The sequence below is a fragment of the Rhodococcus sp. KBW08 genome (assembly GCF_003852455.1).
GTDB classification, from domain to species: Bacteria; Actinomycetota; Actinomycetes; order Mycobacteriales; family Mycobacteriaceae; genus Rhodococcus_F; species Rhodococcus_F baikonurensis.
Genome location: NZ_QAJJ01000028.1, coordinates 1 through 55,559, shown reverse-complemented (window position 1 = coordinate 55,559; position 55,559 = coordinate 1). Strand labels below are relative to the sequence as shown.

At 62.5% G+C, this 55,559-nt stretch carries 59 protein-coding genes, 6 tRNA genes and 1 pseudogene (1 of these 66 running past the window's edge); 41 read left to right on the top strand and 25 right to left on the bottom strand.

Going from position 1 to position 55,559, the window contains the following annotated elements; all coding sequences use genetic code 11:
• The 5 genes from DBV08_RS29225 to DBV08_RS29205 all read left to right on the top strand — a co-directional run.
• A protein-coding gene (locus DBV08_RS29225; RefSeq protein WP_185564977.1) for a molybdopterin-dependent oxidoreductase crosses the window boundary here: on the top strand, positions 1–546 show its 3' end. It extends 1,731 nt beyond the left edge of the window; the window shows 546 of its 2,277 coding nt (coding positions 1,732–2,277); its start codon lies off the left edge, out of view; the stop codon is at positions 544–546.
• A gap of 82 nt (positions 547–628) precedes the next feature.
• Entirely contained in the window at positions 629–1,102 is a 474-nt protein-coding gene (locus DBV08_RS29220) for a YbaB/EbfC family nucleoid-associated protein (RefSeq protein ID WP_260395812.1), read from the top strand.
• Positions 1,095–1,406, top strand: a complete 312-nt coding sequence (locus tag DBV08_RS29215; protein ID WP_124569714.1) for a hypothetical protein — start codon at positions 1,095–1,097, stop codon at positions 1,404–1,406. The genes DBV08_RS29220 and DBV08_RS29215 overlap by 8 nt, the downstream gene beginning before the upstream one ends.
• A complete protein-coding gene (locus DBV08_RS29210; protein ID WP_124569713.1) occupies positions 1,406–2,326 on the top strand; it encodes a hypothetical protein in 921 nt (306 codons plus the stop codon). The genes DBV08_RS29215 and DBV08_RS29210 overlap by 1 nt, the downstream gene beginning before the upstream one ends.
• Before the next feature lie 176 nt (positions 2,327–2,502).
• Positions 2,503–2,880, top strand: coding sequence for a hypothetical protein (locus DBV08_RS29205; protein ID WP_124569712.1), 378 nt, complete (start codon positions 2,503–2,505; stop codon positions 2,878–2,880).
• 84 nt (positions 2,881–2,964) lie between these two features.
• On the opposite strand, the gene DBV08_RS29200 is transcribed toward DBV08_RS29205, so the two are convergent.
• On the bottom strand, positions 2,965–3,438 hold the full coding sequence (locus DBV08_RS29200; RefSeq protein ID WP_124569711.1) for a hypothetical protein: 474 nt from the start codon (positions 3,436–3,438) through the stop codon (positions 2,965–2,967).
• A 673-nt stretch (positions 3,439–4,111) separates the two neighbouring features.
• Here DBV08_RS29200 and DBV08_RS29195 point away from each other — a divergent pair.
• Together DBV08_RS29195 and DBV08_RS29190 are read left to right on the top strand one after the other, a co-directional pair.
• Positions 4,112–4,345, top strand: coding sequence for a DUF2188 domain-containing protein (locus DBV08_RS29195; protein WP_124569710.1), 234 nt, complete (start codon positions 4,112–4,114; stop codon positions 4,343–4,345).
• A gap of 5 nt (positions 4,346–4,350) precedes the next feature.
• Positions 4,351–4,584: a DUF2188 domain-containing protein gene (locus tag DBV08_RS29190; RefSeq protein WP_221621626.1), complete on the top strand. Its 234-nt coding sequence runs from the start codon at positions 4,351–4,353 to the stop codon at positions 4,582–4,584.
• Between the two features lie 455 nt (positions 4,585–5,039).
• On the opposite strand, the gene msrB is transcribed toward DBV08_RS29190, so the two are convergent.
• The 4 genes from msrB to DBV08_RS29170 are packed head-to-tail and all read right to left on the bottom strand — an operon-like array spanning position 5,040 to position 9,147.
• A complete protein-coding gene (gene msrB, locus DBV08_RS29185) occupies positions 5,040–5,471 on the bottom strand; it encodes a peptide-methionine (R)-S-oxide reductase MsrB (RefSeq protein ID WP_021332936.1) in 432 nt (143 codons plus the stop codon).
• 9 nt (positions 5,472–5,480) lie between these two features.
• Positions 5,481–6,764 carry a glycosyltransferase family 87 protein gene (locus tag DBV08_RS29180; RefSeq protein ID WP_124569708.1) on the bottom strand — a complete coding sequence of 428 codons (1,284 nt, stop codon included), beginning with the start codon at positions 6,762–6,764 and terminating at the stop codon, positions 5,481–5,483.
• Between the two features lie 60 nt (positions 6,765–6,824).
• The gene (locus DBV08_RS29175) at positions 6,825–8,378 is read right to left on the bottom strand and encodes an alpha/beta fold hydrolase (RefSeq protein ID WP_124569707.1); all 1,554 of its coding nucleotides are present in this window, start codon (positions 8,376–8,378) and stop codon (positions 6,825–6,827) included.
• Positions 8,379–8,397: 19 nt separating this feature from the next.
• Positions 8,398–9,147: a pyrimidine reductase family protein gene (locus DBV08_RS29170; protein WP_124569706.1), complete on the bottom strand. Its 750-nt coding sequence runs from the start codon at positions 9,145–9,147 to the stop codon at positions 8,398–8,400.
• 43 nt (positions 9,148–9,190) lie between these two features.
• Between DBV08_RS29170 and zapE the strand changes: the two genes are divergently transcribed.
• A complete protein-coding gene (gene zapE / locus DBV08_RS29165; protein ID WP_003942629.1) occupies positions 9,191–10,207 on the top strand; it encodes a cell division protein ZapE in 1,017 nt (338 codons plus the stop codon).
• A gap of 12 nt (positions 10,208–10,219) precedes the next feature.
• Here zapE and DBV08_RS29160 read toward each other — a convergent pair whose 3' ends face one another.
• Positions 10,220–10,753, bottom strand: coding sequence for an N-acetyltransferase (locus DBV08_RS29160; RefSeq protein WP_095970505.1), 534 nt, complete (start codon positions 10,751–10,753; stop codon positions 10,220–10,222).
• 67 nt (positions 10,754–10,820) lie between these two features.
• Positions 10,821–12,017, bottom strand: coding sequence for an MFS transporter (locus tag DBV08_RS29155; protein WP_124569705.1), 1,197 nt, complete (start codon positions 12,015–12,017; stop codon positions 10,821–10,823).
• A gap of 116 nt (positions 12,018–12,133) precedes the next feature.
• Here DBV08_RS29155 and DBV08_RS29150 point away from each other — a divergent pair, with 116 nt between their 5' ends.
• Positions 12,134–13,519 carry a GH1 family beta-glucosidase gene (locus DBV08_RS29150; protein ID WP_124569704.1) on the top strand — a complete coding sequence of 462 codons (1,386 nt, stop codon included), beginning with the start codon at positions 12,134–12,136 and terminating at the stop codon, positions 13,517–13,519.
• A 175-nt stretch (positions 13,520–13,694) separates the two neighbouring features.
• Positions 13,695–14,174 carry an alpha-isopropylmalate synthase regulatory domain-containing protein gene (locus DBV08_RS29145; RefSeq protein ID WP_124569703.1) on the top strand — a complete coding sequence of 160 codons (480 nt, stop codon included), beginning with the start codon at positions 13,695–13,697 and terminating at the stop codon, positions 14,172–14,174.
• Positions 14,175–14,322: 148 nt separating this feature from the next.
• On the opposite strand, the gene DBV08_RS29140 is transcribed toward DBV08_RS29145, so the two are convergent.
• The 5 genes from DBV08_RS29140 to DBV08_RS29120 form a co-directional block, all read right to left on the bottom strand.
• Positions 14,323–14,397 (bottom strand) — tRNA-Val (locus tag DBV08_RS29140).
• Positions 14,398–14,413: 16 nt separating this feature from the next.
• Positions 14,414–14,489, bottom strand: a tRNA-Gly gene (locus DBV08_RS29135).
• 92 nt (positions 14,490–14,581) lie between these two features.
• Positions 14,582–14,656: transfer RNA gene (locus DBV08_RS29130), tRNA-Val, on the bottom strand.
• A 1-nt stretch (position 14,657) separates the two neighbouring features.
• A tRNA-Cys gene (locus DBV08_RS29125) sits at positions 14,658–14,728 on the bottom strand.
• 25 nt (positions 14,729–14,753) lie between these two features.
• Positions 14,754–14,826 (bottom strand) — tRNA-Gly (locus DBV08_RS29120).
• 293 nt (positions 14,827–15,119) lie between these two features.
• Here DBV08_RS29120 and DBV08_RS29115 point away from each other — a divergent pair.
• From DBV08_RS29115 to pdxS, 9 genes are all read left to right on the top strand, one after another.
• Positions 15,120–15,191: transfer RNA gene (locus DBV08_RS29115), tRNA-Val, on the top strand.
• A gap of 171 nt (positions 15,192–15,362) precedes the next feature.
• Positions 15,363–15,815, top strand: a complete 453-nt coding sequence (locus tag DBV08_RS29110; protein ID WP_185564970.1) for a TIGR02611 family protein — start codon at positions 15,363–15,365, stop codon at positions 15,813–15,815.
• Positions 15,816–15,946: 131 nt separating this feature from the next.
• Positions 15,947–18,004, top strand: a complete 2,058-nt coding sequence (gene thrS / locus DBV08_RS29105) for a threonine--tRNA ligase (RefSeq protein WP_124569701.1) — start codon at positions 15,947–15,949, stop codon at positions 18,002–18,004.
• Positions 18,001–18,555 (top strand): HIT domain-containing protein, encoded by a 555-nt coding sequence (locus DBV08_RS29100; RefSeq protein ID WP_095970499.1) that lies wholly within the window; start codon positions 18,001–18,003, stop codon positions 18,553–18,555. The genes thrS and DBV08_RS29100 overlap by 4 nt, the downstream gene beginning before the upstream one ends.
• Positions 18,556–18,636: 81 nt before the next feature.
• Positions 18,637–19,332: a phosphatidylinositol phosphate synthase gene (pgsA, locus tag DBV08_RS29095; protein WP_095970732.1), complete on the top strand. Its 696-nt coding sequence runs from the start codon at positions 18,637–18,639 to the stop codon at positions 19,330–19,332.
• A complete protein-coding gene (locus DBV08_RS29090; RefSeq protein ID WP_030536867.1) occupies positions 19,329–20,231 on the top strand; it encodes a phosphatidylinositol mannoside acyltransferase in 903 nt (300 codons plus the stop codon). The genes pgsA and DBV08_RS29090 overlap by 4 nt, the downstream gene beginning before the upstream one ends.
• Positions 20,228–21,355, top strand: a complete 1,128-nt coding sequence (locus DBV08_RS29085) for a glycosyltransferase family 4 protein (protein WP_095970498.1) — start codon at positions 20,228–20,230, stop codon at positions 21,353–21,355. Before DBV08_RS29090 ends, DBV08_RS29085 begins: the two co-directional genes overlap by 4 nt.
• Positions 21,352–22,374 carry an NUDIX domain-containing protein gene (locus tag DBV08_RS29080; protein WP_042951805.1) on the top strand — a complete coding sequence of 341 codons (1,023 nt, stop codon included), beginning with the start codon at positions 21,352–21,354 and terminating at the stop codon, positions 22,372–22,374. The genes DBV08_RS29085 and DBV08_RS29080 overlap by 4 nt, the downstream gene beginning before the upstream one ends.
• A gap of 171 nt (positions 22,375–22,545) precedes the next feature.
• Positions 22,546–23,454, top strand: coding sequence for a pyridoxal 5'-phosphate synthase lyase subunit PdxS (pdxS, locus tag DBV08_RS29075; protein ID WP_124569700.1), 909 nt, complete (start codon positions 22,546–22,548; stop codon positions 23,452–23,454).
• Between the two features lie 102 nt (positions 23,455–23,556).
• Here the strand turns inward: pdxS and DBV08_RS29070 are convergent, their stop codons facing one another.
• Positions 23,557–24,033: a RidA family protein gene (locus DBV08_RS29070; RefSeq protein ID WP_124569699.1), complete on the bottom strand. Its 477-nt coding sequence runs from the start codon at positions 24,031–24,033 to the stop codon at positions 23,557–23,559.
• Positions 24,034–24,195: 162 nt separating this feature from the next.
• On the opposite strand from DBV08_RS29070, the gene DBV08_RS29065 reads away from it, so the two are divergent.
• The 3 genes from DBV08_RS29065 to DBV08_RS29055 all read left to right on the top strand — a co-directional run bounded on the left by DBV08_RS29065 (position 24,196) and on the right by DBV08_RS29055 (position 27,194).
• Positions 24,196–24,618, top strand: a complete 423-nt coding sequence (locus tag DBV08_RS29065; protein WP_124569698.1) for an NUDIX domain-containing protein — start codon at positions 24,196–24,198, stop codon at positions 24,616–24,618.
• 129 nt (positions 24,619–24,747) lie between these two features.
• On the top strand, positions 24,748–26,259 hold the full coding sequence (locus DBV08_RS29060; RefSeq protein ID WP_124569697.1) for an HNH endonuclease signature motif containing protein: 1,512 nt from the start codon (positions 24,748–24,750) through the stop codon (positions 26,257–26,259).
• A 113-nt stretch (positions 26,260–26,372) separates the two neighbouring features.
• On the top strand, positions 26,373–27,194 hold the full coding sequence (locus DBV08_RS29055) for an acyl-CoA thioesterase II (RefSeq protein ID WP_019748291.1): 822 nt from the start codon (positions 26,373–26,375) through the stop codon (positions 27,192–27,194).
• Between the two features lie 36 nt (positions 27,195–27,230).
• Here the strand turns inward: DBV08_RS29055 and DBV08_RS29050 are convergent, their stop codons facing one another.
• A complete protein-coding gene (locus DBV08_RS29050; protein ID WP_260395811.1) occupies positions 27,231–27,896 on the bottom strand; it encodes a hypothetical protein in 666 nt (221 codons plus the stop codon).
• Between the two features lie 37 nt (positions 27,897–27,933).
• Between DBV08_RS29050 and tesB the strand changes: the two genes are divergently transcribed.
• Together tesB and pdxT are read left to right on the top strand one after the other, a co-directional pair.
• Entirely contained in the window at positions 27,934–28,803 is an 870-nt protein-coding gene (tesB, locus tag DBV08_RS29045; RefSeq protein ID WP_007732935.1) for an acyl-CoA thioesterase II, read from the top strand.
• Positions 28,803–29,408: a pyridoxal 5'-phosphate synthase glutaminase subunit PdxT gene (gene pdxT, locus DBV08_RS29040; RefSeq protein WP_124569696.1), complete on the top strand. Its 606-nt coding sequence runs from the start codon at positions 28,803–28,805 to the stop codon at positions 29,406–29,408. Before tesB ends, pdxT begins: the two co-directional genes overlap by 1 nt.
• Positions 29,409–29,434: 26 nt before the next feature.
• Here the strand turns inward: pdxT and DBV08_RS29035 are convergent, their stop codons facing one another.
• Both DBV08_RS29035 and DBV08_RS29030 read right to left on the bottom strand, forming a co-directional pair.
• Positions 29,435–30,112, bottom strand: coding sequence for a response regulator transcription factor (locus DBV08_RS29035; protein WP_124569695.1), 678 nt, complete (start codon positions 30,110–30,112; stop codon positions 29,435–29,437).
• Positions 30,067–31,293, bottom strand: a complete 1,227-nt coding sequence (locus DBV08_RS29030) for a sensor histidine kinase (protein WP_260395810.1) — start codon at positions 31,291–31,293, stop codon at positions 30,067–30,069. The genes DBV08_RS29035 and DBV08_RS29030 overlap by 46 nt, the downstream gene beginning before the upstream one ends.
• Positions 31,294–31,404: 111 nt before the next feature.
• Here DBV08_RS29030 and DBV08_RS29025 point away from each other — a divergent pair, with 111 nt between their 5' ends.
• Both DBV08_RS29025 and DBV08_RS29020 read left to right on the top strand, forming a co-directional pair.
• Positions 31,405–31,605, top strand: a complete 201-nt coding sequence (locus DBV08_RS29025) for a hypothetical protein (RefSeq protein WP_003943331.1) — start codon at positions 31,405–31,407, stop codon at positions 31,603–31,605.
• 1 nt (position 31,606) lies between these two features.
• A complete protein-coding gene (locus DBV08_RS29020; protein ID WP_124569693.1) occupies positions 31,607–32,308 on the top strand; it encodes a GAP family protein in 702 nt (233 codons plus the stop codon).
• A gap of 13 nt (positions 32,309–32,321) precedes the next feature.
• On the opposite strand, the gene DBV08_RS29015 is transcribed toward DBV08_RS29020, so the two are convergent.
• Together DBV08_RS29015 and DBV08_RS29010 are read right to left on the bottom strand one after the other, a co-directional pair.
• The gene (locus DBV08_RS29015; RefSeq protein ID WP_124569692.1) at positions 32,322–33,242 is read right to left on the bottom strand and encodes a hypothetical protein; all 921 of its coding nucleotides are present in this window, start codon (positions 33,240–33,242) and stop codon (positions 32,322–32,324) included.
• Positions 33,239–33,595 (bottom strand): GntR family transcriptional regulator, encoded by a 357-nt coding sequence (locus DBV08_RS29010; RefSeq protein ID WP_030536855.1) that lies wholly within the window; start codon positions 33,593–33,595, stop codon positions 33,239–33,241. The genes DBV08_RS29015 and DBV08_RS29010 overlap by 4 nt, the downstream gene beginning before the upstream one ends.
• A gap of 145 nt (positions 33,596–33,740) precedes the next feature.
• On the opposite strand from DBV08_RS29010, the gene DBV08_RS29005 reads away from it, so the two are divergent.
• The 10 genes from DBV08_RS29005 (at position 33,741) to DBV08_RS28960 (ending at position 45,361) form a co-directional block, all read left to right on the top strand.
• Positions 33,741–34,493 (top strand): YebC/PmpR family DNA-binding transcriptional regulator, encoded by a 753-nt coding sequence (locus tag DBV08_RS29005; RefSeq protein ID WP_007732951.1) that lies wholly within the window; start codon positions 33,741–33,743, stop codon positions 34,491–34,493.
• Positions 34,494–34,618: 125 nt separating this feature from the next.
• The gene (gene ruvC / locus DBV08_RS29000; protein WP_003943325.1) at positions 34,619–35,188 is read left to right on the top strand and encodes a crossover junction endodeoxyribonuclease RuvC; all 570 of its coding nucleotides are present in this window, start codon (positions 34,619–34,621) and stop codon (positions 35,186–35,188) included.
• On the top strand, positions 35,185–35,784 hold the full coding sequence (gene ruvA / locus DBV08_RS28995; RefSeq protein ID WP_003943318.1) for a Holliday junction branch migration protein RuvA: 600 nt from the start codon (positions 35,185–35,187) through the stop codon (positions 35,782–35,784). The genes ruvC and ruvA overlap by 4 nt, the downstream gene beginning before the upstream one ends.
• Positions 35,781–36,878: a Holliday junction branch migration DNA helicase RuvB gene (gene ruvB / locus DBV08_RS28990; protein WP_095973598.1), complete on the top strand. Its 1,098-nt coding sequence runs from the start codon at positions 35,781–35,783 to the stop codon at positions 36,876–36,878. Before ruvA ends, ruvB begins: the two co-directional genes overlap by 4 nt.
• 138 nt (positions 36,879–37,016) lie before the next feature.
• Positions 37,017–37,364, top strand: coding sequence for a preprotein translocase subunit YajC (gene yajC, locus DBV08_RS28985; protein ID WP_003943339.1), 348 nt, complete (start codon positions 37,017–37,019; stop codon positions 37,362–37,364).
• A gap of 237 nt (positions 37,365–37,601) precedes the next feature.
• Entirely contained in the window at positions 37,602–39,323 is a 1,722-nt protein-coding gene (gene secD, locus DBV08_RS28980; protein ID WP_124569691.1) for a protein translocase subunit SecD, read from the top strand.
• A gap of 20 nt (positions 39,324–39,343) precedes the next feature.
• Entirely contained in the window at positions 39,344–40,543 is a 1,200-nt protein-coding gene (secF, locus tag DBV08_RS28975; protein ID WP_397488236.1) for a protein translocase subunit SecF, read from the top strand.
• Positions 40,544–40,545: 2 nt separating this feature from the next.
• Positions 40,546–42,276 carry an ABC transporter substrate-binding protein gene (locus DBV08_RS28970; RefSeq protein ID WP_124569689.1) on the top strand — a complete coding sequence of 577 codons (1,731 nt, stop codon included), beginning with the start codon at positions 40,546–40,548 and terminating at the stop codon, positions 42,274–42,276.
• The gene (locus tag DBV08_RS28965) at positions 42,273–42,851 is read left to right on the top strand and encodes an adenine phosphoribosyltransferase (protein WP_124569776.1); all 579 of its coding nucleotides are present in this window, start codon (positions 42,273–42,275) and stop codon (positions 42,849–42,851) included. The genes DBV08_RS28970 and DBV08_RS28965 overlap by 4 nt, the downstream gene beginning before the upstream one ends.
• Positions 42,852–42,949: 98 nt before the next feature.
• Positions 42,950–45,361, top strand: a complete 2,412-nt coding sequence (locus DBV08_RS28960; RefSeq protein WP_124569688.1) for a bifunctional (p)ppGpp synthetase/guanosine-3',5'-bis(diphosphate) 3'-pyrophosphohydrolase — start codon at positions 42,950–42,952, stop codon at positions 45,359–45,361.
• Positions 45,362–45,412: 51 nt separating this feature from the next.
• On the opposite strand, the gene DBV08_RS28955 is transcribed toward DBV08_RS28960, so the two are convergent.
• Positions 45,413–46,225 (bottom strand): peptidylprolyl isomerase, encoded by an 813-nt coding sequence (locus tag DBV08_RS28955; protein ID WP_387414771.1) that lies wholly within the window; start codon positions 46,223–46,225, stop codon positions 45,413–45,415.
• Positions 46,225–47,106, bottom strand: coding sequence for a peptidylprolyl isomerase (locus DBV08_RS28950; protein WP_124569687.1), 882 nt, complete (start codon positions 47,104–47,106; stop codon positions 46,225–46,227). The genes DBV08_RS28955 and DBV08_RS28950 overlap by 1 nt, the downstream gene beginning before the upstream one ends.
• 194 nt (positions 47,107–47,300) lie before the next feature.
• Here DBV08_RS28950 and DBV08_RS28945 point away from each other — a divergent pair, with 194 nt between their 5' ends.
• The 4 genes from DBV08_RS28945 (at position 47,301) to DBV08_RS28930 (ending at position 50,943) form a co-directional block, all read left to right on the top strand.
• Positions 47,301–47,981, top strand: a complete 681-nt coding sequence (locus DBV08_RS28945; protein ID WP_124569686.1) for an MBL fold metallo-hydrolase — start codon at positions 47,301–47,303, stop codon at positions 47,979–47,981.
• Between the two features lie 15 nt (positions 47,982–47,996).
• Positions 47,997–49,268 (top strand): histidine--tRNA ligase, encoded by a 1,272-nt coding sequence (hisS, locus tag DBV08_RS28940; RefSeq protein ID WP_124569685.1) that lies wholly within the window; start codon positions 47,997–47,999, stop codon positions 49,266–49,268.
• On the top strand, positions 49,258–49,887 hold the full coding sequence (locus DBV08_RS28935) for a hypothetical protein (RefSeq protein WP_124569684.1): 630 nt from the start codon (positions 49,258–49,260) through the stop codon (positions 49,885–49,887). The genes hisS and DBV08_RS28935 overlap by 11 nt, the downstream gene beginning before the upstream one ends.
• 66 nt (positions 49,888–49,953) lie before the next feature.
• Entirely contained in the window at positions 49,954–50,943 is a 990-nt protein-coding gene (locus DBV08_RS28930) for a malate dehydrogenase (RefSeq protein ID WP_124569683.1), read from the top strand.
• Positions 50,944–50,976: 33 nt separating this feature from the next.
• Here DBV08_RS28930 and DBV08_RS28925 read toward each other — a convergent pair whose 3' ends face one another.
• Positions 50,977–52,221: a hypothetical protein gene (locus DBV08_RS28925; protein ID WP_260395809.1), complete on the bottom strand. Its 1,245-nt coding sequence runs from the start codon at positions 52,219–52,221 to the stop codon at positions 50,977–50,979.
• On the bottom strand, positions 52,218–52,547 hold the full coding sequence (locus DBV08_RS28920; RefSeq protein ID WP_260395808.1) for a type VII secretion target: 330 nt from the start codon (positions 52,545–52,547) through the stop codon (positions 52,218–52,220). The genes DBV08_RS28925 and DBV08_RS28920 overlap by 4 nt, the downstream gene beginning before the upstream one ends.
• A 174-nt stretch (positions 52,548–52,721) precedes the next feature.
• On the opposite strand from DBV08_RS28920, the gene otsB reads away from it, so the two are divergent.
• Positions 52,722–53,510, top strand: coding sequence for a trehalose-phosphatase (gene otsB / locus DBV08_RS28915; protein WP_260395807.1), 789 nt, complete (start codon positions 52,722–52,724; stop codon positions 53,508–53,510).
• A gap of 9 nt (positions 53,511–53,519) precedes the next feature.
• On the opposite strand, the gene DBV08_RS28910 is transcribed toward otsB, so the two are convergent.
• From DBV08_RS28910 to DBV08_RS28900, 3 genes and pseudogenes are all read right to left on the bottom strand, one after another.
• On the bottom strand, positions 53,520–54,320 hold the full coding sequence (locus tag DBV08_RS28910) for an alpha/beta fold hydrolase (protein ID WP_124569680.1): 801 nt from the start codon (positions 54,318–54,320) through the stop codon (positions 53,520–53,522).
• Between the two features lie 134 nt (positions 54,321–54,454).
• Positions 54,455–55,246 carry an ABC transporter permease gene (locus DBV08_RS28905; RefSeq protein ID WP_124569679.1) on the bottom strand — a complete coding sequence of 264 codons (792 nt, stop codon included), beginning with the start codon at positions 55,244–55,246 and terminating at the stop codon, positions 54,455–54,457.
• A pseudogene (locus DBV08_RS28900) lies at positions 55,246–55,559 on the bottom strand (ABC transporter ATP-binding protein); the annotation flags it as partial. The gene DBV08_RS28905 and the pseudogene DBV08_RS28900, both read right to left, overlap by 1 nt.

Here is a 55,559-nt window from a genome sequence, read left to right as displayed (position 1 = left end):
TTCTCCGAGACCATCGAGTCGTTCGGCTACGCCGACTGCGCCGGCCATCCGCGCTGGTACGAGCCCGACGAGTGGTTGGGCGGACCGCGGGCCTCGCAATTCCCGCTTCACTTGATCGCCAACCAGCCCAAGACGCGACTGCACAGCCAACTCGATCACGGTGCTGTCAGTCAGGCGTCGAAGATCAAGGGACGCGAGCCGATTCGTATGCACCCCGATGCCGCCGCCGCGCGCGGCGTCTCGGCTGGGGACGTCGTGCGCGTGTTCAACGATCGCGGGGCATGCCTGGCTGGTGTGATCGTCGATTCGGATTTGCGGAGCGACGTCGTCCAGTTGTCGACCGGTGCGTGGTACGACCCACTCGATCCTGCCGATCCCGACTCTCTGTGTGTTCACGGAAATCCCAACGTTCTGACGCCGGACATCGGTACGTCTTCGCTTTCGCACGGGTGCACCGGCCAGCACGTTCTGGTGCAGATCGAGAAATTCGGAGAGGTACTGCCACCGGTCAAGGCGTTCGATCCGCCGGTGCTTGGTTCGCGCTGACGGAACCGATCGGCCACCTCCCGCGTCGAACCTCGTGAGCGCCTGAATCAGGCGTCACGATCTATCGAAGGTGGGGGCCATCGTGAATGCAACGGATGTTGGTTCGATGCGGGGGCGGGTCGAAGTTCTTCGGGCCCAGATCGATTCGATGCAGGTCGAACTGTTGGAGCGAACACGATCGCTGGCGGACTTGCAGGAGAAGATCGCTCGAGCGACGGCGACCGTGCATTCGAGCGACGGTAGCGTGGAAGTGGTCGTGGACGCTTCGGGCGCGACCGTGGGAGTCACCCTCTCGGCGAGCGCCTACGGCAAGCATTCGCCGGTAGCGTTGGGGAATCTGATACTGGCTACCGCCACATCCGCGGCGGAGGACATGCGCCGACAGGTCGCCGAGATGTCGAGTCCGTTCACGGAAGCGGCCGGAATCGATTTGCCTGACCTCGTCCCCGGTGTGCTCGGATTGCGTGAGATTCTCGCGCCTCGTCCGGCGTCGGTGCCGGCAGGCGGCGACGAGAACTGGGACCGCACCGTTCTGAGGAGCTCCGGCAATGTCTGAACTGGGCGTGGACGTAGCCGCAATGAAAAGTGCTGCACCTGCATTCGAGGCAGTTGCGGCCGATCTCGACGAGGCGCGGAGTGCTCTGGAAACAGCGGCCGGCGTCGAAGAGGGTTGCTGGGGAGCTGACCAGTTCGGAACCGCATTCTCGGACGCATATGTTCCCGGTGCGTCGTCAGCGGTCGGTGGGATGACATTGATCGCGGGTGCGCTTCGAGAATTGACCGCCGCGCTGATCGAGATCACCGATCGGTTCGAAGCGATCGACACCTCGCTTGCCGACGACCTGGCGGGTGGGCTCTGATGGGACTCGAGATTCCGGGCTGGTTACAGGCGGTTGCGTCGGTCGCGGTGGGCAGTGACTGGCCGCAAGGAGACGAAACGGCACTGTGGAGGTTGGGTGATGCCTGGTCAGACGCGGCTGATCGGATCGAGGCTTCGGCCGCTGCCGGTGGTTATGGTTTGCAAGCAGTACTGGCTTCGATCGACGGTCGAGCCGGCGACTCGTTGTCTCGGTATTGGTCGGAGGCCGGGGGAGTTGCGGAGGTCTTCGAGCGGTTGTCCTCTGCTGCAGCCGAACTGGGGCAGTCATGCACCGATACGGGCACGGACATCGAGTACACCAAACTGTCGATCCTCGCGGCGCTGAGCGCACTGGCGCTCGAGATTGCCGCCATGGTGGCGGCCGCTGTCCCGACACTGGGTGCGAGTACAGCCGGAATCGTGGCGGCTGAGGTCGCAACAACACTCACGGTCCGAATGTTGTTGCAGCAATTGTTGATACGAGTGATCGAGGCTGCAGCAGTGGAAGCTGCCGCAGCCGTCTTCTCCGGTCTCGCCATTCAACTGGGTCAGATGACAATGGATCATCGCCAGTCGATCGACGGTGGCAAGGTCATGACCGAAGGGCGCGACGGTTTCGTCAAAGGACTGGCGAACGGGGGGTTGAAGACGACGCCGGATCGTGTCGGGCCTGACCCGAACCCGCTCCCGACCGGTTCGAGGTTGCAGGAGATCGCACGGGGCGCTTTCGACGACGCGGTGTCGGGAGCGTCCGCTGCGATCGTGACGAAGGAAGTCACGGGCGGCGATGCCTCGTTGACGGACATCACGTCCGGCGCGATCGGTGGTGGGATCGGGTCAGTCAAGGACGGTCTCGTCGCTCGCAACGAGGACCTGAACGCGGCCGGTCTGAGCCCGACCGCGCTGAACTGGGACTTCTGAGTCGAAGTCTCGATCCGTGGGCTACTCCCGTGATTGGGGGTAGCCCACGACCCGGCTGGTGATTCAAGCAGTCAAGCGTGTGAGCTGGAACCGAAGCAGATCTTTCGGTACCAAAGGTTTCACGTTCAAGGCGAAACACATGCCAAGCTGGTGGCGCTGGTAATGAGGCGTAAGTCATGAGCCTGATCCCGAAGTCGTATCCCAGCTACGTAGACGTGTACGCGAAGGTCTACGAGGTGGATTGGGAAACGGGGGAGACGATCGATGGATGGGATTACGAGAACCCGCAAACGTATCGATGCATTGTGACAAGCCTCAAACCAGACAATGCGCTGGAAGATTTCGGTGCTGACTACTGGAAGACCATGCCGGTGAAGGTAGAGCTTCGAGAGCTGGTACCTATGGATAGTCGCATGGGTAATATGCGCAGTGCGTTAGATGGTGATCAGTACTTCGAGGATATGGTGTTCAATATCGTAAACGTCAACACTCAGATCGACATACTGGGCAGTACGGTATGTCATGAGCTTTATGGTGAGCTATTCGTCGGGTGAATTATGATATAATTGATGAAGGAATTACTCACAGTGTTTCCTCTTTTCAGAGAGTGCCGTCGCCTGGTAGGGGTGGCGGCACTTTCATTTCAATCCTGTTTCGATTCGAACCAGCCTGATCAGGTTGTTGGTGTGGTTTTCTAGCTCCTTTTGGTCTACGTGTGGTCTCAATGTGGGCACGTCGGCCTGCTCGAATCGCGTAATCATTTCTTGGCTGATGCTATGTAGATTCTGTAACTTGCTCGCAGCATCGCATGTTTCGCGGCTGCCCGCGATACGGATCTGCACCAGGTCGAACACCATTTCTCTTTCGAGCTTGAGCAGAATGTTTGACTGCGCATTACTCATGTCGTCGTAGTCCCCAACGAGCGCCCAGTCGCGGATTGACTCGTTGCGGCTGGTCGACTTCTCGATCAGCGACGCGACTGATCGTGTGAGCATCTCACGACGGCTCTTGTCCACCTCACGCCTGTTCATCGACCACTGGGTGTAGAAGGCGACGCTGACAGACACGACCAACGCGACTACTGACAGCAGAATCGAGAGTTGATTGCCCATCAGTTCATCATTCCAGCGGGTGGCTATTGGGCGGGGCACCACGCTGTACCGATCGTCAGCGGGGAAAAGGTTCGTTGGAGGTCTGCACTGTTTTCGTAGTGATGCAGATCACTCAAAATTCGATTCGAACATTGCTTCGGTTTTGTCAAGAGCTATGCGACTGCCAAGCACAACAAGACCAATCGGTCGGTCCAATAGAGTCATTTTGTAGCCAATGTGGGTAAAAAGTATCGCTGTGCGTCATTTTGCGGCGCTTTGCTTCACTTTGCCGTGTCTACAGGTCCATATGGACCGCGCGGGCGGGAGATTGTGCATGAGGGATCGTTACCGGCATTTCCCCAGGTGGTTAAAGCTCCACTTTGAGTTAACATGAATGTAACAATCGAGTCCGGCGGCAAACTATTTGGCAGGTTGACCTGCGGTTTATCGATTTGTGGAATGCCCACAAAATCCCACCGACGTAACTACTGGCTCGTTCGGCACGTGGTCGTGTCGGCAGCCGGGTGTAATGTTTGAAATGCCGATAGCCCCGGACCCAAATCCGGAATCGGACAGGAGCGGAGCTAGCGGCTGAACTGTAGGAGGTTCCAAGCCAATCTAGTGCCAAACCACGGACATGCGCAATCTGGCAAGTGTCCGGTCTGGTTCAGAGTTAGCGGCAGGAAGGCTCATTATGAGTCGCAAGGCAATTCACGTTGTACCGAGTGCTGACGGGTGGGCGGCACGCCGACCGAATGCGCAACGCAGCAGTGGGAATGCTTCGACGCAGGCGGAGGCCATGAAGATCGCTCGCCGTGTGCTCGGCAACGACGGTGGTGGTGAGATGCGTATTCATCGCCCTAACGGGCAGATGCGTGCTGCGGACACGATCGCACCGGGCAATGATCCTCGTAAGTCGAAGGGCTGAGCACAGTGGCAACCAACTCCGCACATGTGGTGCATGACGCCAATCAGGGTCGATGGAACGTGCTTCTGAACGGTTCATTCAAGACGTCCGATCCGGTGAAGTCCGAAGCGGTGAAGAAGGCGCGTACCGCCTTGCGAGTCGCAGGCGGCGGGGAACTCCTTATCCACAACCTGGATGGGACGATTGCCGGGAAGGACACCGTGCCACCCGGCAACGATCCGTACCCGCCCAAGGGCTGATACTGTCGAAGCTCGATGTTGAGGCACCCCGGTTCTTCGGAACTGGGGTGCTTCTGTCTATCAGAACGGATTCCACCATGTCGCAAACGCGTTCCATCCGTCGCTGAGCCATCCCCAGACGGGCGGCCACAGGAACAGGTCAGGCAAGTATCCGATCATCGTTTGTCTCCTCAGAGTGGATTCCACCAGGCAGCCAACGGACGCAGAAACGCGTACCAGAACAGGACTTCTTCGGGAAAGTCGGGCAGATTTCCGATCATGCCTGGTGTATCGCACGTCACATCAGAGGCGTTATCGTGCGCACCTATTTGTGAGTAGGTAAAGAACGTCGAGCACTCGTTTCCACGCACTGCGTGGTTCGCATGCACTGCGTGTGTCGGCTGGCTAGTGCTAGGGCTCGACTGATCGCTGAAAGAGGTCCAGGTCTTTTGACCTGGACCTCATGCGTTTCTAACTCATTCCGACTTGTGCAAAACTAGAGCAATCGAGTTGATGCAGTACCGCTGATCGGTGGGCGTCGGGTATCCCTCACCCTCGAAGACGTGACCGAGGTGGCTGTGGCACTTCTTGCAGATGACCTCGACGCGGCGCATCCCGAGTGAGCTGTCTTCCTTCAGGATCACGGCATCCGAATCCGCCGGATCGAAGAAGGACGGCCACCCGCAGTGCGATTCGAACTTCTCGGTGCTGCGGAACAGCTCGGCTCCGCACGCCCGGCAGGAGTAAACACCTTCCGTGGTGGTGTCGGTGTACTCGCCGACGAAGGGGCGTTCGGTGCCGGCTTGGCGCAGGACGGCGAACTCCTCCGGAGTCAGCTTTTCGCGCCACTCGCTCTCGGTGTACGTGACCTCAGGTGTGCTGTCGATGCCATCGTGTGAAGAACTCATGCCTCCACGCTAATGCTTTGTCGCCGTTTCGGCTTCGTCGGCAGGTGAGACGGTATCGAGCGGGGGATCGAGGAGGTACGCGGGATCGATTCCCTGATCCAAGCGGCCCTCTCGACGCGCGACCAGATACCGGTATCCGAGGACACAGAAGATCACGATCAGCAGAAGGCTCCAGCCGAGGGTGCTCTTGGTGTATTCGGCTGCTCGGCCGAAGGTCGGCCAGCGGTTCGACCACCAGTTGTCGAACGTCATGAAGCCGTAGACGGCGAGCCACGCCGGCCAGTTCCGCATGACCGAGTTCTTGAGCACCACGGACATCAGGAGCGGCAACAGCATCATCGAGTAGTACATCTGGCCGAGCGAGGGCAGTAGGAACGACGCGGTCATGATCACGCCGGTCGCGGTGGTGAGGAAGAAGAGTTCGTCGTTGCGGTAGTAGCGGTACAGAAGCCACAGAGAGACGACGACCATGGCGGCAAACACGACGCGCAACAGCAGGATCAACCATTCGGGCAGACCGAAGTACGCGCCGTTTCCGACAATCGAACTGTTGAAGTAGTCACGGGATTCGAGCAGGTACGGCACGGTGCGGCGGACGAAGTCCATCGGATCCGACGCAAGTGGCCATGCGACGACCGTGAGAATGAACGGGATGCCGAGGGCGGTGACGAACACCTTCCACTGACCGCGAACGAGTGGCAGCAGGAGCAGCGGCGCGAGAGTGGGTTTCACTGCGATGGTGAGACCGATCGCGGCGCCGGCCCACAGATCCTTCTTGCGCATCAGCAGCAGGAGGAAGGCAACTTCGCCGAGCAGGACGAGACCGTTGATGTTGGTGAACACCAACGTGTTGGTGACCGTCTCCGACATGAAAGCGCCGAGAACCAGAATCGGCGCGGCGATGGAACTGATCGTCAGGTCGAACAAGCGCAACAGCAGGTAGAGAGCCACGAGGATGGCGACGGCATTGACACCGATGAACAGCCACCGTGAGCGCTCGGGATCGAGGATCGCCAGGGGCGCCATCAACAGCGAACCCGATGGTGGGTACAGGTAATGGGGGTCTACCGAGTTGAAATCTGCGGTGTAGACGTCGCGACCGTTCCAGAACGCCAGCGCGGCGTTGTAGACCGGTCGGAAGTCATCGGTGATGGCGCCGTTGACGGCTGTGACGATGACACGATTGAGCACGGTCATCACGGCGATCGGCCACAAAACGAAGTTGACGACTTGTTGGGTTGTCCGCCCGGTACGCGGCTCGAGCTGTCGAAGGAACACTTCGGCACGGTACACCGGAGCAGGGTGTGATCGGGGGATGCACCCCTTTTCGGTCGTGGTGGACGAGCGCCCGAGTCAGGCCGGGCACACGCTTCCGTTGCTGGGCAGGGAGGCGTCGGTGAGGTATGCCCTCATCGCCTGCTGCGCACAGGTGGATTGTGCCGCGGGGTGACCCGCACCCTGCCAGTCCAGGGTTGCGAAGCGCGACCCTGCGTTGGTGACGACGCCGGTGACGGTCGAGAGTCCGGAGTTTCCGACGGCCGGGTCACCCTGACCGCTCAGCACGAGGACGGCGGGCTTCAACTGGTTGGGCAGGGGAGAGTTGGCGGTCGACGGCCAGCTGGCGCATGCGAGCAAACCGAGCGCGGCTTCTCGCCCGAATACCGGATAGTTGGTGCCCCACGTGTCCGCCAGTTCGCGGGCACGCCCGATCCCCGGCCACTGCGTGCCGTCGGTGCATCGTCCGATGAACTGGCCGTCACCGTCCACCTCGTTCTCTGCCCGGGCGGCGCGCTCTCGAATCGGCGAAGCGTTGCCGGTACCGAGCGCGGACAAAGCGTCAGACAGTGAGCGGGTCTCTTGTTCACGGTTGGTTCCGGCAGTCCACAGACTCGCCGAAATCGCGTTCGACACCGCAGCGGCGGACAGCGGCTGGAATTCATCGGCCCGCGCGCGTTCCATCAAATCCGTGACCGATTTCTTCGGATCAGGTCCGAGCGAGCACCCCAGCGCCACACATCGCTGAGCAAATGCGGTCAACGCGGCTTCCTCGCCCTGCACGCGGCTCTCTGCCTCGGTGGCAGCGTCGGTGGCCACCGGAGCGGGAGAATCGAGGATCAACCTCGCGAGGTTATCCGGGTGGGCCGCCGCATAGCTCAGCGCGATGTCCGAGCCGGACCCTGCCGACCACAGAGCGATGGTCTCGACGCCCCACCGTGCACGTAGAGCGTCGATGTCCTCGGCAGCGGAGTCCGCGCCGAACTTCAGTTCTTGAGGATCGAGGTAGTCGGTACACGCGATGGTTGCGTCGTGACCGAGTGCGGAGACCGCGTCGGCGGCATCGCCGGTGGAATCCGTGTCGTACTGGCCCAGATCGTGAAGGCCGCGCCGAATCTCCGGCGTCATGCAGTCGATTGCGGTGGACCTGTCGATTCCGCGTCGATCCAGGGCAACGACGGGGTGATCCGCAAGTACCGTCGTCAATCCGGTTGCAGCGAGCATGGCCAGAGACTCTCCCGACGAACGGTCGGTGCCGGAAGTGAACACGATCGGATACGCGTTTGCAGGTGTCGACGAGGTCCGCGCGCGGGTCAAGCCGGCAGTGAAGTTGCCGTCGATGGCACCGGTCACGTCGATGGGGGCACTGAATTCCGCGCATTCGAGGATGACGCCGGCGCTCGACGCCGCGAGAGCCTGGTCCGCTAGTGACGTGCCGGTGCAGTCCCGCCACGGTAGGTCGTCGGTCGGGACGCCAGGGTCAACCGGCGGCGCATCGGGCGACGGTCCCTCGCTCTGGGCAGGGCTGCCGTCGGTGCGGCCTTCGACCGCGACGGCGGGCCGAAGCGACGGTCCGGCGCCGCACGCACAACACGTCGCGAGGACGACGGCCATCAAAGCAACTCTGCGCATGCCGACCAGAGTGCCAGGTTCACCGACGTGGCTGCTGACGAACCCATCGAGTGAGAATCGTGCCGTCCGAATCGCCGAGGATGTGTGCGGGACGCATTGCTGTGGGCATTGCGTTGGGGGAGAGCGAGATTCGGCCGACTTTGCTCCCCACCAGTTGAGGTGAGGTGGTGACGCAGAGTTCGTCGACGGCATTGTCCTCGATCAACTGTCCGAAAAGTGACGGTCCGCCCTCGCACAGCACGCGGCGGAGCTTGCGAGCCGACAAGGCCCTGACGATGTCGTCGCTGCTGACGTTCGGCGAGTCCGTCACCTCTACCTGCGCTCCGGTAGATCTCAACGCCGAAATCGCTGCAGTGTCCGCGGCGCTACCGACAACAAGAATCGGCGGAATGTCGGTATCTCGCAGGAGACGACTTTCAGGGTCGATCGACGCGTGCGCCGAGACGACGAGGATCGGTGGGACCGGGGCGAGTCCGTCGGCGGTGCGACGCGCGCGGGCTTCGTCCGAGATCTGCACACCCCCGTAGTTCTCGGCTCGCGCTGTGCCGGCGCCGACCACGACGACGTCACAGAGTTCGCGCAAGATCCCGAATACAGACTTGTCGGCGGGTGTGCCCAGTCCATGGCTCACGCCGTCGACGGAGACGCACCCGTCGATGCTGGAAACGAAGTTCACACGCATCCAGGGTTGCGAGAGATTCTCCGGATAGGCGTACAGGCTGCGGAGCTCGTCTTCTCTGCCTGGTGTGAAGTAGGTCGCAATATCCATACGGTGCACATGAGAGATCACATCACGTAGATACCCTTGACGGATGCATGAACGTCTTGTCGATCGCAGCCCGGTGGTACCCGCCGATCAACTGGTAGCTCAAATGGTGCCTCCCGCAATGTTCGACGAGGTGAGTTTTGCGTCCTACATTCCTGATCCGAAGGAACCGAGCCAGGCAGCTGCTGTCGCCAAGGCCGAGGAATTCTCCAAGCGCGTCACCAAGATCCGCAGTGGTGGACGCCGCGGCCTGTTCGGCAAGAAGACCCAGGCAACCGGCGCCGGCCTGTACCTCGACGGCGGATTCGGTGTCGGCAAGACTCACTTGCTGGCGTCGATCTTCCATAGCGTTCCGTCGCCCAAGGCGTTCGGAACCTTCGTCGAGCTGACGCACGTCGTCGGCGCTCTCGGCTTCAACAAGGCCGTCGAAGCGCTCGCCGACCACAGCGTTCTCTGCATTGACGAATTCGAGCTCGACGATCCGGGCGACACCATGCTCGTCTCCCGCCTCCTCTCGGAGCTCTCCGCACGCGGCGTATCCATTGTCGCGACGTCGAACACGCTTCCCGGACAGCTCGGTGAGGGCCGCTTCGCCGCGCAGGACTTCCTGCGCGAGATCAAGAAGCTCGGCTCGATCTTCGAGACGATTCGCGTCGACGGTCCCGACTACCGTCACCGTGACCTTCCGCCCGCACCGGAGCCCATCTCCTCGGAGGAGTTGGTCTCTCGGGCCGACGCCATCGACGGCGCCACGCTCGACAACTTCGACGAGCTGTGCAAGCACCTCAGCACACTGCATCCGTCGCGCTACAACAAGCTGGTCGAGGGTGTGAAGGCAGTCTTCATCGACGGCGTTCACCCCGCAACGGATCAGTCCGTCGCTTTGCGCATCGTGGTTCTCGCCGACCGCTTGTACGACGCGAGCATCCCGGTCACCGTTTCCGGCGCACGCCTCGACGAGATATTCACTCCCGAGATGCTCGCAGGTGGGTACAAGAAGAAGTATCTGCGCGCGACCTCGCGTCTGCTCGCGCTTTCTCGTTTCGAGGTCGCGGCCGGCTGATCGGCAGGCCTGTCAGCTGACGGGGCGCTCCATCACGAAATCGTGGTGGAGTTGTGCGCCCACGAGAAAAGTCTTGGTGCCGACCTGCGTGAAACCGTGCTTGGCGTAGAACTTCTGTGCGCGCAGATTCTCCTGATTGACACCCAGCCAGATCCCGGCACTTCCGCCGCGTCGTGCATGGTCGACAACTGCGTCCATCAAGGATGCCGCCGCGCCGGTTCCGTGGTTTCCCGGAAGCACGTACAACTTGCTCAGTTCCGTCGTCGGGCGAAGTGTCACAGCAGCTTTGACGTCCGGATCGGCGGGCTCGTCGTCGACAAGCATCGCGTAGCCGACGATCGAGCCGTCGCGAATGACCTTGAGAACCGTTCGTGTCGGGTCCGTCAGATACTCGGAGAACTTGTCGACGGAGAGAACGTTGTCGATGAAGGCGCTGATGTCGTCGTCGGATGCGTCCGGTGGGCAGGCCAGCGGAAAAGTCACCGCAGCCACATCGGCGATTGCTTCGGAATCCCAGATCCCGGCCCGGTCAACGGTGATCGTCACGTCAGTTTCTACCTCTCGCGCACATGATTCGGTCGATCAAGTACACCACTTTCCTCGGGCACAACGCTCAAGCGGCGTTCTCGGTGACTGGCGTCGTGGCTCGTTTCGGAGCGAACGCGGGAGCAAGAACTATCAAGATCGCGCAGAACGCCAGCGGAATCAGGAACCCGATTCGAAGGTCACTGAAGGCAGCGACCGCGCCGACGATGCCGCCGCCGACCACTGTGCCGACGTAGTTGAAGAGGTTGATGCGTGCGATAACCGCATCGACCTGATCCGGGGGCGCCATTCGCCCGGCGGCGCTGAAGCAGATCGGGGCGATTACCGGTACGCCGAGGCCGACGATCAGGAAGCCGGCGATGGCAACGGCGGGAGATTGTGCGAGGACAACGATCGTCATGCCGAACACGCCGATGAGAGAGCCGATCCGCACGACGGTGGTCTCACCGAACTTGCCGACCCAGTAGTCGCCGGTCAGTCGTGCGATCAGTGCCGCGATTTGGTACGCCGCTACGGAGAGTGCAGCCGTCCCGGCGTCGGCGAGCAGTTCGTCCTTGACGTAGAGCGTCGACCAGTTTCCGACGCTGAAGTCGACCGCGTAGAACAGGGCCATCGCGACGCCGAGGAGGATGAAGGCGCGGGTGGGGACGGTGAATTTCGCGGTGCTCGTGATGTTTGCATCGGCAACCGGAGACTCGGAGCGATCGAGCAGTTGCGGACCGAAGGCCAGAAGCATCAGTCCGACAACAACTCCCGCGATCACCTGCGTCACGCGGATCGAGACGTCGAGGCCTGCGGTAGCAGAGATGAAGAGAGCGCCGACAATCGCTCCGACGCTCCAGGAAGCATGGAAGGAGGAGAGGATGAAGCGGCCCTTGGCGTGTTGGATCGAGACCGCCTGCATGTTGGCGGCCGCGTCGACCATGCCGAGTCCGATGCCGTAGATCGCCAGGAAGACGAAAAACATCGCCGCGTTTGGCGCAATTCCGGTTGCCCCGCCGAAGACTGCGATGACGGCGAGTCCGGTTCGCAGAGTCATCTTGCTCGACGTCCGTACGGCCAGCATCTCGGCGAGCACGCTGCCGAGCCCGGCGATGACGGACACGGTGACAACCGCAACCACAACCAGTGTCTCGCTCAGCTCGAACAAGTCCTTGTACTGCGGAAGCTGCGTCAGTATGGCGGCGAGCAGGAATCCTTGAAGTCCGAAGGCCACCGAAGTGGCGATCCGGGCCCTCGTCAGGGTGCGGGTGTTATCCGTCATCAAGCAGGGCCTTTGTCTCGTTCGTTCGGGTAGGCCGAACGGTACTGGATCTTGATACTGGTCGAGTGTCCAACAAACCTGCGTGTTTTGCACGGTTCTTTGATTAACTGACCGACATGACTCGGCAGCCGACACCAGAATTTCCGTCTTCTTTCGTCTGGGGAACCGCAACTGCGGCCTATCAAATCGAAGGAGCTGTGGCCGAAGACGGTCGCGGGCCGTCGATCTGGGACGAGTTCTGTGGCCGTCCCGGTGTTGTCGTCGGGGGCGACACCGGGACGGTCGCTGCCGATCACTATCACCGCTGGGAATCGGACATCGACCTGATGGAACAGCTCGGGCTCGACGCTTATCGGCTGTCCCTGTCGTGGTCGCGAATTCTGCCCACCGGATCGGGGGCAGTGAATGCGAAAGGGCTCGACTTCTACGACCGACTCGTCGATCGACTGTGTGCGGTGGGAATTACCCCCGCTGTGACGCTTTTTCACTGGGATCTGCCCCTCGCATTGCAGGAGCAGGGCGGCTGGATGAACCGCGACACCTCGTATCGACTGGGGGAGTACGCGCAGGTAGTCGGTGAGCGACTGTCCGATCGAGTCGGAATGTGGATGCCGCTCAACGAACCGGTGGTGCACACGCTCTACGGACATGCCTTGGGAGTTCACGCCCCCGGACTTGCTCTGGGGTTCGAGGCTTTCCAAGCCGCACATCACCAACTGCTCGGGCACGGCCTCGCTGTCGAAGCGCTTCGGGCAACCGGATGTACGAACATCGGAATCGCCTCGAACCATGCGCCGGTGCGGGCCGCTTCGGATTCCCCGGAAGACGTGATGGCTGCCGACATCTACGACCACGTCGTCAATTGGATGTTCGCCGACCCGGTTCTGGTCGGGAAATACCCCGCCGACGAATTCGCTCAGCTGCTCAGCGGTCCGGTCGACGAGGACTTGAAGATCATCGGGGCGCCGCTCGACTGGTACGGGATCAACTACTACGAGCCGACGATGATTGCCGCTCCGGTGGAAGGCCAGGGGACCGAAGGTGTGCTCGAAGTCGACCTGCCGCCGGGCCTGCCCTTTGCCCCCGTCGCGATTACCGGTTATCCCACAACAGATTTCGGTTGGCCGATCGTTCCTGAGGGACTAGGTGAGATATTGCGGACGTTCCAAGCACGCTTCGGTGACGCACTGCCGCCGATCTACATCACGGAAAGCGGGTGTTCGTTCCACGATGCTCCGGATGCCGCAGGAGTTGTCGAGGACGAAGCACGAATCGACTACCACGATGCGCACCTTCGCGCCCTCCGATCGGCCATCGACGACGGTGTCGATGTACGCGGCTATTTCGTGTGGTCGCTTCTCGACAATTTCGAATGGGCTGCGGGATACAAGGAGCGTTTCGGCCTGGTACACGTCGATTTCGACACCCAGAAGCGCACACCGAAGGCCTCGTTCGAGTGGTATCGCGCTCTGATCGCCGAGCACAAAGCGGCTCAGGTCTGACCTGCAGCGGAGGCGGTCTGGGTTGCTTTATGGAACCAGGCCGCCTAGCCTCGTCTCTCATGAAGCGAATTCTCGTAGTAAGCCGCCGTAGCGGGGTCTGAATCGGACCGACCCCTCGCTGCGGGTCGTCTTGCTACCAGTTGGTCCTCCACTTCATTCCAGGAAGACCACGATCATGACTTACAACTTGGCTTTCGCTTCTGATTCTTCTTCTACCGCTGCTGATCCCTTCGCGGCGCGTCACGGAAAATCCCTGCCCGCCGGCCTGCGTGCCGAATGCTCAGCGATGTCGTGGACAGAGTTCGAGTCCACGTATGCGGCTATGAGCGGCCCGATCCGTCTGGGTGCGTGGTCCTCCGAGAAGATTGCGCCGGGTCGTTGGACCTTCGAAGCGACACTCGGGCTGGGGAAGCGCATCCAGAAGGCGTCCGCCACCTCGACCGGCGCGATCTCGGCCATGACGTCCATGCTGCACGACGCGGGAATCTCGCTCGAGATCCTGTCTTTCCATCAGCACCAGATCGGCCACCGCACGGCGACGTTCATCTTCGCCGAGTGCGACGGTCGTCGGAGCTGGGCGATGGGTATTGCGGAGTCGTCGACGGAGTCCTCGCTGCGCGCGATGACTTCGGCAGCGAACCGCTTCTCTCACTGAGCAGTGACAACGATCTGATCAGCGACATCAACCGCGGTACTGACGCGGAGCGCCCGAGGGGCCCTGCGTCAGTACTGCGGCCCAGTATGTTTGGCGCTCGAACGCAAAAAGCCGGAACCCTGAGGTTCCGGCTTCTTGCATTCTCAAATGGTGCGCGATACTGGGATTGAACCAGTGACCTCTTCCGTGTCAGGGAAGCGCTCTCCCGCTGAGCTAATCGCGCGGGTTCAGGAGAAAAATGGAGCGGACGACGGGATTCGAACCCGCGACCCCAACCTTGGCAAGGTTGTGCGCTACCAGCTGCGCCACGTCCGCATGAGCAATGAACTCCGTTACCGGAACTCAGTACTTTTCCAACTTATCAGACCTGCAAGCAGGTCTTGACCATCAGGCCCGAGGGCCTGACGTGGTGCGCGATACTGGGATTGAACCAGTGACCTCTTCCGTGTCAGGGAAGCGCTCTCCCGCTGAGCTAATCGCGCGAGGTGGAGACGGGAATCGAACCCGTGTGCACGGCTTTGCAGGCCGTTGCCTCACCACTCGGCCACTCCACCGTAAAAGGTTGAGTCACACCTCTCGAGCGGACGACGGGATTCGAACCCGCGACCCCAACCTTGGCAAGGTTGTGCGCTACCAGCTGCGCCACGTCCGCATCGCACCGTGTTGCTTGGGGAGCTGCTCGCTCTCCTCGGTGCGTTGGAAACATTAGCCGACCGTGTCGGATACACACAAATCACCAGCTCAGTGGCGTGTTCGACGTCGAATCGACCCGTCGCGGGCGTTGCAACAGTCCGACTTGGCGATGAATACGGCCTGAAATCGGCTCGAATTCGTGGATTTCGGGGTCGCCTCGGGCAAAACGAATGCCAACCTGGTGATTCGTATTCGCCGCGCAGCCGTGTTAATGTTCCAACTCGTTCGAGCGCATGCGTTCGGATGACTTACGGTCCCGTGGCTCAGTGGGAGAGCGTCCGCTTCACACGCGGAAGGTCGCTGGTTCGATCCCAGCCGGGACCACAGAAAAGCACTGAAGGCGTTCCCGATCATCGGGGACGCCTTCAGTCGTTTGAGAGCACAGCTGTTCGAGGGCGCGGTTGTTTCGGCATGCAGACCGTCGTCGCAGGTCGCCGGGCGACGATTTCGGTAGCCTGGTCGAAGAGACATTTCGCGACCGAAAAGGTGACTGACTTGAGTACCGAAAAGGTCGATTCTTCCGTCGACGATTCAGACCTGTCCGTCTTTCAAGAGGCAGAGTCCCGCTGGGAGCGGTGGCGTGCTGGAATCGCCGCGCGGCCCACACTCAATCTTGCGTACCGCATCGGCGTCGGAGTCGTGGGCGCGATCGTGTTCGCCGCAGGCATCGTGGCTATTCCGTACCCGGGGCCCGGTTGGCTCATCGTCTTCGCCGGCCTCGGCATCCTGGCGTCGGAGTTCGCGTGGGCACATCGACTCCTTCATTTCGCGAAGGCTCGATACGACCGGTTCATGGAATGGTTCGGCAAGCAGTCGCTGTTCGTCAAAGGATTGGGCGTTCTGTTCACCACAGTGATCGTCCTGGCGACTTTGTGGGTGCTCGGCACCTTCGGCCTGATCGGGACATGGGTGGGCCTGGACTACTCGTGGCTCGAATCGCCACTGTGAGCTGAACGAGGCCGGTTTCCTTCACTCGGTTGTCTCGACATGTCGGTAGGGCCGATAACATGATCGTGCGCGTGCTCGCAGTGGGTACGACGCCTGTCTTACTTGTCGCAATACCTTAGGAGCACATCGCCGTGACCAGTCCCGCGCCAGAGCACTCAGCCGCCCCACTCCGGGTGCCCGCGGGGACGACCGCCGGGACTGCAGTGCGTGAAGCCGGATACCCCACGAAGGGGCCCGACGTGATCGTCGTTGTCCGGGATGGCGAGGGAACGCTCAAGGATCTGTCGTGGACACCTGAGGCCGATGTCGACGTCGAGCCGGTGGCGGCTTCCACCGAAGACGGACGCAGCGTCATCCGGCACTCCGCGGCCCATGTCCTCGCGCAGGCGGTCCAGAAAGAATTCCCCGACGCGAAGCTCGGGATCGGTCCGCCGATCAAGGACGGCTTCTACTACGACTTCGCGGTGGATCGTCCGTTCACTCCGGAGGATCTGGCCAAGCTCGAAAAGCGTATGAAGCAGATCATCAAGGGATCGCAGCGTTTCTCGCGTCGAGTGGTCGATTCGATCGAGGACGCTCGGGTCGAGTTGGCCGACGAACCTTTCAAGCTCGAACTCATCGACGACAAGTCCGGTATCGACGATCCCGAGATCATGGAGGTGGGTGGCAACGAGCTGACCATCTACGACAATCTCGATCCTCGTACCGGCGACAAGATCTGGTCCGATCTGTGCCGCGGCCCGCATATCCCGACCACCAAGCACATCCCGGCCTTCAAGTTGACCCGAAGCTCCGCCGCCTACTGGCGTGGCAACCAGGACAACGCCGATCTGCAGCGTGTCTACGGCACCGCGTGGGAGTCCACCGAGGCTCAGGACGAGTACCTCGAACTGCTTGCCGAGGCAGAGCGTCGTGATCACCGCAAGCTCGGTACGGAACTGGACCTCTTCAGCTTCCCCGACGAGCTCGGTTCGGGTCTGCCGGTGTTCCATCCCAAGGGCGGCATCATCCGCACGGAGATGGAGAACTACTCGCGCAGCCGCCACATCGAGGCGGGTTACGAGTTCGTCAACACTCCGCACATCACCAAGGGGCATCTGTACGAGGTCTCCGGTCACCTCGACTGGTACCGCGACGGCATGTTCCCGGCGATGCACGTCGACGAGGAGCTCAACGAGGACGGCACCGTGCGCAAGCCGGGCCAGGACTACTACCTCAAGCCGATGAACTGCCCGATGCACAACCTGATCTTCCGTGCTCGCGGACGTTCGTACCGTGAATTGCCGTTGCGGCTCTTCGAGTTCGGCTCGGTCTACCGCTACGAGAAGTCCGGCGTCATCCACGGACTGACCCGTGTGCGTGGCATGACTCAGGACGACGCTCACATCTACTGCACCCGTGAGCAGATGCGCGACGAGCTGACCACCACGCTGCAGTTCGTGCTGAACCTGCTCAAGGACTACGGCCTCGACGACTTCTACCTCGAGCTGTCCACCAAGAACCCGGACAAGTTCGTCGGTAGCGACGACGTCTGGGAAGAGGCGACCGCAACGCTCGCCGAGGTCGGCGAAGCTTCGGGCCTGACACTGGTTCCGGATCCGGGCGGAGCCGCGTTCTACGGTCCCAAGATCTCCGTTCAGGTCAAGGACGCCCTCGGCCGCACCTGGCAGATGTCGACCATCCAGCTCGACTTCAACCTGCCGGAACGGTTCGCACTCGAGTACACCGGCAGCGACGGCGTCAAGACTCGTCCGGTCATGATCCACCGCGCGCTGTTCGGCTCGATCGAACGGTTCTTCGGTGTGCTGACCGAGCACTACGCCGGAGCCTTCCCAGCGTGGCTGGCACCGGTGCAGGTCGTCGGAATTCCGGTGGCCGAGGCGTTCGCCGATCACCTGTTCGACGTCACGAAGAAGCTCAAGGCAGCCGGTGTGCGTGCCGAAGTCGACTTCAGCGACGACCGTATGCAGAAGAAGATCCGTAACCACACCACGCAGAAGGTTCCCTTCATGCTCCTCGCGGGCGAGCGTGACGTGGAGGCCGGCGCGGTCAGCTTCCGTTTCCGCGACGGCACGCAGATCAACGGAATTCCCGTCGACGACGCCGTCCGGATCATCACCGAGTGGATCGGCCGCCGCGAGAACGCCTCGCCGACAGCCGAACTGGTGCAGCCAAGTGTGGCGCAGTGAGCGCCCCCGGTGACGAGGGTCCAGGTTCGCTGATCGACCACGGTGTCGGCGATCCTGACCATCTGCAGCGCATCTGGTCGCCGCATCGGATGTCGTACATCACCGAGGCGCCCAACACCCCGGGTACGACGGGTGAACCGTTCATCGACATTCCGAAGATGTCGGACGAAGAAGGGCTCATCGTTGCCCGCGGTGAGCATGTTTATGCGGTTCTGAACCTGTACCCGTACAACCCGGGGCACCTGATGGTGGTTCCGTACCGCAAGGTCGCGGCGCTCGAAGACCTGACGCCGGAGGAGAGCGCCGAGTTGATGGCGTTCACCCAGCAGGCGTTGCGGGTGATCAAGAGCGTGTCGAATCCTCACGGATTCAACGTGGGCCTGAATCTCGGTGCGGCTGCGGGCGGTTCGCTGTCCGAGCACCTTCACCAACACGTAGTGCCACGTTGGGGCGGCGACGCCAACTTCATCACCGTGCTCGGTGGGGTCAAGGTGATGCCGCAATTGCTGCGGGAGACCAGGGGACTACTCGCCGGTGCCTGGCAACAATAGGTTGGCGCATCCGGCTTCATGGCAGGATGCATTGCTGCAACGAGTTCCGAACCGGAACTCACGACGGGGAGGGTTCCTGCGGTGTTGAGCTTCTTCGGGCGCGCATCGGTGTCCAAGGTGACGGCACCTATGGGGAAGGCGCTGGTCAAGACCGGTCTGACGCCGGACTCGGTGACAGTGATCGGCACGGTGGCAAGCGTCGCCGGTGCGGTGACGCTGTTTCCGTCCGGACATCTGTTCTGGGGAACCATGTTCATCTGGTTCTTCGTCATGTTCGACATGCTCGACGGCGCAATGGCTCGCGCTCGCGGCGGCGGAACGCGGTACGGGGCGGTACTGGACGCGACCTGCGACCGCGTGGCCGACGGCGCGATTTTTGCCGGCCTCGCCTGGTGGGCGGTCTACCACGAGAACAGCAAGTGGTTGCTCGTCGCGACGCTCATCTGCCTCGTCACCTCGCAGGTCATCTCGTACGCGAAGGCGCGCGCGGAGGCGAGCGGGCTGACTGCGGACGGCGGGTGGATCGAGCGCCCGGACCGACTGATCATCGTGCTGGTCGGATCTGGCCTGACGGGTATGGGTCTACCGTGGGCGATCCACATCGCGATGTGGGTACTTGCCGCCGGAAGCATCGTGACGGTCTTCCAGCGAGTGCTCGCGGTGCGCAATTCCCCTGGCGCCCGGGAACTTCTGCCGATCGCCCCGGCCGCATCAACGGTCGAAGGCGCGCCGAACACCCATGGCGAGCCTAAAACGGACGGCGAGGCAGAGAAATGAGCTTTGCCGAGCGTGCAACCGATCTGGGATACGCCGCGGGTTGGCGTCTGGTGCGAAGCCTGCCGGAATCGGTGGCGGTCAAGCTGTTCGACGCCGGAGCGGATTTCGCGGTACGCAAGGGCGGTCCCGAACAACTCAGGAAGAACCTCGCGAGAGTTCTGGGCACGACACCGGAGCAAGTTCCGGATCAGTTGATCAAGGATTCGATGCGCTCGTACGCCCGGTACTGGCGTGAGGCGTTCCGACTTCCGTCGATGGACCTGGTCGCCACCGGTAAAGCGCTGCATGCACTGGTCGAAGGCCAGGAACATCTGGAAAAAGCGATGGCGGCAGGTCATGGCGCAGTGCTGGCGTTGCCGCACAGTGGCAACTGGGACATGGCCGGGGTGTGGTGTGTTCAGCAATGGGGTGGGTTGACCTCCGTTGCCGAGCGGCTCAAGCCCGAATCCCTCTACGAACGGTTCGTCGACTATCGCGAGAGTCTCGGCTTCGAGATCTTCCCGCTCAGCGGCGGGGAGCATCCTCCGTTCGTCGAACTCTCCAAGCACCTGCGAGAGAACAAGATCGTGTGCCTGTTGGGGGAGCGCGATCTGGCGAAGAAGGGTGTACCGGTCACGTTCTTCGGAGAACCGACTCGCATGCCCGCCGGCCCGGCGAAGCTCGCGATCGACACCGGCGCGCCGCTGCTACCGGTTCACTGCTGGTTCACTCCCGACGGATGGGGTTTCAAGATCGACCCACCGATCGACGTTTCCGGCGGCGTCGGCCCGGCCACACAGGCACTCGCCGACCGTTTCGCGGTCAACATCGCAGCGCACCCCGCTGACTGGCACATGCTTCAACCTCTGTGGCGCTCGGACCTCTCCGAATCGCGGCTCGCCCGCATGGAGGGTGAATGAAAATCGGCATGATCTGCCCGTACTCCTTCGACGTCCCCGGCGGCGTGCAGGCGCACGTGGTGGATCTGGCCGAGGTGCTGATCGAACGCGGCCACAAAGTGAGTGTGCTGGCGCCGTCGTCCGACGACGACGAGTTGCCGGATTTTGTGGTTTCCGCCGGTAAAGCCGTCGCGATTCCCTACAACGGTTCTGTTGCGCGGTTGTCCTTCGGCCCGACGGCGAACGCCCGCCTCCGCAAGTTCATCGCGGAAGGTGACTTCGACGTTCTGCATATCCACGAACCCAATGCGCCGAGTCTGTCCATGCTCGCGTTGCGTATCGCGGAAGGCCCGATCGTCGCCACCTTCCACACGTCGACCACGAAGTCCTTGGTGCTGAGCACTTTTCAGGGTGTCTTGGCTCCGTATCTCGAGAAGATCAGCGGCCGGATCGCAGTCTCGGAGTTGGCGCGTCGTTGGCAGGTCGAGTCCCTCGGATCCGACGCGGTCGAAATTCCCAACGGCGTCGACGTCTCAGCGTTTGCCGAGGCCGACATGTTGCCCGGTTACCCGCGCGAAGGTGGAACCATTCTGTTCCTCGGTCGCTACGACGAACCGCGGAAGGGGATGGCTGTCCTCCTCGGTGCGCTGCCGGAGTTGGTCGAGCGTCATCCGGATCTCGAAGTGATCGTCGTCGGACGCGGCGACGAGGAAAAACTCCGCAAAGAGGCGGGCAAATACTTCAAGCATCTCCGCCTGCTCGGGCAGGTCAGCGATGAGGAGAAAGCGTCGGCGCTTCGCAGTGCGGACGTCTACTGCGCGCCCAATCTCGGCGGTGAGAGCTTCGGGATCGTGCTGGTCGAGGCCATGGCGGCGGGCACTGCCGTCGTGGCGAGTGAGTTGGACGCTTTCCGCCGTGTTCTTCGCGACGGTCAGGCAGGCTTGCTGGTCCCCATCGGGAACTCCGATGCCTTGGCCGAGGCAATCGATTCCGTTCTCGGTGACCCGGATCGACGACGCGCGCTCGTCAACACCGCGACAAGTGTTGTTGCCGAATACGACTGGCCGGTGGTGGCCGAACAGATCCTGCGTGTCTACGAGACCGTCACGGTTGGCGGCACCGGCGTACGCGTGGTGGGTTCATGACCTTCTCCGCTCTGACGATCTTCATTCTCGGGCTCGTCGCTGCCGTCGTCCTGGTCGTCGGACTGTGGGCGTACGGGACGGCGAACCGACTCGATCGACTGCATGTGCGTTCGGATCAGTCGTGGCTGGCGCTCGATGCGGCACTGTCTCGTCGTGCCGCGGTTGTCCGCGCTGCGGCGGTGGACATGAGCGCCGACGACGCTCGCAGATTCGTCACCTTGGCGGACGCTGCCGAACGAGCGGATCGTCAGGATCGCGAACTGGCCGAAAACAGGCTCTCCAACGCTCTTGCCGCCTATGGCACGACGTCGCTGCGACCTCAACTGGTGGCCGAGTTGGCCGATGCAGAGGCGAGGGTGCTGATCGCTCGGCGGTTCCACAACGACGCGGTGCGAGACACTCTCGCGTTGCGTACGCGTCGACTTGTTCGCTGGCTCCACCTCGGGGGAACGGCACCGCTGCCTCAGTACTTCGAGATATCGGAGCGCACGACCGCGGCGGCGGTGCCCGAGGGCATCACCGTCGACACGTCGCGGACCTCCGCCCGGGTGGTGATGCTGGACGAGGAGGATCGGGTGCTGCTGTTGCGCGGCCACGATCCCAAGATCCCGAACACTTACTTCTGGTTCACCGTCGGTGGCGGGCTCGAACGCGGCGAACATCTGCGAGCGGCCGCGGTTCGTGAGATCGAGGAGGAAACGGGGTTCAAGGTAGCGCCGGAGAACCTGCGAGGTCCGCTCTGGCGTCGCGTGGCGATCTTCCCGTTCGACGGTGAGCTGATCCGTTCGGAAGAGCTGTTCTTCGCCACACGCACTCATGGCTTCGAGCCGGTGTTCCAAGGCCACACGGAATTGGAGCAGCGCGCGATCACCGGCCATCGCTGGTGCAGCGCCGACGAGATCCGCCGACTGGCCAAGTCCGGTGAGCCCGTCTACCCGTTGGATCTGGCAAACCTCCTTGTGGAGGCGGCGACGATCGCGGACGGTTCCGAGGATCCGGAAGTGCGTTCCATCCGTTGAACCGGTCGGCCGTTCAGCGGTCGCGGCCGTTTAAGGCCAGCAATGCCAAATTGGATACGGAATCGAAGGCCGGTTAGTCCTAGAGTTCTGGCCAGAGGCCTCCGAGCGAACGAACTCGTGTGTTCGCCGTGCCTCGTTTCTTTTGTCACGCCACTACTGCAGGAGTTTGCTGTGAGCACCCCCGACTCTGCCCCCACCACCGCCGTCGGCACCGCACGCGTCAAGCGCGGCATGGCTGAAATGCTCAAGGGCGGTGTGATCATGGATGTGGTCACCGCTGAGCAGGCCAAGATCGCCGAAGACGCAGGCGCCGTCGCCGTCATGGCACTCGAGCGGGTCCCCGCGGACATTCGCGCGCAGGGCGGCGTCTCGCGCATGAGCGACCCGGACATGATCGACAGCATCATCTCCACCGTCAGCATCCCCGTCATGGCGAAGGCACGCATCGGTCACTTCGTCGAAGCGCAGATCCTGCAGAGCCTCGGCGTGGACTACATCGACGAGTCCGAGGTCCTGACCCCGGCCGACTACGCCAACCATATCGACAAGTGGAAGTTCACCGCTCCCTTCGTCTGTGGCGCCACCAACCTCGGCGAAGCACTGCGTCGCATCAACGAAGGCGCGGCCATGATCCGCTCGAAGGGTGAAGCCGGCACCGGCGACGTCTCCAACGCCACCACCCATATGCGCACTATCCGCGGCGAGATCCGCCGGTTGACCTCGCTCAGCGAGGACGAACTGTACGTGGCCGCCAAGGAACTGCAGGCCCCGTACGAACTGGTCGTCGAGGTCGCCAAGGCCGGCAAGCTGCCTGTCACCATGTTCACCGCCGGCGGCATCGCCACCCCGGCAGATGCTGCGATGATGATGCAGCTCGGCGCCGAAGGCGTGTTCGTCGGATCGGGCATCTTCAAGTCCGGCAACCCGAAGCAGCGCGCCGAGGCCATCGTCAAGGCCACCACGTTCTACGACGACCCGGACGTGCTCGCCAAGGTCTCACGCGGACTCGGTGAGGCAATGGTCGGCATCAACGTCGACGACCTGCCCGTCGGGCATCGCCTCGCAGAGCGCGGCTGGTGACACCAGGCTCGATGACCGGGCTCAACGCCTGAAGGTCTTCACAGACGAAGGGGCGGCGGTTGCATTGGCAACCGTCGCCCCTTCGGCGTATGGCAGACCGGGTCAGATGCTGGCCGATACCTCGAACACGAATTCGACCTCGACGGCACTGTTTCGGGGGAGTTCGGCCACACCGATCGCAGAGCGGGCATGTTGTCCGGCCGTACCGAAGATCTCGGCCAACAGGTCGGATGCGCCGTTGATCACCTGGGGCTGCTGCGAGAATCCTGATCCCGAAGCGACAAATCCAACGACTTTGACGACGCGAACGATGCGGTCGAGCCCGACCAATGCATCGACGGCTGCGAGTCCGTTCAGAGTGCACAACCGCGCCGCCTGGGCTGCGTCTTCGACGGAGACGCCTTCGCCCAACTTGCCGATGCACGTCGTGGTGCCGTCGACGAGAGGCAATTGCCCCGACGTGTAAACGTATGACCCCGTCTGAACGGCAGGGAGATAAGAACCTGCGGGGGCGGCGACCGGCGGGAGGGTCAGGTCGAGCGCGGCGAGTCGTGCGGTCCAGGTACTTGCGTCGTTCATCGGTTCCTCAATGGGGTCTTTTGTCCGGGAATGGTGTTCGAGTCTGTCATCGGCGGTGTCTGCGAGTCCAAGTCGTATTTGCGCGCACCCCATCACTTTTGGTGATACTCGCTGTCGTCGGATTCAAAATGGTGTTCGATTCGGCCACCTATGCTTTGTTGTATGTCGTCAATTCGCAACATCTCGCTGGGGCTACCTGTCCGTTCCGGTCACGTACTCATGCTCGACGGCACGGACTCTGTCACGGGGGAGAACTTCCATCGATTGATCGGTGGCGGTATCGAGTTCGGTGAGACGGCCGAGGCGGCGCTGCGACGCGAGTTCGCGGAGGAACTCGGCGTCACGTTGGGGAGCGTCGAGTTGCTCGAGGTCGTCGAGAACATCTTCGAGTTCGAGGGGCGACTTGGGCATGAGATTGTCCATGTCTTTGCAGTCGACTCGGCTGACATCGATGCGATTCCGCTCGACGTACAACTCCGAGTCCTCGACGAAGGTAGTCCAGTCCACTGGGTACTGACAGGTGGGTCCGACCGCCCCATCTACCCGGCCGGAGTCGCCCGCATTATCGACGCCCTGATTCAGTAGTGGAATCCGTTGCCGAAACAAGAGTGGCTGCACATGTTGCTCCGCAACAATTTTCGGTCAATCGGGATTCTTCGGACTGATTTCCGGAAACCATAGAGATTCGAACAGAGTTTCGAATATGGTTGAGGAATGTTCGATGACGGAGTAGGAAGTTCAGGTACCGCAGCGCAGCTGCCCGGTGCCGAATCCGACTGCGCCCTCATCGATCTCATCGCCGACCTGCATGCGCGTGAATCGATGCTCGTGGAACGGAAACTCGCCGCCATTGCCGAGTTCTTCGAGCGTCGCAGCGCTGACCACTCCGATGCCGGCGCGTGGTCGTCCACCGCTCACGAACTGGCTGAGGCAGAGCTCGGCGCGGCGTTGACCATGGGTCGTGCCGCGGCGGGAAAGTTGATCGGTCTCGGCTTTTCTCTCAAGACTCGCCTCCATCGCACGCGTGCCGCTATGGCGCGTGGAGAACTCGATCTCTATCGAGTGGGCTTGATCGACTCCGCAACGGCCAACGTCGCCGACGATGTGATCGACGAGGTGGAACGGCAACTCCTCGAGAAGATTTCGGCCCCACCGATTCCCGGCGGTACGGGCCTGACCGGTCGCCGATTGACAGCGGCTATCGACCGGATCGTCGCCGTGGTGGATCCCGAGGGAATGAGGGAACGTCGACGCCGCGCCCTGGCCGATCGGTTCGTGGGTGTGAGCGCTGCCGAGGACGGAATGGCCCGGATCTTGGGGAGTATTCCGGCGGAGAACGCACGGGCTTTCGACGGTCGGTTGCGGGAGTTGGCACTGTCGGTGTGTCGACATGATTCCCGTAAGTACGAGCAGCGACGAGCCGACGCATTGGGGGCATTGGTAGCAGGGTCGACGATTCTGCCGTGTGATTGCGGCCGGGCCGACTGCCCACAAGATCGAAGCGGGATTGTTGTGGTGCGTCGGCCGTTGGTTCATGTGGTCGTGCTTGAGTCCGCGCTTCAAGGTGGTGAAGCACCAGGCGCAGACGAACCCGCTCACCTCGACGGGTACGGAGTGATCAGTGCGGAGCATGCGCGTGACATCGCCGGGGGTGCGGTGATTCGGAAGGTGAAGGTTCCAGCCGACGCGGAGCGTGAGTCTGCCGGTGCGAGCGAGCAAGCACCTTCGCCCGTAACCCCTTCGGCGTTCGTGTACCGCCCGGGCGCTGTCCTCGACACCTGGTTGCGGGTGATCGCAGGAAGCTGCCAGTGGTTGCACTGCGATGTCGCGGCATGGAATTCAGATCTCGATCACACTGAACCTTTTGATCATCGCGATCCCACTCGTGGTGGAAAGACCGTGGCGTCGAATATGAACGCTTACTGTCGAAACCATCACCGCCTCAAGCATTCCGGTCAGTGGATGCACACCTCGAACCCGGACCGCAGCGCCATGCTGACCTCGCCGACCGGGCATTGCTACCGAACGAGGCCGTCAGGTCTGCTGGCGGGAATGCTCGAGCCAGTACCGCCCGAGGGCGGTCGGCGTCGGCGCACACGTCTGGAAAACAAGGCTGCGCGCGTCAAAGGTGAACGCCGGCGGCAGCGGTTACGAATGCATCTGCGAATGAAGACGAAGGCCCGGAGGAGGACCTTCGACGGCGGAGAGGATCCACCCCCATTCTGAGTAGGTCGGCGTGTGACTCCTTGATTTTGGATGCCCACTTTGGTGGCCGGGGGTGCGTCAGGCATTGTGTGAAGGTCGGTAGACGTCGGTACACGGGAAGATGTGGAGCATCGATGGCGAGGATCGAAGAAATTCTGGAGTTGGAACGCCTCGAGCGGGACATCTTTCGAGGAATCATCGCGGAGACCACCCTGACCCGCACTTTCGGTGGCCAGGTCGCCGGCCAGGCATTGGTATCGGCGGTACGCACGGTCGATCCGGCCTACTCGGTACATTCGCTGCACGGGTACTTCCTGCGTCCGGGCAATCCGATGGAACCGACGGTCTTTCTGGTGGATCGAGTTCGAGACGGTCGATCGTTCGCGACCCGACTCGTCACCGGAATCCAAGACGGACAAGCCATTTTCACGATGTCGGCGTCCTTCCACGTCCAGGACGAAGGCATCGAGCACCAGGACGAGATGCCACCGGTCCCCGACCCCGAGACCTTGGCCATCGCCCAGGATTCGGAAGACCCCGAAACTGCGTGGTTGGCGCGCGAGTGGTCCGACTGGGACCTGCGAATGGTGCCGAAGGCCGACATCAACAAACGTCCGGGCGCTGCCGCGCAGCAGCAAGTATGGTTCCGTTCCCGCGAGGCTCTCCCGGACGACCCGGTATTTCACGTGTGCACGCTTGCGTACATGAGCGACATGACGCTGCTCGGATCTTCCCGCGGCCCTCACATGGACGTCGCCATGCAAAGCGCGTCGCTCGATCACGCCATGTGGTTCCTGCGTCCGTTCCGGGCCGACGAGTGGCTGTTGTACGACCAGACGTCGCCGTCAGCGGGCTTCGGTCGCGCACTGACGCAGGGACGAATCTTCGACAGCCGAGGAAATATGGTTGCTGCAGTCGTCCAGGAAGGCCTGACCAGGCTCTATCGGCCGAAGTGACGTCGCCTGAAGTGAGGCCCATCGCAGTGAGACCCTTCAGGGGCGAGACCGCACCGCAGGCCGAGCCGGATGGTCGTACCTGACCTCGAAATCGACCTCCTCGGACACCTCTGATCGGTGTTCGAGAAGTGCGTCGACGGTCCACAGATCCGCCTCCGGCGTGTGCCGCCGCATGGCAGCCTCGCTCATGTCCAGGCGGACGCTGACGTCGAACTCCAGCCCACGCCCGAGCAACATCGGACCGGCGATCACGATGACCGCGCGCTCATGGACGGGGACCCGGATCGAGCGAGCCGATCGATCGGTGGGTTCGTCCCAGAGTTTCGGCAACAGCGTTCGTTTGGTGCGGGCCGCGGTGATCACTTCGCGATCGAGTGCCGGATAGTCGAACCAGATGGTGCGGTAACTCAACCCATCCTCGTGGCCGAACTCGTATCGCAGCGAGGCCGGTCGCACGTAGTCGTGCAGTGACACAACAGCACTCGGTCTGTTGTGGGACTCGACGGCGGCGCTGACCAGTTCCGCGAGCCGAGACGGCTGCGCACAATCAGGTCCGTCGATCGCTACTAGCGCCACCGACGGAAGGGATCCGCTCAGCCTTGCAATCTGCTCGGCCAGGGCGAGGGGAGTGGACGGGATGAATGTACTCACGCCCACCATGGTGCCGTGCCCGCTCGCCGAGGCGATATTGTGAACCGTCATCGCGCCCAGTGTGGCGGTCTATGTTTTCGGAGGACTCATGGTTGGTATCGAGGAGATCCTCGCGCTCGAACACCTGGAGAAGGACATCTTCCGTGGTGCAGTCCATCCCACCGCCCTTCAGCGGACGTTCGGCGGGCAGGTTGCCGGGCAGTCGTTGGTTTCTGCCGTGAGCACCGTTGACGAGAGCTACCACGTGCACTCGTTGCACGGATACTTCCTGCGTCCGGGCAACCCCAAGATTCCGACGGTCTACCTGGTGGACCGCATCCGCGACGGACGCTCGTTCTGCACCCGCCGGGTGAACGCAGTCCAGGACGGCAAGACGATCTTCACGATGTCGGCCTCGTTCCACGTCGACGACGAAGGTATCGAGCACCAGGATCGGATGCCCTCCGTCCCGGCGCCGGAGGACTTGCCGGACGCCCAGACTGTTCCCAAATTGGCTGAATCGCAGTTCTACCAGGAGTGGAAGAACTGGGACATCAGAATTGTGCCCGCTGAGCAGAGCGCGTCAGCGCCGGATCTCGCCGCGCAACAACGCGTGTGGATGCGCTACCGCGAGGCTCTGCCGGATCGTCCGCTGCTGCACATCTGCACGCTTGCGTACCTCAGTGACATGACCCTGCTCGGAACTTCGAAAGTCCCGCACCGGGGCGTGAAGACGCAGACTGCTTCGCTCGATCATGCGATGTGGTTCCTGCGTCCGTTCCGGGCGGACGAGTGGTTGCTCTACGACCAGACGTCACCGTCGGCAGGTTTCGGTCGCGCGCTCACTCAGGGGCGTATCTACGATCGCGATGGCAACATGGTGGCAGCGGTGGTTCAGGAGGGTTTGACGCGTCTGGAACGCGAACCCGACAGCCATGAGAGCAAGAACAGCCGTGAGAACAAGACAGGAACTGTGTGATGACGCGTCCTTTGATCGGTGTACTCGCTCTCCAGGGTGATGTTCGCGAGCACCTTGCCGCACTTGATGATTCGGGTGCCGATGCCGTGGGTGTCCGTCGGCCGAAGGAGTTGGACAAGGTAGACGGAATCGTGATTCCGGGTGGCGAATCCACCACCATGAGCCGGCTTCTGCAGGTGTTCGAACTGTTGGAACCGCTTCGTGAGCGACTCCGCGGCGGGCTGCCGGCCTACGGTTCGTGTGCCGGCATGATTCTGCTCGCCAGCGAGGTACTCGACACCCGGCCGGACGCCGAACATCTCGGCGCCATCGACATGACGGTGCGCCGCAACGCTTTCGGCAGGCAGGTCGATTCTTTCGAGTCCGACCTGGAGTTCGAGGGCATCATCGGTGATCCCATCCGCGCCGTCTTCATCCGCGCCCCGTGGGTGGAGCGAGTCGGTCCGGGCGTTCAGGTCCTTGCGCAGGTTCCCGCCGCTGCGGGGGAGGCCGCGGGCCGGATCGTCGCGGTTCGGCAGGGCTCGGTGATCGCCACGTCATTCCATCCCGAGGTGACCGGTGACCGTCGGGTGCACGAGATGTTCGTCGATCTGGTGCGCGGATAACGACGCACACTCAGCCTCGGCCGAACCTACAGCTCCAGTTCGCGGGCAAGGATCGCCGCCTGGACGCGTGAGGTGAGGTGCAACTTCGACAGAACTCGCGACACATGCGACTTCACCGTCGGAGCACCGACACCGAGTTCCCGCGACAGTTCGGCATTCGACAGACCGGTCCCCAGCAGCGCGAGCACCTCACGTTCACGGTCGGTGAGCTCGCTCAATCCCATCGGTTCGGTGGGTTTGGGTGCACGCTGGACGAACTCGCCGATCAGTGCACGCGCCGCGCGAGGAGCGAGCACTGCATCTCCGGCTGCGACATTTCGGATAGCGCTGGTCAGCTCGTCCGCGGTCGCAGTCTTGAGCAGGAATCCCGACGCACCAGCGCGCAGGGCCGCGAAGACGTATTCGTCGAGATCGAAGGTGGTCAACACCAGTACGTGGCTTCGGGTAGTGCCGACGATCTGACGTGTCGCTTCGATGCCGTCGGTGCCCGGCATCCGGATGTCCATCAGCACGACGTCGGGTTGGTGCGTGCGAGTGACGGTGATCGCCGACGCTCCGTCACCGGCCTCCGCGACGACATCGATGTCGTCGTGCTGCCGCAGGATCAGCGACAGGCCGGAACGGATCGCGGCGTGGTCGTCGACCAGAGCGACGGTGATCACCGATCCGTTCCGCTCGGTGCGGGGACTGGTAGCTGCGCGCATACCGTCCATTCTCCGTCGACCGGAAGTGCGTCGAGTGAACCGCCCAGCAGCTCGGCGCGGTGACGCATGTTTGCAAGTCCGTGCGTTCCTACCCGCGGATTGGATGTGCCGCGACCGACGGGGTTTCGGATCTCGATCTGTAATACATTGTGCTGGAGAGAGATCGACATCGAGATCGGCGCTCCAGGCGCATGCTTGAGTGCATTGGTCAACGCCTCCTGGGTGATCCGATACGCCGTGTGATCGACGACGCTCGGCAGGTCGGCAGCATCGATGTCGATCGCAACGTGCACGGCTGCGCCGGCTGCCCGAACTGCGTCCAGGACGACGGGCAACTCGGTCAGCCTCGGGGGAGAGGAACGCGGGTCCGGGGTCTCGTCGTCCCCGGCGTGGAGCAGTTCGATCATCGACCGCATCTCGGAAAGGCCCGCGAGACTGCTCGATCTGATCGCCCCGATCATCTCCCGCAAGCCAGTTTGTCGTTCAGCGTCGGGTTCGCCCCGTTCAGCGGAGAGGGCTGCGGTGGAGAGTGCGGCCTCCGAGTGGATTGCGATGGCGGAGAGGTGGCTCGCGATCACGTCGTGCAGATCGCGCGCCATGGTCGCGCGTTCGTGAGCGACCGCGGCCTCGCGGTCCAGAACGGCGAGTGCTTCGTGGACTCGGGAACGCTCACGTTCGGCCTCGGTCAGTTCGACCTGTCGACGGATGACCAGTGCCCACCACACCGGCGTACCGAAGAACAGAGCGGTCACGACGCCTGCTCCGGCTGCAGCGCGGACGTCCTGGGTGGACAGGTAAACGAGGGCGGCGAGTGCGGCAACCGTCACCGCGGTCAGAGAACACACCACGCGGCCCAGCCGAGCCGTCCCGTACAGAACTGCGGCGTAGGTGAGATCCGAGAGAACCAGCCACATCGGCAGCGTGGGGCCAAGGGCGGCGTCGACCGCGACGATGACGGTCCCCGCCGCCAGGGCCGTGGCCGGGCGCACCCGCCGGAACGAGTCGATTGCACACAGCAGAGCCAGCATCCCGATCCGGACTCCGACGGGGACGTCGGCGACAGCTCCGACATCGGTCCACATTTCGTACAAGCCGACGAGGTAGAGGAGCGCCCCGATCGCGAACAAGCCGAAGGCGATGAGCGGACCGTTCCACTTGCCGACACTCCGACTTCTGGTCACCACAGACTTATCAGAGCACATCGGGGCGCTCGACTTGTCATACCAAATGATGAGGTCGGTGTTGTTCCGATGACTGATGTGCGGATTCGAGAGTGAAGACACGCTGGAGGCATGAAAATTCGATTCGAGTTGATGATCGGCATTCTCTTGGTCGTCGGTGGTGGCTGCCTGTGGCTGTTCGCGCGTGACGCCGAGTTCTTCTGGTTTCGCGGCGGGCCACTCGGCGTGATTCTCGCGATCATCGGTGCTTTCGACATCGTGAATGCAGTCCGAACGAGGGAGACGGCGATACCCGAGCGACGAAACGACTGACGTGGAACTCGTCCTACTCGCGACCCTGGGTGGACTCGCCCTGCTGGACAGTACGAGCATCGGAACGTTGGTCGTCCCGGTCTGGATGTTGTTGATGCCGGGACGACCGCACGTTCGCAGGCTGCTGATCTATCTGGTGGTCATCACGACGTTCTATTTTGTTGTCGGGGTGGCAGTCTGGACGACGGCACGGGCAGGCATGCCTGTCGTCGCCCCGCTGCTCGAAACCCCCGCAGCCCGCGGTGTGCAGTTGATTCTCGGTATCACGTTGTTCGCGTGGAGCTTTCGATTCGATTCCGAGAAGAGGCGCACATCCGGTCAGGCCGATCGAACTCATGTTTGGCGAGAGCGGGTGCTGGGCTCGGCGAGTTCCGCGAGAAGTGTTGTACTTCTGGCGATTGCTGCCGGAACCGCCGAATTGGTGACGATGCTGCCTTACTTGGCGGCAATCGCGATGATCACCGCTGCTGGGTTGTCCGCAGTCACGTCTGCGTCGATACTTGCCGGTTACTGTCTGATCATGGCCGCGCCAGCGGTTCTTCTTCTGTTCGGGCGGGTCGTGGCCGGCCACCGCCTCGACAAGCCGCTGCGCCGAGTGGATTCGTTCATCTCTCACCACGGCGACAGCGCAATGGGTTGGGTGTTCGGCATTGCCGGCTTCTACCTCGCCGGCAATGCCGCTGCCGTGTTGTTCGTGAATTGACGTCGTTCGTGAATCAACCAGCCTGAACCAGCGAATTGATCAGTTTCACACCGTCTTCCGGGTGATCGACGGTCACGGCGAACAGTCGTCCGTTCTCGAGAGTGACCACGATGGCCTCACCCGAGCGGAGCGTGACGGCTGTTCCACGAGGTGTGATCCGGTAACCCCATCCACCCCATTCGGCTGGACGTATCGCGTCGACCGACGCGGACTTCACCTTCGAAATGGGGATCTTCTTCCATCGAACGCCCCAGGAACTGATGCCGACACCGTGACGGTCGACGCGCACGGTGACCGACGCGAATGCTGTGACGGCGAGGGTGGATACACCCAGGATCACGGCAACCCACCAATCCGAGTACGCGGCAGTCGCGATGACGAGAACTACGAGGCCGGCGGTAGCGATCCACGGCCAGACGCTGCGGACCTGCCCGACCCACACTGCACGTTCGGAGGACGTCAGCGGAGTGTCGAGCGTCGGAGTCGGCAGGGGCGACTTCGGGCCGTTTCGTTGCTGGTCAGGCAGCGCGTATGCCAGAACTCCCACGAGTACCGCCGCGATCGGCGCAAGAATCCACCAGCCGATACGTGCGTCTTCCGGCGTTCCGGCATCGATAGTCAGGGCAACGCTCAGAATCCAGATCGTCGCCAGCGTTGCACTCGAGATCGAGGTGACGGCGAGAAACAGGGGGGCGTTGTCACTCGAACGGGCCGCGACAACACACGCGATAACGACTGCCACCAGTGATATCGCCAGCGCGATGGAGAAAAAGGTCGTCGTGGTGCTGAACCCGTCCGGGTTCGATCCGGACCAATGGCTCGCGACGGTTTCGGGTAGGCGGTCACCCCACGCGAAGTGTGCGAGAACCAGGATCAGGGTCGGGATCAGAGTCAGCGAAGCTGCTGTCCAGAGTCGGATATTGCTGGTCGTCATTGTGTGCTGGTCTCCTTGATGAGGTCGAGCATGTGCGCGGTGTCGAGTCCGAGATTTCGCGCTTGCCGTACGAACTCGCGCGCAGATTCGTTGAGAGCTGTTCTTCCCGAGTCGAATTCGGCGCGAATGACGGCGCCACGTCCGCGTCGGAGATCGAGCAGGCCTTCGTCGCGCAGTGTTGCGTACGCACGAAGAACCGTGTGGAGATTGACGTCGATCGACTCGGCAAGGGCGCGAGCGGACGGCAGGCGGTCACCTGGACCGATCTCACCGCGGATGACCGAGCCACGAACCCCGGCTGCAATCTGCTCCGCGAGTGGAGTTGTGGAGGCGTGATCTATTCGGACCAACATGTTTGCATTCTATGCAAACAATGCGAGGTTTGACTAATTCGTGTCGGGGGATGCAGCGAGTTGTGACGTGGGACGGGTAACATCGGCAGAGCTGAAAGACGCGCATTCGGCGTGCGCAACGCAGCAGGAAAGGGGCTTGAATCGCATGAGCGGCCACTCAAAATGGGCCACCACCAAGCACAAGAAGGCTGTGATCGACGCACGTCGTGGCAAATCCTTCGCGAAGCTGATCAAGAACATCGAGGTGGCGGCACGAACCGGCGGTGGCGATCCCACGGGCAACCCCACCTTGTACGACGCCATCCAGAAGGCGAAGAAGACGTCAGTTCCCAATGACAACATCGAGCGTGCGCGTAAGCGCGGCGCCGGTGAAGAAGCGGGCGGCGCAGACTGGCAGACCATCATGTACGAGGGTTACGGACCCAACGGCGTCGCCGTTCTGATCGAGTGCCTCACTGACAACCGCAACCGCGCAGCCGGTGAAGTTCGCACCGCGATGACCCGCAACGGTGGAAACCTCGCAGACCCGGGTTCGGTGTCCTACCTGTTCGCTCGCAAGGGTGTCGTCACGCTCGAGAAGAACGGCCAGTCGGAGGACGACGTCCTGATGGCTGTGCTCGACGCCGGCGCCGAAGAGGTCACCGATCTCGGTGAAACCTTCGAAATCGTCAGTGAGCCACAGGATCTGGTTGCAGTGCGTTCGGCGCTGCAGGAAGCCGGTATCGACTACGACTCAGCCGAAGCTGATTTCCGCGCTTCCGTCGAGGTTCCCCTGGATGTCGACGGCGCACGCAAGATCTTCAAGCTCGTCGACGCGCTCGAGGACTCCGACGACGTGCAGAACGTCTACACCAACATCGATCTGTCCGACGAGGTTCTCGCGGCTCTCGAAGACTGATTGCTTTTCAACTCAACCCGGCCCTGACGTCCGCGTCTGGGCCGGGTTGCGTGTTGATGCGGGGCAGTAGTACCGCACACCGCTAAGCTATCGAACAGCTGTTCGGTATGGAGAGGTGTGACAAAGTGCGCGTGCTCGGAGTGGACCCAGGGCTGACTCGCTGCGGGTTGGGCGTGGTCGACGGGAGCAACGGCAGGAAAGTGCGCCCGATTGCAGTCGACGTGGTGCGGACCCCGGCAGAGATGGACCTCGGTTCTCGGCTCCTGCGGATTTCCGATGCGGCCGAACTGTGGATCGAGCAGTACAAGCCCGAGGTGGTTGCGATCGAGCGAGTGTTCGCGCAGCACAACGTCAGTACCGCGATGGGAACGGCGCAAGCGGGCGGTGTTGTGGCACTCGCGGCAGCCAGGCGCGGAATCCCGGTGTGTTTCCACACGCCCAGTGAGGTGAAGGCTGCCGTCACCGGTAGCGGTAACGCAGACAAGGCGCAGGTCACCGCGATGGTGACTCGAATCCTGAATTTGAAGACTGCGCCGAAACCTGCTGATGCCGCCGACGCGCTGGCGCTGGCGATCTGTCACTGCTGGCGAGCTCCCATGATCGAGCGAATGGCCCGAGCCGAGGCGATGGCCGCTGAACAAATGCGTAAATATCAGGCAAAATTGGCCGAGACGAAGAAGGCAGGTTCACGATGATCGCGTCGGTACGCGGCGAGGTACTCGATATTGCGCTCGACCATGCGGTCATCGAAGCGTCGGGCGTCGGATATCGGGTCAATGCCACCCCGGTGACTCTCGGTGCGCTGCACCGGGGAAGCGAAGCGCGACTGTTCACGACGATGATCGTTCGCGAAGACTCGATGACGCTGTACGGTTTTTCCGATACCGAGTCGAAGGATCTGTTCAGCCTTTTGCAAACGGTCTCGGGTGTCGGGCCGCGCCTGGCGATGGCAACTCTCGCAGTTCTCGAACCCGACGCATTGCGGCGGGCACTTTCGGAAGGCAACCTGACGGCGTTGACGAGGGTCCCCGGTATCGGAAAACGCGGCGCTGAGCGCATGGTCGTCGAATTGCGCGACAAGGTGGACGCGGTCGCGACGACGGCCGGCGCGGCTTCCGGTGTGGTCGCCGGCAGTTCGATCCGCGATCAGATCGTCGAGGCTCTGGAAGGTCTGGGCTTCCCGATCAAGCAGGCCGAGCAGGCCACGGACTCGGTTCTGGCGGAATCACCCGAGGCCACCACGTCGGTCGCGCTGCGTTCTGCCCTGTCGTTGCTCGGTAAGACTCGATGAACTTCGACCCGATCGACGATTTCGAGGACGAGTCGCAGGTCTCCGCCGAATTGGTGGCAGGGGACGGCGACGTCGAAGCGAGTTTGCGTCCCAAGAGTCTCGACGACTTCATCGGGCAACCTCGTGTTCGTGAGCAATTGCAGTTGGTGCTCACCGGTGCAAAACTTCGTGGCAGCACGCCTGATCACATCCTGATGTCCGGTCCGCCCGGGCTGGGTAAGACGTCGATGGCGATGATCATCGCGGGGGAGTTGGGCTCTTCACTGCGGCTGACGTCCGGGCCCGCACTCGAACGCGCTGGAGACTTGGCCGCGATGCTGAGCAATCTCGTCGAAGGCGACGTGTTGTTCATCGACGAGATTCACCGTATCGCGCGTCCGGCGGAGGAGATGTTGTACCTGGCGATGGAGGACTTCCGTGTCGACGTCGTCGTCGGCAAGGGGCCGGGTGCCACGTCGATTCCACTGGAGGTTGCACCGTTCACGCTGGTCGGTGCGACTACCCGATCCGGTGCGCTGACCGGTCCGTTGCGCGATCGTTTCGGATTCACCGCGCACATGGATTTCTACGAACCCGAAGAGCTGCAACAGATTCTGATGAGATCGGCCGGAATTCTGGGCGTCAATCTCGAAGTTGACGCCGGGGCCGAAATCGCGCGACGCTCGCGCGGGACGCCGCGTATCGCGAACCGCTTGCTGCGCCGGGTTCGTGACTTCGCCGAGGTCCGCGCCGACGGAATCGTCACCATGGACGTCGCTCAGGCAGCCTTGGCCGTCTACGACGTGGACCAGTTGGGCTTGGATCGTCTCGACCGATCCGTTCTGAGTGCGTTGGTGCGGTCGTTCGGCGGCGGGCCTGTCGGCGTGTCGACGCTTGCGGTGGCCGTCGGCGAGGAACCGTCGACGGTGGAAGAAGTGTGCGAGCCGTTCCTGGTCCGTGCCGGGATGATCGCCCGGACGCCGCGAGGACGTGTGGCTACCGCCGCTGCCTGGACGCAACTCGGAATGACACCGCCGCCGGATGCCGCAGCGGGCGGTATCGAGGTTCGTGTCAACGAACCGCAGGCCACCTTGTTCGATCCGAACGGAGAGTGAATTTCGACTGGAAATGCCTACTTGAACTGTCGATCTGTCAGGAATCCTCAGCAACTAATGGCACACTGGTGTATTGCGTAGGTCCATCCGGGACCATCGCGGCGTAAAACGTGCAACACAACCGAGGTTGATCAACACATGTCGAGTTTGCTTTTCCCACTCTTGATCCTCGCACTGCTGGTGCCCATGTTCTTGGGCATGCGCAAGCAGAAGAAGGCTTTGGCTGCCACTTCCGAGATGCAGGACTCGCTGCAGGTCGGCGATCGAGTGCAGACCACGGCCGGGCTCTATGCCACGATTGCTTCTCTGGACGACGACACCGTGGACCTCGAGATCGCCGACGGCGTCATCACCACCTGGTCGCGTCTGGTCATCCGTGAGCGCGTGGTCGAGACGACCGAGACCGACGAGTACGACGACGACTCGATTTCGGAGATCGAAGAGTCTGCTGCCGACACCGAAATCCGGCTCACCAAGGAGTCCTGACTTCGTCGACCTGGTACGTGTTCTAGAGTTGTGAACTCGGACACACGTCCAGGTCAGTTTGTCCGTGGTAGTTCTTTCGTGAGAATGGTTCTTTCGTCAGAGCCGTTCTTTGACCAGCAGCTCAGTTCATCCCGTTGATCAATCGTTGCAGTTCGAACGCCGCAGCTCGGGTGGTTGTCGACCGCCCGAGCCCTGCATTTACTGAAGCTCTGCACCTACTGAGGAGACTTAAAGATCGTGGCACCTTCCACCGGAACGGTGCATCCGGTCCGCTACCTGGCCCTTTTCGGGGTCCTGGTGGTGGCACTGTATGCCCTGGTGTTCTTCACTGGCGACAAGTCGACTACGCCGAAGCTCGGTATCGACCTGCAGGGTGGAACGCGCGTCACGTTGACCGCTCGTACCCCGGACGGCAGCGCTCCCAGTCAGGACAGTCTGAAGCAGGCTCAGGAAATCATCGAGACCCGCGTCAACGGTCTCGGCGTTTCCGGCTCCGAGGTCGTCGTCGACGGTGACAACCTCGTCATCACCGTTCCCGGCGACGACAGTGCGCAGGCTCGCTCGCTCGGCCAGACCGCCCGTCTGTACATCCGCCCGGTGACGGGTTCGATCGATGTCGCCACCCGTGACGCGAATCGGACAGCTACGCCCGAGGCGCCGGCGACCGAAACTCCGGCCACCGATGCTCCGGCTCCCGAAGCGCCCGCTGACGGGACCCAGACTCCGCAGAACCGTCCGTTCCTGGCTCAGGACCCGACTACCCCGGAGGTCACCCCGGCGCCGGAGACGACAACGCCGGCTCCCACCGGAGACGCGCCGAGCGACGGCACCGACGAAGGCGACGCAGCAGCAGCGGAAATCGCCGCAGCGCGCGCCCTTCGACAGAGCACCGACCAAACCGTGCAGCAGCAGGCACTGGCCAACCTCGACTGCTCGGTTGCAGATCCACTTCGTGGCAACGACGACCCGACCCTGCCGCTGGTCGCATGCTCGCAAGACGGACTGAACATCTACCTTCTCGGCCCCTCGATCATCGACGGCCAGGAGATTGCCGACGCGTCGTCGGTCTTCAACTCGCAGCAGTCGCGCCACGAGATCAGCCTCTCGTTCAAGACGACCGGCAGCAACACCTGGGCCGAGTTCACCTCAGCCAACATCGGCAAGCAGGCAGCGTTCACCCTCGACTCGAAGGTCGTCAGCGCTCCCACGATTCAAGGCGCAACGCCTGCGGGCAGTGCCACTTCGATCACCGGCAGCTTCACTGCAGAAAGCGCGAAGGAGCTGGCCAACACACTGAAGTACGGTTCGCTTCCGCTGTCGTTCGCAGCCTCTGAGGCGGAGACGGTCTCGGCCACGCTCGGCCTGGCATCACTGCAGGCGGCGTTGATCGCCGGAGCAGTCGGTCTCGTACTCGTGCTGCTGTACTGCCTCGTCTACTACCGCATGCTCGGCGTCCTGACGGCGTTGTCGCTGATTCTGTCCGGAGTCATGGTCTACGCGATCATGGTTCTGCTCGGTCGATACATCGGCTTCACGCTCGACTTGGCCGGCATGGCCGGTCTGATCATCGGTATCGGTATGACCGCCGACTCCTTCGTCGTGTTCTTCGAACGCATCAAGGACGAAATGCGTGAGGGTCGTAGCTTCCGCTCGGCGGTGCCACGCGGTTGGGCGCGAGCGCGCCGAACCATTCTTTCCGGCAACGCGGTGAGCTTCATCGCCGCTGCAGTTCTGTACGTACTGGCGGTCGGACAGGTGCGAGGATTCGCCTTCACCTTGGGTCTGACCACCATCCTCGACGTGATTGTCGTGTTCCTCGTGACGTGGCCACTGGTCAGCATGGCGTCCCGTTCGGCGTTCTGGTCCAAGCCCAGCGTCAACGGTCTCGGCGCAGTGCAAGAGGTTGCCCGCGAACGTAAGGTTGCCGCCGCTGCGTCGGCTAAGGAGACACGAGCATGAGCGAGTCCAACAACTCCCCGATGGGGTCCGACAACAGTTCCTCGGCCGCGTCCTCCGATGCCGCAGCCCGATCGGAGATCACCGACTCCGGCGTCGACCAGGGCGCGATGCCCAAGCACAGCTGGCTCTCGCGTCTGTACACCGGAACGGGTGCGTTCGAGGTCGTCGGCAAGCGTCGCTTCTACTACGGACTGACCGGCGCTCTGGTCGCGATCGCGTTGCTGAGCATCATTCTGCGCGGCTTCACCTTCGGTATCGACTTCGAAGGCGGATCGCGCATTCAGTTCCCGGCCGAGGGCGGAGTCGAGACGTCGGCGGTGGAAACCGTGTACTCCGACACACTCGGCTTCGATCCCGTCAGCGTGCAGACGGTTGGCTCGGGTGCCAGCGCCACCGTCCAGATCCGGTCGGAGACGTTGAACGCGACGCAGATCAACGATCTTCAGTCGGCTCTCTTCGACGAGTTCCAGCCCAAGGACAAGAACGGGAACCCGTCGGCGCAAGCCATCAGTTTCGCGGACGTGAGTGAAACCTGGGGCGGCCAGATCACCAAGAAGGCGCTGATCGCGCTGATTGTGTTCCTGGTGATCGTGAGTATCTACATCGCCATCCGCTTCGAGCGCGACATGGCGGTAGCCGCCATAGTCGCGTTGTTCTTCGACATCATCGTCACTGCCGGCGTCTATTCGCTCGTCGGTTTCGAGGTGACGCCCGCGACGGTGATCGGTTTGCTCACCATTCTCGGCTTCTCGCTGTACGACACAGTGGTGGTGTTCGACAAGGTCGAAGAGAACACCCGCGGTGTTCTGCATCTGACGCGTCGTACGTACGGCGAGCAGGCCAACCTTGCGGTGAATCAGACCTTGATGCGATCGATCAACACGACCGTCATCAGTGTGCTTCCGGTGATCGCGCTGATGGTCGTCGCGGTATGGATGCTCGGCGTCGGCACGCTCAAGGACCTTGCGCTCGTTCAGCTCGTCGGCATCATCGTCGGTGCGTACTCCTCGATCTTCTTCGCGACGCCGCTCCTGGTGTCGATGAAGGAACGCTGGGGACCCGTCGCCGCACACACTCGTAAGGTGCTCGCTCGCCGGGCTACGCTGGCCGAGAAGGGTACGCAGGCGGTTGCCGTCGGCGCACCAGTTGCACGTCGTGCGCCGGTTGCTCCGCAGCCGGGTGCGCGGCCGACCGGAAAGCGAAACAAGAAGGGGCACTGAACATGCTCCCAAGGACACGCACACTGGTTCGATCGATGACGTTCGTTGCAGCCACTGCGGTGGCTGCGGGTTCGTTGGCGGCCTGCTCGGAAAGCTCCGAGCAGGTTCCCTCCATCGGATACGCCATCGACAACTCCATCTCCACGTACAACGCCAACACGACAGCCGGATCGGTGTCCGGGGCGATGGCCGCGTTTGGCCGGGTGCTTCCCGGCTTCACGTTCACGGGCCCGGCCGGGGCACCGGTGTCGGACACCGACATCGGAACGGCGTCGGAGTTGCCCGGTGACGTCCTCACGGTCTCGTACAAGCTCAACCCGGCGTCCGTGTACTCCGACGGAATTCCGATGTCCTGTGACGATCTGGTCCTCACCTGGGCGGCGTCGAGTGGCAAGTTCACCAAAGACGTCGATGGGGTCGTGAAGCCCATGTTCGACACGGCGAACAATCTCGGATATGCGGACATCGACCGGATCGACTGCCAGAGCGGGTCGAAGGACGCGACTGTCTTCTTCAAACCCGGGCGATCGTTCACCGATTGGCGATCTTTGTTCGGTGCGACTGCATTGATGCCTTCACACATCGTGACGCAGCGCGCCGGCGTCGGCGACGTCGTGAGTGCGGTGAATGCCGGTGACACCGAAGCGTTGTCGAAGATCGCGGACTTCTGGAACACCGGGTGGAACCTGACTCCCGGGCAAGTGGACACCTCCGTACTGCCTTCCGCTGGTCCGTATCGAATCGACTCGTACAGTGCCGATGACGGTCTGGTGCTGGTCGCGAACGAGCGGTGGTGGGGCAACAAGCCGGCGACCGATCGCATCGTCGTCTGGCCACGTGGTGTGAACCTGACCGAGGACCTCGACAAGAACTCGATCGAGGTCGTCGACGTTGCTTCCGGGTCGGCAGGCGAACTCGGCACTCCGTCCGGGTTCGATGTCCAGCAGATTCCGTCGCGGTCGATCGAGCAGTTCGTTCTCGCGACTTCGGGCGCGCTGGGGGACGAGGCCGCGCGCCGTGCCTTCGCGCATTGCGTTCCGCGGACAACACTTTTCGAGAAGTTCGGACAGACGGAGAATGCGCCGCGGGCCGGTCTGGGTTCCGGCGTGGTTGATTCACGACTGATGGCGCCGGATTCACTCGTCTACGGCGACGCCGCCGCGGTCGACGGTGATCGGTACGCCAATGCCGACGTCGAGGCCGCGAAGACGTCGTTGTCGGAAGCCGACCTCGATCAGTTGACCGTCCGGGTCGGGTACCTCGCACCGGACCCGGTGCGGGCGCAGATCGTCTCCGAGGCGAAAGCCGCGTGTGCTCCGGCGGGAATCACGATCGAGGACGCGAGTAGCGACAGCTTCGATCCGGCGAGTCTGCAGTCCGGGGGAGTCGACGCTGTGCTTTCCGGCATGGCAGGCAAAGTCGGTGCAGGCGGCACAGCGAGCATGATCGACGCGCGTGGAGCATTGCGATCGGGCAACGGCGCAAACCTCGGAACGTACGGAAACGCAAGGATCGATCAGATCATCGATCAGTTGAACGTGGATGCGAGCACCAGTGCGCAATTGGGACTCTCGGTGGAGGCGGAGAACATCCTGTGGACCCAGGTGCCTACGATTCCACTGTTCAATCAACTACGAACTGTCGCTGTAGCCCCAGGCATGTCGGCAGTGTTGGTCAATCCGACTCGGGCCGCTACCGGCTGGAACATGGACAGATGGGTACTACGCAGATGAGCGTCTCGAACGGTGTTGCCTTGCACACGACTGAAGAATTGATCGCAATCCGCCGGGCTGCCGGAGACGCCGTTGTTCGGCTGACCCGCTGGGCGGACAACTTTCCCGGTCCCGGGGTTCGGTTCGCCGATCTGACTCCGGTGTTCGCCGACGCCGAGGGATTCGGAGCCGTGCTCGACGCCCTTGTCGCCTGCGCTCCGGACGCCGACACGATCGCCGCCGTCGATGCTCGCGGTTTCCTGCTCGGTGCCGGCGCGGCCGCGAAGATGGGCGCGGGAGTAGTTGCCGTGCGGAAGGTCGGCAAACTGCCGCCGCCCGTGCTGTCTCGTTCGTACAGCCTCGAGTACGGATCGTCGACACTCGAGATCCCGGCAAACGGCTTCGATCTCACCGGACGGAATGTTCTGGTGATCGACGACGTTCTGGCTACCGGAGGGACACTCGAGGCGGCTGTACAGTTGGTTGAGTTGGGTGGAGCTAACGTCGTCGGCGTCGCAGTGGTGCTCGAGATCGAGGAATTGCGCGGCCGTGATCGCTTCTTGAAGTACCCACTGACATCCCTGGTGAAGGTCTGAGTATTAAAGTTGTCTCCTGGGGGTCGAGTTAGACCTCCAGGGCAATTACCCGATGCAGGGCGGTTGCCTCATCCAACTCGGTGGTAGGAGGTGGCGACATGACGTCGAATCTTGATCGATCACAGAACTCGGGTGCAGTGTCGCAGGAGACGGGTGCAGTTCCCGCTCCGGAGACGACACCATCGAAGTCCGCGGTTCCTGACGTTTCGGGATCAGCGCAAACTCCCGGCAATCGGGGTGGGCAGAATCTGGCCGTGCCCGCTTCGGCCTCCCGTAGGGTGCGTGCCCGGCTTGCGCGGCGCATCACCGGTCAGCGCAATGCCACCATCCGCCCGGTACTCGAGCCGTTGGTCAGCCTCCACCGTGAGCTGTATCCGAAGGCCGACCTCGCGCTGCTCCAGCGTGCGTACGACGTCGCCGAGGACAGACATTCGAGCCAGCGGCGCAAGTCCGGCGATCCGTACATCACGCATCCGTTGGCCGTCGCGAGCATTTTGGCCGAGTTGGGTATGGACACCACCACCCTCGTCGCAGCCCTTCTGCACGACACCGTCGAGGACACCGGTTATTCGCTCGAAGAGTTGACCAAGGACTTCGGTGACGAGGTCGCTCACCTCGTCGACGGAGTCACCAAACTCGACAAGGTCGTTCTGGGCACCGCAGCCGAGGGCGAAACCATCCGCAAGATGATCATCGCGATGGCGCGGGACCCGCGCGTGCTCGTGATCAAGGTTGCGGATCGTCTGCACAACATGCGCACGATGCGATTCCTGCCGCCCGAAAAGCAGGCACGTAAGGCCAGAGAGACTCTCGAAGTCATTGCGCCACTTGCGCATCGGCTCGGAATGGCGACCGTCAAGTGGGAACTCGAGGACCTCTCGTTCGCAATCCTGCACCCGAAGAAGTACGACGAGATCGTTCGACTGGTCGCTGACCGCGCACCTTCTCGTGACACCTATCTGGCCAAGGTTCGCGCCGAGATCAACTCGACTCTGTCCGCCTCGCGGATCAATGCCATCGTCGAGGGCCGGCCCAAGCATTACTGGTCGATCTATCAGAAGATGATCGTCAAGGGCCGCGATTTCGACGACATCCACGATCTGGTCGGCGTGCGTATTCTGTGTGAAGAAGTGCGTGACTGTTACGCCGCGGTCGGCGTTGTCCACTCGCTGTGGCAGCCGATGGCCGGACGCTTCAAGGACTACATCGCGCAGCCGCGCTACGGCGTCTACCAGTCGCTGCACACCACCGTCGTGGGACCGGAAGGCAAGCCCCTTGAGGTCCAGATCCGGACCCAGGACATGCACCGGACCGCGGAGTTCGGTATCGCCGCGCACTGGCGGTACAAGGAGACCAAGGGCAAGCACGCCGGCGACATCGCCGAGGTCGACGACATGGCGTGGATGCGTCAGCTACTCGACTGGCAACGTGAAGCGGCCGATCCGGGGGAGTTCCTCGAATCGTTGCGTTACGACCTCGCCGTCAAGGAGATCTTCGTCTTCACGCCGAAGGGTGACGTCATCACGTTGCCTGCCGGATCGACTCCCGTTGATTTCGCGTATGCGGTGCATACCGAGGTCGGCCACCGATGCATTGGTGCCAGGGTCAACGGCCGACTGGTCGCATTGGAACGAACTCTCGAGAACGGCGAAGTCGTGGAGGTCTTCACGTCGAAGGCTGCCACCGCCGGGCCGAGCCGAGATTGGCAGACGTTCGTCGTCTCGCCGCGCGCCAAGGCGAAGATCCGTCAGTGGTTCGCGAAGGAACGCCGCGAAGAGGCGCTCGAGTCCGGCAAGGATCAGATCGCGAAGGAAGTCCGCCGTGTGGGACTTCCGTTGCAGCGGTTGATGAATGCCGAATCGATGAGCACGATCGCGCACGAACTTCGCTATCCCGACGTCTCGGCGTTGTACACGGCGGTAGGCGAGAGCCAGGTGTCGGCGCACCACGTCGTGCAGCGTCTCGTTGCTCATCTGGGCGGCGTCGGCGCCGTCGAGGAGGAATTGGCCGAGCGTTCGACGCCGTCGACCATGCCGGTACGCACCCGCAGTACGGGCGACTCCGGAATTCTCGTTCCCGGAGCGCCGGGCACGGTGGCTAAACTGGCAAAGTGTTGCACGCCGGTTCCAGGCGATTCGATTCTGGGCTTCGTCACGCGCGGCGGAGCGGTCAGTGTGCACCGTACCGACTGCACCAACGCCAACTCGCTCCACGATCAGTCGGAGCGAATCATCGACGTCGAATGGGCACCGTCAGCGACGTCGGTGTTCCTGGTCGCGATCCAGATCGAGGCGCTCGATCGTCATCGGTTGCTTTCCGACGTCACCAAGGCGTTGGCCGACGAGAAGGTGAACATCCTGTCCGCCTCGGTCACCACGTCCGGCGACCGAGTGGCGATCAGCAAGTTCACCTTCGAGATGGGCGACCCGAAGCATCTGGGTCATGTGCTCAATGTGGTTCGCAATGTGGAAGGCGTTTACGACGTCTACCGCGTGACCTCTGCTTCGTAACTGCTGTGCGCCTTTATTAACCGCGGGCGGTTAATAAAGGCGCACAGTGGGTCAGGCGACTACTGCAGTCTCGATGGTGATCGGGGTGTTGGGTGCACCGCCGCCGGTTGCGCCCATGCCACCGTCGTCGCCGTCGGCCGCGATCTTCTCGATTGTCGCCAGGCCGGCGTCGTCGATCTTTCCGAAGACCGTGTAGTTGGGCGGCAAGACCGAATCCTCGTAGACGAGGAAGAACTGACTGCCGTTGCTGCCCGGTACACCCGAGTTGGCCATTGCCAGCGTGCCGCGGGGGTAGACGGCAGGCAAGGAGAGTGCCGGATCGTTAGCCGGGTAGGCCGTGGTCGGGTACTCGTTGTCGAAGCCGTAGCCCGGTCCGCCCGTGCCCTTGCCCGAGGGATCGCCGCACTGCAGGATCTGCAACCCAGGGCTGGTCACGAGTCGATGACACGGAGTGTCGTCGAAGTACTTCTGCTCGGTCAGGCTCACGATGCTGTTGACCGTGCAGGGGGCTTCTGCCCGGTTCAGTTCCATCCCGATCGGGCCGGCCGTAGTCGTGAGCGCGACGTTGACGGTTCCCTCGGTGGACACACCCGTGGAGTTCGGCGGATTGACGGTTTTGGCTGCACCCGCCGCGCTCGGGTACGAGCAGTCGACGGTCGCCGACGCCGGAGTCGGGACAGGCGGGAGTGCGTCGAACTGTGACATGTCGAGCGGCGGCATGGCAGCCGTTGTCGTCTTCGCCTTGGAGGTACTGGACGGCGAGTCCGAGCTACCGGAATCACTGGAACAACCAGCCAGAAGCAGCGCCGCGGCGCTCGCAGCGGCAATGACTACAGGAAAGCGCATCACGGGATTACGTCGCATCAGTCGAGCCTTACTGTCTTGATGTCGGTGGTCAGATTCGGCTTGCCGTCGCCCTCTGGCGTCGATCCGCCGGCCGCGACCTTGTCCAAAGTGGCGAGCCCGGTTTCGTCGATCGTGCCGAAAACCGTGTACTGCGGCGGGAGTTGTGAGTCGCCGTAGACGAGGAAGAACTGGCTGCCGTTGCTACCGGGTGCCCCGGTGTTGGCCATCGCAACCGTGCCGCGCGCGTAGGTGACGGGCTCTTGCGCTGCCGGGTCGGTGGTGGCGTAGGCCGTGGTGGGGAACTCGTTGTCGAATCCGTAGCCCGGTCCGCCGGTGCCGGTGCCCGACGGGTCACCGCACTGCAGAACCTGGAGCGAGGGGCTCGTCGTCATACGGTGGCAGGTGGTGTCGTTGAAGTAGTCCTGCTGCGCCAAGCTCACGAAGCTGTTGACCGTGCACGGCGACTTCGTTCCGTCGAGCGTGAGCCCGATGTTTCCCTGCGAGGTCTCGACGCTGATGCTCGGCGTCGCGTCGGGCGCGGTGGTGGGGATTCCGTCGGTACGAGGCGGATTGTTGGCCTTGGACGCGGTAGCGCCGTCAGCCGGGTACGAGCAGGACACCGTGTCGGCGAGCGGCGTCGACAGTCCGGCAGGCATGGCACCCGCAGTCTGTGGCGTGAGGCTCGAGTCGTCGGCAGCAGTGTTGGTGGTGTTCGCGTCGTCGTCACTGCGGTTGCTCAGCCAGATGAGTCCACCGACGACACCGACCACGACAACCACGCCGAGCGCGGTTCCGGCGATCGTCATCTGCTTGCGCTTGCGGGCACGTTCTGCGCGGCGTTCGAGCTGACGCTCGAGCTTGCGTTTCGCCGCCTCGCGGCGTTGCTCGTTACTCGGCACTGCTGTAGTCCTCCGTATCGCGGGTGGATCGTGGTCGGCCGGCCGAGCGACACCCTGGGGTCGGCTTCGGCAAGCGGCTCTACTCGTCGTCAGAGTCTCCCATTGCAACCTGAGAACTTACTGGCGGGGCAGCAGCTTAGGCTGTAACCGACACCGTGTTGTTCCTTTCCACCCTTCGAAGAGGAGTTGCCCCCGTGCTCGTCACTGGTTTTCCGGCCGGGATGTTCCAAACCAACTGCTACATACTCGCCCAGGACGACGCGTGCGAATGTGTGGTCGTCGATCCAGGGCAGGACGCGGCCGAGCCGCTCTTCGAATATCTCGACTCCAAAGACATGACGGTCAACGCGGTCCTGTTGACACACGGCCATCTCGATCACGTGTGGTCGGCCCGCGAGGTCTGTGAGCGGTACTCCGTACCCGCGTACATCCATCCCGAGGATCGCTACATGCTCAGTGATCCGGCACGGGGAATCGGCCCGACAATGAAGGAATTCATCCAGGGGATGACGTTCGTGGAGCCGGACGAGGTGATCGAACTGGCCGATGGAGACAAGATCACCGAGGCCGGAATATCTTTTTTCGTGGACCACACACCCGGGCACACGCAGGGATCCGTGGTGTTCCGAACCCAGGCGAACACGGAGAACGGACCCGTGGACTTGGCGTTCACCGGTGACACGCTGTTCCAGGGTTCGATCGGACGCAGCGACCTGCCCGGCGGAAATCACGAGCAGTTGCTCGCCTCGATCGCCCGCAAGCTACTGGTACTCGGCGACGACACAGTGGTCCTGCCCGGGCACGGTGGTAACAGTTCGATCGGAGCCGAGCGAAGCTCGAACCCGTTTCTCGTTGGACTCAGCGCACAAGAATAAGGAAAAGTACCTCTCGTGAGTAAAGCCAGCACCTTCTCTGCACCCAAGGGTATTCCGGACTACGTTCCGCCGCAGTCAGCCGAATTCGTCGCCGTTCGTGACGGTTTGACGCGCGCCGCCAGATTGGCCGGATACGGCCACATCGAATTGCCGATCTTCGAGGACACCGGATTGTTCGCGCGCGGCGTCGGCGAGTCGACCGACGTCGTGAGCAAAGAGATGTACACGTTCGCCGACCGTGGCGACCGTTCGGTGACGTTGCGTCCCGAGGGAACCGCCGGTGTGATGCGTGCGGTCATCGAGCACAGCCTCGATCGTGGACAGTTGCCGGTCAAGGTCAGCTACGCGGGCCCGTTCTTCCGCTACGAGCGTCCGCAGGCCGGTCGTTACCGCCAGTTGCAGCAGGTCGGCGTCGAGGCCATCGGGATCGACGACCCCGCACTCGACGCAGAGGTCATCGCGATCGCCGACGCCGGATTCCGGTCATTGGGGCTCGACGGCTTCCGCCTCGAAATCACCTCGCTCGGCGACGACACCTGCCGACCGCAGTACCGCGAACTGCTGCAGGAGTTTCTCTTTGCACTCCCGCTCGACGAGGACACGCGTCGACGCGCCGAGATCAACCCGCTCCGTGTGCTCGACGACAAGCGCCCGGATGTGCGTGAGATGACTGCGGGCGCACCGCTCATGCTCGATCACCTGTCGGAGAGCTGCAAGGCACACTTCGACGAGGTACTCGCGCACCTGGACGCCTTGGGCGTTCCCTATGTCGTCAACCCGCGCATGGTTCGCGGCCTCGATTACTACACCAAGACGACCTTCGAGTTCGTGCACGACGGACTGGGCGCGCAGTCCGGAATCGGTGGCGGTGGTCGCTACGACGGTCTGATGGAACAACTGGGCGGACAGCCGCTCTCGGGGATCGGATTCGGAATCGGCGTCGACCGCACTGTTCTCGCGCTCGAGGCCGAGGGTAAGTCGGTAGCACCACCGGCACGTGTCGATGTGTTCTGTGTGCCGATGGGTACCGAAGCGAAGGCAGCGCTGGTGAAGATTGCACACCAGCTGCGTGCCAACGGAATTCGAGTCGACATCGCCTATGGAAATCGTGGTGTGAAGGGCTCGATGAAAGCGGCCGACCGCTCGGGTGCCGCAATCGCGTTGGTTCTCGGCGAGCGTGAACTCGAAGAAGGCGTGATCGTCGTCAAACAGTTGGCGACAGGTGAGCAGGAGTCGGTGGCACTCGACCAGGTCGTCGACAAGCTCGGGGATCTCGTTGAGCACTGAGGCCGAACCGGTTTCGCTCGATCTGGTTCCCGTGGCGTTGATCGCGCCGCGGCTGAAGAAGTTCGCTGTTGTCGTGGTGGTGTTCGGTGTTGTCGTCGGGTTGATCGTCAGTGTTTTCTCGACGGCGACCGTGGGAGCGATCGTCGGTGCCGTCATCGCGGTGCCGACGGCGCTGGCCATTCTGATGACGTTGCGCCGACACATCACCCTGTACGGCAACAGGATACGGGCGCAAGCCGGCTTCCGAACCAACGACGTCGACGTCGCCGAGGTACTCACGGCGGCGCTGACGGTGCGATCCGGCCGGATCAGCGAGGTCAGCCTGACGCTCGGCGACGGGCGGTCCACCGTGCGAATCCCGCTCGCGTTGTATACCGCGGGTGGCGGGCGCGAGTTGGAGATCCTTGCGCTCCGCAAACTCGCCGACGCCCTGGCAGCCAGCGAGTTGGTACCGGCGGCCGCGTTGTCTTCGGTCCTGATCGAACAGTTGCGTGCCGAAGCCCGCGGCGCCGGGCTGGACGAGCGTCCGCTGTACCGCGCCGTCGAACTCGTGACGGCGGCGGGACGAGTGCCGAGAACCACACTGACAGACCACGAAGTGGCCGGATTACTTGACTAGCGTGGAAACCGTTCTTACAGCGTTGTAGAACGGACAGTCGTGAAAACGGCAGGTGAGGAGTCGGCAATGAGTATCGCGCCCGTAACCGTCACGGTGACCGGAGCGTCGGGTCAGATCGCATACGGAATGCTTTTCCGCATAGCTGCGGGGGAGATGCTCGGCGCTGACGTACCGATCAAACTTCGACTGCTCGAGATTCCCGCCGCCGTGTCCGCTGCCGAAGGCGTTGCGATGGAACTCGAAGACGGCGCATTTCCGTTGCTGAGCTCCATCGACATCACCGACGATCCCGACGTCGCCTTCTCCGGTGCGAACGTCGGCATGCTGGTCGGTGCGCGTCCGCGGAGCAAGGGCATGGAGCGCGCCGACTTGCTGAGCGCGAACGGTGCGATTTTCACAGCGCACGGGAAGGCGATCAACAACAACGCCGCCTCGGACGTCAAGGTGCTGGTCGTCGGAAACCCGGCAAACACCAACGCTCTCATCGCGATGAACAACGCGCCGGATGTACCCGATACTCGGTTCAGTGCGTTGACGCGTCTCGACCACAACCGAGCGATTGCGCAGGTGGTGAAGAAGACCGGCGTTCGTGCGTCGTCGGTGCGCAAGGTGTCCGTCTGGGGAAACCATTCGGCGACGCAGTACCCGGACCTCTCCCACGCGACCGTCGCGGGTGAGCCTGCGCTCGCGGTGATCAACGACCGCGACTGGGTGGAGAACGATTTCATCCCGACTGTGCAGGTACGAGGCACCGCCATCATCGCTGCGCGTGGATCGTCCTCGGCGGCAAGTGCGGCCAGCGCGTCTATCGACCACGTCCGCGACTGGGTGATCGGAACGGCCGAGGACGACTGGGTGTCCATGGCCGTGTGTTCGGACGGTTCCTACGGAGTGCCCGAAGGATTGATCTCGTCTTTCCCGGTGACCTGTGCCGATGGTGAATTCACTATCGTTCCCGACCTCGCGATCGACGACTTCTCACGCGAACGGATTGACCTGTCCGTCAGCGAATTGGAGCAGGAGCGCGCGGCGGTACGGGAGTTGGGCTTCGTCTGAGGTCGTAATGCCGCCCCGGTCGGGAAGTCCCGATCAAAGATCTCGGAACAGATACTGATCGGGATTCTCGGCACCGAGCACGGGCGGTGACACCATCGGTAGGTCGTCGACCATCGAATTCTCGTCGCCGGCAGTCACGAGATACCCCGGGGTAGTGCGTGACGACTCGTCGTCACGAGATCCGCGGGGTCCACCGCCCAACATGCCGCCCGGCGACATGCCAGCATTGGCGGCCGCCGACGATGGTGCACCCAGGCCGGGCGTTGCTATCGGGACCGGTTGAGCCGCAGTAACTCCCGCTGCGCCTCTAGCAATTCCACCGATAGTGCCGCTTCCACCCACCCATGCTCCACCGGAGCTAGTCGTCGCACTGGGTGACGGCGACCCGCCAGCTGTGAGTGACGTCGACGAATTGCCCGCGCCCCACAGCTTGTCGACGCCGGTCGCAAGTCCGGCGCCTGCCTGCGCCGCCGAGGTCCGGACTGCGTCGGTGACTGGCTGAGTGGAGTCCTGGTGGGTGGAGTCCTGGTGGGTGGAGTACGCTTCACCGGCATCGGTTGAGGCAGACAGAGGTTGGGCGATCTGACGGGCGGCGTTGTTGATTGCCTCCGGAGTGACCAGGTTGGATAGTGCCTCACTGGTCGGTGGAGTCGGAACTGGGATCGACCCGGCAAGGGCGTTCATGGCTGCGGTGTGCCCGAGCATCTCCCCACGAGTCCGAGTCACCGACGCGACGGCTGCCTGCATGTGTTCAGCTGCCGAGGCAAGCAACATCGCCTGTCCTGGTGGTGTCCACGCGATCGGCGCAGCAGCTGCAACCGTGGTGGCGAAGGACTGCGCGATTGCCGCGAGATTCGCGTTGCCTCGCTGCACCGATTCCGCGGCGGCGGCAGCAGTTTTCGATATCGCGGTTCCGCGTTCGCTCAATTCGGCGCCGCTGTTCTGGGCGGATCGCGACAGTTCGGTCGCGGCTTCACTGCCGGTGCTGTTCCAGGTCTGGCCCACCTCGGCGACCGCGCTTTGGGACAGTCCCATGGCGTGGTCGATGAGAGTGGACGCCTGATTGAAGATGCCGACGGGATCGATGCCCGCAAAAGTGCCTGTGCCGAGACTCTTCCCGAGTTCGATCAAGGGCGCGAACAGATCTTCGATTCCGGGTAGCGCCGGTACCGGTATGCCGGCGAGCATCGATTCGACCGCGTTGTTCGGCAGTACCGGGGCCGGAGCACCACCGTGAAGGAATTCGATGACGGTCGTCGAGTCGTCTTCGGTGCTCACGCGGTCGCGCCCGTCGATCCAGCCGCAGCGGTCAGATCTGTTGCGATTGCTTGATCTGTGGTGTCGTAGGCCTGCGCGGCTGCACCGGCCGTTGCGGCGTTGCCGGCGTAGAACGTGGCGAGTGCTGCAACATCTTTGGTGTGTGTGACCTGAGCGCGCGCGAATGCTTCGAGAAATTCGATCCCGACGGGGCCCACGGCCGGTGCGACTGCTGCGATGTTTGCATCCAGATCGACAGCGGCGGCCTGCGCGATGCGTCCTGCCGCTTCGGTCGACGTCGAGCCGTACTTTCGGATGTCGTCAGTGACGACAGTCAATTCGCTCATCATTACCCCCCAGTTTGGTAAGCGTCGTGAGAACTTTAGCGGACCACTGTGGGCCCGTGCAGGGAGAGGACGCGACCTACTCAGCGGTTCCGGACAACCTGGACGAAGTGGCAGAGATTACATTCGGCTCCGGTGTTGGTATTGCGAGTGCGATCGATTTGGCACACTCGAACCATGCGAACCGCTTCGGACGTCATCCTCCGACTCACGTCCGATCCAGCTCGTGCGGGACTGGTGATGGATTTCGACGGCGTGCTTGCACCCATCGTCGACGATCCGTCGGCGAGTGCACTCCTGCCCGGCGCCGAAGACGTGCTCGCGACCCTGGCGGAGCACCTCGGTGTGGTCGGCTTGCTCTCGGGACGGCCGGTGTCGTTCTTGCGAGAGCGGCTCAGCTTGAATTCCGTTGTGCTCATGGGTTCCTACGGTGTCGAGACCTGGACGGACGACGGAATCCAAGTGCTTCCGGCCGTCGCTGCGTTCAGTGATGCTGTCGCCGAAGCAGAAGCCGAACTGCGCCGCTTGTTCGACTCTCAGGCAGTTCCTGGCATCCACGTCGAGAGCAAAGGCCTTGCGGTAGCAGTGCATTGGCGTCGGGTCGCGGATCGAGCGGCCGCGCAGCGCCTGGTGGAAGCGGCGACAACAGAAATCGCGAGCCGGACCGGGTTGCGTCGTGAGCCCGGCAAGTTGGTCGAGGAATTGCGCCCACCCGTTGAGGAGGACAAGGGAACAGGCCTCCTTCGCGCGATCGCAGCCGCAGGGGTCGACGTCGTCGCGTATGCGGGCGACGACCGGGGTGACCTACCCGCCTTTGCTGCTGTCCTTGCCTCGGGTGGAGAAGCGTTGGTGGTCAAGGGCGATGACATTGCACCGGAGGTGGCTGCTGTCGACGGCGTCCAGTTCGACGGCCCGCAGGCGTTTCTGGAGTGGATGAAAGAGCTTGCCGCGCAACTGGAACGCTGACACGTAGGGTCAGTCTGCCAGGAACTCGGCCAGCGCGCGGTTGACCTCTTCCGGGTTGTCCTGTGTGCATTGATGTCCGACACCGCTGATCACCACCCGGCGAGTCAGGTCGGGGAGTTGTTCACTCAGCGCGTCGTAGATGCGATCGAGTTGGCGCGCCATGTCTACCTCTCCCCGCATCAGGAGGGTCTCCTTTCGGGGTGCCGTATCCACCGGGCAGAGTGACGTTAACCCGCTTGTTCCCAAATCCAGCCATGTCTGCCGTCCGGCGGCCAGCATGCAGTCGGCAACGTATCTGCGAGTTGCGGGATTTCGACTCGACCACCGACCACTGTAAAAGGCAAAGGGGCCCCACGGAATTCGTCGATACAGATGTGTGCCGATCTTGATCGCCGAGGCAGCGGCGCCACTCATTTCCCGGTGCTGTCCAGGGCTGCCGATCATGACGAGTTTGTCGACTCGATCCGGATGGCGGTGGGTGAACTCCTGCGCAATGTTTCCGCCGAACGAGTGTCCGACGATGCTTGCCCGATCGATTCCGAGCGAGTCGAACATGACCTTCACGTCGTCGATCACAGTGTCGAGAGTGGCGCGGTGGCCTTCCTTCAGGATAGACAGCCCTTGACCGCGTAAATCGGGTAGCACCAGGGAATAGGCCCCCGCGAGTTCCGCGACCTGGTCGTCGAACATTCGATGATCAACTCCGGCGCCATGCAGGAAGACCACGCATTTCCGGTCGAGCGCCGACGTGCGCCACACACGCATCTCGGTGCCCGGAGTGGAAATCGTCTGGGTTGTCAGAGTCTGCATCGCTGTCCGTTGCCTCAGTTCGTTGCCGAATCGAATAGAAGTGAGCCTATCCTAAGTTATGTGAACTTCGGTTGTGGCAACGAGAAACTGGCCGTACCGGAACCATCTCCGGTACGGCCAGTCGTGGTGTTCGGTCAGGCGTCGCGCTTGTTGACGACGGCGATGCTGATTCCGAAAACCACCAGAACAAATGCGGCGAAGTAGAACAGGCTTCCCCAAGGGCCCCAATGAAAATTGGCGCTCGAACCCGAAGAGAGGAAGTGGTCGGCGTTGGCGAACGGGAGGAACGGTGTGACGTTTCTACCGAAGGATCCGAACATGCCGAACAGGCTCTCGATGAGCAGTGGCCACAGCAGCAGTAGTGCAATAGCTCCGGCAGATTGACGGAGGAGTGCTCCGACGGCGATAGCGAGGACGACGCAGAGGAACGCGAAGATCGGTACGCCGTAGACGGCGCGCCAGGCATCGGCGTTGTCGAGTGCCAGGTTGGTGGAACCTTCAGTGCCTGCAGCAGCTTTGGTGATGAAGACTGCGCCGAGCATGAGGACAAAGGACAGCACCGCTCCGAAGGCTCCGATCAGGCCGGCTTTCGCGATCAGAACCGACGCCCGACCCGGGATGGCTTGGAAGGTCGTGCGGATGATACCGAAGCGGTACTCGCTGGTGATCGCGAGCGCCGCCATGATCATCAGGACCATGACGCCGAAGCCGGAAACTCCAAGCCCCGCGTCGTTGAACGTGGGGAGGAATTTCTCGAAATCAGGAGTTCCTGATGCGGCTTCGTCGTTGTACGCCTGAATGCTCGAACTCGACGAACGCCCGATCATCCAGGCGACGCCCAACCCCAGGACTATGATGGTGATCGTGCACCACAGCGGGGACTTGGTCGTGGTGATCTTGATTCGTTCAGCACTGAGAACAGCCATTACAGTGCACCTCCCATAGCCTGCTGTGTGTTTGCGTGGTGGGCTCCGGCACCCGGATCGACACCGGATGCGTGGTACTGGACATCGTCTCCGGTCAACTTCATGAACGCGTCCTCGAGCGATCCCTGCTGGGACGCCAACTCGTGCAACACGATTCCCTGCGAGCCAGCCAGACCACCGATCACATCGGTGGTCGAATCAACGACCACCAACACCGGCTCCGATCCTGAATGCTCCTCGCGGACAGTCAGTCCGTGGGCAGTCAATGCGGCATGGAGAGCGTCCAATTGTGGGCTACGCACGCGCACCGTCG

Coding starts and splice junctions, on each gene's coding strand:
- pdxT (WP_124569696.1), top strand. CDS start 28,803: ATGACGCGTCCTTTGATCGGTGTACTCGCTCTCCAGGGTGATGTTCGC.
- DBV08_RS29175 (WP_124569707.1), bottom strand. CDS start 8,378: ATGCGCAGAGTTGCTTTGATGGCCGTCGTCCTCGCGACGTGTTGTGCG.
- DBV08_RS28920 (WP_260395808.1), bottom strand. CDS start 52,547: ATGAGCGAATTGACTGTCGTCACTGACGACATCCGAAAGTACGGCTCG.
- yajC (WP_003943339.1), top strand. CDS start 37,017: ATGTCGAGTTTGCTTTTCCCACTCTTGATCCTCGCACTGCTGGTGCCC.
- DBV08_RS29055 (WP_019748291.1), top strand. CDS start 26,373: ATGGCGAGGATCGAAGAAATTCTGGAGTTGGAACGCCTCGAGCGGGAC.
- msrB (WP_021332936.1), bottom strand. CDS start 5,471: ATGAGTTCTTCACACGATGGCATCGACAGCACACCTGAGGTCACGTAC.
- DBV08_RS29170 (WP_124569706.1), bottom strand. CDS start 9,147: ATGGATATTGCGACCTACTTCACACCAGGCAGAGAAGACGAGCTCCGC.
- DBV08_RS29215 (WP_124569714.1), top strand. CDS start 1,095: ATGTCTGAACTGGGCGTGGACGTAGCCGCAATGAAAAGTGCTGCACCT.
- DBV08_RS29090 (WP_030536867.1), top strand. CDS start 19,329: ATGAGCTTTGCCGAGCGTGCAACCGATCTGGGATACGCCGCGGGTTGG.
- DBV08_RS28930 (WP_124569683.1), top strand. CDS start 49,954: ATGAGTATCGCGCCCGTAACCGTCACGGTGACCGGAGCGTCGGGTCAG.
- DBV08_RS28910 (WP_124569680.1), bottom strand. CDS start 54,320: ATGCAGACTCTGACAACCCAGACGATTTCCACTCCGGGCACCGAGATG.
- DBV08_RS29150 (WP_124569704.1), top strand. CDS start 12,134: ATGACTCGGCAGCCGACACCAGAATTTCCGTCTTCTTTCGTCTGGGGA.
- DBV08_RS29080 (WP_042951805.1), top strand. CDS start 21,352: ATGACCTTCTCCGCTCTGACGATCTTCATTCTCGGGCTCGTCGCTGCC.
- DBV08_RS29145 (WP_124569703.1), top strand. CDS start 13,695: ATGACTTACAACTTGGCTTTCGCTTCTGATTCTTCTTCTACCGCTGCT.
- DBV08_RS29065 (WP_124569698.1), top strand. CDS start 24,196: ATGTCGTCAATTCGCAACATCTCGCTGGGGCTACCTGTCCGTTCCGGT.
- DBV08_RS28970 (WP_124569689.1), top strand. CDS start 40,546: ATGCTCCCAAGGACACGCACACTGGTTCGATCGATGACGTTCGTTGCA.
- DBV08_RS29210 (WP_124569713.1), top strand. CDS start 1,406: ATGGGACTCGAGATTCCGGGCTGGTTACAGGCGGTTGCGTCGGTCGCG.
- DBV08_RS29015 (WP_124569692.1), bottom strand. CDS start 33,242: ATGACGACCAGCAATATCCGACTCTGGACAGCAGCTTCGCTGACTCTG.
- otsB (WP_260395807.1), top strand. CDS start 52,722: ATGCGAACCGCTTCGGACGTCATCCTCCGACTCACGTCCGATCCAGCT.
- secF (WP_397488236.1), top strand. CDS start 39,344: ATGGGGTCCGACAACAGTTCCTCGGCCGCGTCCTCCGATGCCGCAGCC.
- DBV08_RS29035 (WP_124569695.1), bottom strand. CDS start 30,112: ATGCGCGCAGCTACCAGTCCCCGCACCGAGCGGAACGGATCGGTGATC.
- DBV08_RS28955 (WP_387414771.1), bottom strand. CDS start 46,225: ATGCGACGTAATCCCGTGATGCGCTTTCCTGTAGTCATTGCCGCTGCG.
- DBV08_RS29005 (WP_007732951.1), top strand. CDS start 33,741: ATGAGCGGCCACTCAAAATGGGCCACCACCAAGCACAAGAAGGCTGTG.
- ruvB (WP_095973598.1), top strand. CDS start 35,781: ATGAACTTCGACCCGATCGACGATTTCGAGGACGAGTCGCAGGTCTCC.
- DBV08_RS28965 (WP_124569776.1), top strand. CDS start 42,273: ATGAGCGTCTCGAACGGTGTTGCCTTGCACACGACTGAAGAATTGATC.
- zapE (WP_003942629.1), top strand. CDS start 9,191: ATGCATGAACGTCTTGTCGATCGCAGCCCGGTGGTACCCGCCGATCAA.
- DBV08_RS29200 (WP_124569711.1), bottom strand. CDS start 3,438: ATGGGCAATCAACTCTCGATTCTGCTGTCAGTAGTCGCGTTGGTCGTG.
- DBV08_RS28905 (WP_124569679.1), bottom strand. CDS start 55,246: ATGGCTGTTCTCAGTGCTGAACGAATCAAGATCACCACGACCAAGTCC.
- DBV08_RS28960 (WP_124569688.1), top strand. CDS start 42,950: ATGACGTCGAATCTTGATCGATCACAGAACTCGGGTGCAGTGTCGCAG.
- DBV08_RS29195 (WP_124569710.1), top strand. CDS start 4,112: ATGAGTCGCAAGGCAATTCACGTTGTACCGAGTGCTGACGGGTGGGCG.
- DBV08_RS29205 (WP_124569712.1), top strand. CDS start 2,503: ATGAGCCTGATCCCGAAGTCGTATCCCAGCTACGTAGACGTGTACGCG.
- ruvA (WP_003943318.1), top strand. CDS start 35,185: ATGATCGCGTCGGTACGCGGCGAGGTACTCGATATTGCGCTCGACCAT.
- DBV08_RS29025 (WP_003943331.1), top strand. CDS start 31,405: ATGAAAATTCGATTCGAGTTGATGATCGGCATTCTCTTGGTCGTCGGT.
- DBV08_RS29010 (WP_030536855.1), bottom strand. CDS start 33,595: ATGTTGGTCCGAATAGATCACGCCTCCACAACTCCACTCGCGGAGCAG.
- DBV08_RS29060 (WP_124569697.1), top strand. CDS start 24,748: ATGTTCGATGACGGAGTAGGAAGTTCAGGTACCGCAGCGCAGCTGCCC.
- DBV08_RS29070 (WP_124569699.1), bottom strand. CDS start 24,033: ATGAACGACGCAAGTACCTGGACCGCACGACTCGCCGCGCTCGACCTG.
- DBV08_RS29050 (WP_260395811.1), bottom strand. CDS start 27,896: ATGACGGTTCACAATATCGCCTCGGCGAGCGGGCACGGCACCATGGTG.
- tesB (WP_007732935.1), top strand. CDS start 27,934: ATGGTTGGTATCGAGGAGATCCTCGCGCTCGAACACCTGGAGAAGGAC.
- DBV08_RS29155 (WP_124569705.1), bottom strand. CDS start 12,017: ATGACGGATAACACCCGCACCCTGACGAGGGCCCGGATCGCCACTTCG.
- DBV08_RS29085 (WP_095970498.1), top strand. CDS start 20,228: ATGAAAATCGGCATGATCTGCCCGTACTCCTTCGACGTCCCCGGCGGC.